Annotated in this window: 60 protein-coding genes and 3 pseudogenes (2 of these 63 only partly in view); 32 read left to right on the top strand and 31 right to left on the bottom strand. The window is 72.6% G+C overall.

The genetic code is table 11. The annotated features are described in order from the left end of the window. Positions 1-921 carry the 5' portion of an AraC family transcriptional regulator gene (locus BLV05_RS27765; RefSeq protein ID WP_052762953.1) on the bottom strand. It extends 72 nt beyond the left edge of the window, so only the first 921 of its 993 coding nucleotides appear in the window; its start codon is at positions 919-921; its stop codon lies off the left edge, out of view. 370 nt (positions 922-1,291) lie between these two features. On the opposite strand from BLV05_RS27765, the gene BLV05_RS27760 reads away from it, so the two are divergent. Genes BLV05_RS27760 through BLV05_RS27750 form a run of 3 tightly spaced genes read left to right on the top strand, consistent with a single transcriptional unit; the run spans position 1,292 to position 3,536 of the window. Continuing rightward, positions 1,292-2,326, top strand: a complete 1,035-nt coding sequence (locus BLV05_RS27760) for an LLM class flavin-dependent oxidoreductase (RefSeq protein ID WP_046771566.1) — start codon at positions 1,292-1,294, stop codon at positions 2,324-2,326. Next, positions 2,323-3,021 carry an NADPH-dependent F420 reductase gene (locus BLV05_RS27755; protein ID WP_197683354.1) on the top strand — a complete coding sequence of 233 codons (699 nt, stop codon included), beginning with the start codon at positions 2,323-2,325 and terminating at the stop codon, positions 3,019-3,021. The genes BLV05_RS27760 and BLV05_RS27755 overlap by 4 nt, the downstream gene beginning before the upstream one ends. Then, positions 3,018-3,536 (top strand): hypothetical protein, encoded by a 519-nt coding sequence (locus BLV05_RS27750; protein ID WP_046771567.1) that lies wholly within the window; start codon positions 3,018-3,020, stop codon positions 3,534-3,536. The genes BLV05_RS27755 and BLV05_RS27750 overlap by 4 nt, the downstream gene beginning before the upstream one ends. Before the next feature lie 25 nt (positions 3,537-3,561). Here the strand turns inward: BLV05_RS27750 and BLV05_RS27745 are convergent, their stop codons facing one another. Continuing rightward, a complete protein-coding gene (locus BLV05_RS27745; RefSeq protein WP_046771568.1) occupies positions 3,562-4,944 on the bottom strand; it encodes an MFS transporter in 1,383 nt (460 codons plus the stop codon). Between the two features lie 95 nt (positions 4,945-5,039). Here BLV05_RS27745 and BLV05_RS27740 point away from each other — a divergent pair, with 95 nt between their 5' ends. Beyond that, positions 5,040-5,618 (top strand): TetR/AcrR family transcriptional regulator, encoded by a 579-nt coding sequence (locus BLV05_RS27740; protein ID WP_046771569.1) that lies wholly within the window; start codon positions 5,040-5,042, stop codon positions 5,616-5,618. Positions 5,619-5,702: 84 nt separating this feature from the next. Here the strand turns inward: BLV05_RS27740 and BLV05_RS27735 are convergent, their stop codons facing one another. Both BLV05_RS27735 and BLV05_RS27730 read right to left on the bottom strand, forming a co-directional pair. Further along, entirely contained in the window at positions 5,703-6,593 is an 891-nt protein-coding gene (locus BLV05_RS27735) for an aminoglycoside phosphotransferase family protein (protein ID WP_046771570.1), read from the bottom strand. Positions 6,594-6,662: 69 nt separating this feature from the next. After that, the gene (locus tag BLV05_RS27730; protein WP_046771571.1) at positions 6,663-7,829 is read right to left on the bottom strand and encodes an epoxide hydrolase family protein; all 1,167 of its coding nucleotides are present in this window, start codon (positions 7,827-7,829) and stop codon (positions 6,663-6,665) included. A gap of 62 nt (positions 7,830-7,891) precedes the next feature. On the opposite strand from BLV05_RS27730, the gene BLV05_RS27725 reads away from it, so the two are divergent. Continuing rightward, a complete protein-coding gene (locus tag BLV05_RS27725; protein WP_046771572.1) occupies positions 7,892-8,839 on the top strand; it encodes a helix-turn-helix transcriptional regulator in 948 nt (315 codons plus the stop codon). On the opposite strand, the gene BLV05_RS27720 is transcribed toward BLV05_RS27725, so the two are convergent. Further along, positions 8,840-9,046: a hypothetical protein gene (locus BLV05_RS27720; protein WP_046771573.1), complete on the bottom strand. Its 207-nt coding sequence runs from the start codon at positions 9,044-9,046 to the stop codon at positions 8,840-8,842. A 240-nt stretch (positions 9,047-9,286) separates the two neighbouring features. Here BLV05_RS27720 and BLV05_RS27715 point away from each other — a divergent pair, with 240 nt between their 5' ends. Together BLV05_RS27715 and BLV05_RS27710 are read left to right on the top strand one after the other, a co-directional pair. Beyond that, entirely contained in the window at positions 9,287-9,502 is a 216-nt protein-coding gene (locus tag BLV05_RS27715; RefSeq protein WP_046771574.1) for a DUF2188 domain-containing protein, read from the top strand. Between the two features lie 115 nt (positions 9,503-9,617). Continuing rightward, positions 9,618-12,446, top strand: coding sequence for an FAD-binding and (Fe-S)-binding domain-containing protein (locus BLV05_RS27710; protein ID WP_046771575.1), 2,829 nt, complete (start codon positions 9,618-9,620; stop codon positions 12,444-12,446). Here BLV05_RS27710 and BLV05_RS27705 read toward each other — a convergent pair. Beyond that, entirely contained in the window at positions 12,404-13,111 is a 708-nt protein-coding gene (locus BLV05_RS27705) for a TetR/AcrR family transcriptional regulator (RefSeq protein ID WP_046771576.1), read from the bottom strand. The genes BLV05_RS27710 and BLV05_RS27705 overlap by 43 nt on opposite strands. Positions 13,112-13,218: 107 nt before the next feature. On the opposite strand from BLV05_RS27705, the gene BLV05_RS27700 reads away from it, so the two are divergent. Then, positions 13,219-13,596, top strand: coding sequence for a hypothetical protein (locus BLV05_RS27700; RefSeq protein ID WP_046771577.1), 378 nt, complete (start codon positions 13,219-13,221; stop codon positions 13,594-13,596). Here BLV05_RS27700 and BLV05_RS27695 read toward each other — a convergent pair. Beyond that, positions 13,574-14,365 (bottom strand): alpha/beta fold hydrolase, encoded by a 792-nt coding sequence (locus BLV05_RS27695; protein ID WP_046771578.1) that lies wholly within the window; start codon positions 14,363-14,365, stop codon positions 13,574-13,576. The genes BLV05_RS27700 and BLV05_RS27695 overlap by 23 nt on opposite strands. Before the next feature lie 20 nt (positions 14,366-14,385). Beyond that, positions 14,386-14,685, bottom strand: a complete 300-nt coding sequence (locus tag BLV05_RS27690; protein WP_172860709.1) for a DUF1905 domain-containing protein — start codon at positions 14,683-14,685, stop codon at positions 14,386-14,388. A gap of 103 nt (positions 14,686-14,788) precedes the next feature. Here BLV05_RS27690 and BLV05_RS27685 point away from each other — a divergent pair, with 103 nt between their 5' ends. From BLV05_RS27685 to BLV05_RS27655, 8 genes and pseudogenes are all read left to right on the top strand, one after another. Then, complete coding sequence (locus tag BLV05_RS27685) at positions 14,789-15,421, top strand: TetR/AcrR family transcriptional regulator (RefSeq protein ID WP_046771579.1); 633 nt, start codon at positions 14,789-14,791, stop codon at positions 15,419-15,421. Positions 15,422-15,600: 179 nt separating this feature from the next. Continuing rightward, entirely contained in the window at positions 15,601-16,818 is a 1,218-nt protein-coding gene (locus BLV05_RS27680) for an IS4 family transposase (RefSeq protein ID WP_172860707.1), read from the top strand. 27 nt (positions 16,819-16,845) lie between these two features. After that, a protein-coding gene (locus tag BLV05_RS27675) for an IS3 family transposase (protein ID WP_407717070.1) occupies positions 16,846-18,041 on the top strand; the annotation gives its coding sequence in 2 pieces (ribosomal slippage) (positions 16,846-17,107 and positions 17,107-18,041; 1,197 coding nt in all). A gap of 341 nt (positions 18,042-18,382) precedes the next feature. Beyond that, on the top strand, positions 18,383-19,363 hold the full coding sequence (locus tag BLV05_RS27670; RefSeq protein ID WP_157524330.1) for a type IV toxin-antitoxin system AbiEi family antitoxin domain-containing protein: 981 nt from the start codon (positions 18,383-18,385) through the stop codon (positions 19,361-19,363). 63 nt (positions 19,364-19,426) lie between these two features. Next, a pseudogene (locus tag BLV05_RS27665) lies at positions 19,427-20,496 on the top strand (IS4 family transposase); the annotation flags it as partial. Between the two features lie 105 nt (positions 20,497-20,601). Beyond that, positions 20,602-20,871 (top strand): hypothetical protein, encoded by a 270-nt coding sequence (locus BLV05_RS36165; protein WP_157524329.1) that lies wholly within the window; start codon positions 20,602-20,604, stop codon positions 20,869-20,871. A 73-nt stretch (positions 20,872-20,944) separates the two neighbouring features. Beyond that, a complete protein-coding gene (locus BLV05_RS27660; protein WP_082155842.1) occupies positions 20,945-21,925 on the top strand; it encodes an ABC transporter substrate-binding protein in 981 nt (326 codons plus the stop codon). Further along, the gene (locus BLV05_RS27655) at positions 21,912-22,355 is read left to right on the top strand and encodes a siderophore-interacting protein (protein WP_052763185.1); all 444 of its coding nucleotides are present in this window, start codon (positions 21,912-21,914) and stop codon (positions 22,353-22,355) included. Before BLV05_RS27660 ends, BLV05_RS27655 begins: the two co-directional genes overlap by 14 nt. 18 nt (positions 22,356-22,373) lie before the next feature. On the opposite strand, the gene BLV05_RS27650 is transcribed toward BLV05_RS27655, so the two are convergent. The 6 genes and pseudogenes from BLV05_RS27650 to BLV05_RS27630 all read right to left on the bottom strand — a co-directional run. After that, positions 22,374-23,036: a methionine ABC transporter permease gene (locus BLV05_RS27650; protein ID WP_046772848.1), complete on the bottom strand. Its 663-nt coding sequence runs from the start codon at positions 23,034-23,036 to the stop codon at positions 22,374-22,376. Continuing rightward, a complete protein-coding gene (locus BLV05_RS27645; protein WP_046772847.1) occupies positions 23,033-24,073 on the bottom strand; it encodes a methionine ABC transporter ATP-binding protein in 1,041 nt (346 codons plus the stop codon). The genes BLV05_RS27650 and BLV05_RS27645 overlap by 4 nt, the downstream gene beginning before the upstream one ends. Continuing rightward, complete coding sequence (locus tag BLV05_RS27640) at positions 24,073-24,957, bottom strand: MetQ/NlpA family ABC transporter substrate-binding protein (RefSeq protein ID WP_046772846.1); 885 nt, start codon at positions 24,955-24,957, stop codon at positions 24,073-24,075. Before BLV05_RS27640 ends, BLV05_RS27645 begins: the two co-directional genes overlap by 1 nt. Before the next feature lie 109 nt (positions 24,958-25,066). Further along, positions 25,067-25,318 (bottom strand): hypothetical protein, encoded by a 252-nt coding sequence (locus tag BLV05_RS36160; RefSeq protein WP_152691128.1) that lies wholly within the window; start codon positions 25,316-25,318, stop codon positions 25,067-25,069. Between the two features lie 41 nt (positions 25,319-25,359). Beyond that, positions 25,360-26,568, bottom strand: coding sequence for a hypothetical protein (locus BLV05_RS27635; protein ID WP_046772845.1), 1,209 nt, complete (start codon positions 26,566-26,568; stop codon positions 25,360-25,362). 85 nt (positions 26,569-26,653) lie between these two features. Then, positions 26,654-27,553 (bottom strand): annotated as a pseudogene (locus BLV05_RS27630) (class I SAM-dependent methyltransferase); the annotation flags it as partial. A gap of 128 nt (positions 27,554-27,681) precedes the next feature. Here BLV05_RS27630 and BLV05_RS27625 point away from each other — a divergent pair. Beyond that, positions 27,682-28,110 carry a TIGR03667 family PPOX class F420-dependent oxidoreductase gene (locus BLV05_RS27625; protein ID WP_046772853.1) on the top strand — a complete coding sequence of 143 codons (429 nt, stop codon included), beginning with the start codon at positions 27,682-27,684 and terminating at the stop codon, positions 28,108-28,110. A 23-nt stretch (positions 28,111-28,133) separates the two neighbouring features. Then, positions 28,134-29,021 (top strand): SMP-30/gluconolactonase/LRE family protein, encoded by an 888-nt coding sequence (locus BLV05_RS27620; protein ID WP_197683351.1) that lies wholly within the window; start codon positions 28,134-28,136, stop codon positions 29,019-29,021. Between the two features lie 7 nt (positions 29,022-29,028). On the opposite strand, the gene BLV05_RS27615 is transcribed toward BLV05_RS27620, so the two are convergent. Together BLV05_RS27615 and BLV05_RS27610 are read right to left on the bottom strand one after the other, a co-directional pair. After that, on the bottom strand, positions 29,029-29,214 hold the full coding sequence (locus BLV05_RS27615) for a hypothetical protein (RefSeq protein WP_046772843.1): 186 nt from the start codon (positions 29,212-29,214) through the stop codon (positions 29,029-29,031). A gap of 94 nt (positions 29,215-29,308) precedes the next feature. Then, complete coding sequence (locus BLV05_RS27610) at positions 29,309-29,929, bottom strand: TetR/AcrR family transcriptional regulator (protein ID WP_046772842.1); 621 nt, start codon at positions 29,927-29,929, stop codon at positions 29,309-29,311. Positions 29,930-29,997: 68 nt separating this feature from the next. Between BLV05_RS27610 and BLV05_RS27605 the strand changes: the two genes are divergently transcribed. Then, positions 29,998-30,759, top strand: a complete 762-nt coding sequence (locus BLV05_RS27605; protein ID WP_046772852.1) for an alpha/beta fold hydrolase — start codon at positions 29,998-30,000, stop codon at positions 30,757-30,759. Between the two features lie 138 nt (positions 30,760-30,897). Beyond that, a complete protein-coding gene (locus BLV05_RS27600) occupies positions 30,898-32,013 on the top strand; it encodes a fatty acid desaturase family protein (RefSeq protein ID WP_082155841.1) in 1,116 nt (371 codons plus the stop codon). On the opposite strand, the gene BLV05_RS27595 is transcribed toward BLV05_RS27600, so the two are convergent. Together BLV05_RS27595 and BLV05_RS27590 are read right to left on the bottom strand one after the other, a co-directional pair. Next, a complete protein-coding gene (locus BLV05_RS27595; protein WP_046772841.1) occupies positions 31,946-32,275 on the bottom strand; it encodes a LapA family protein in 330 nt (109 codons plus the stop codon). The two genes, BLV05_RS27600 and BLV05_RS27595, sit on opposite strands and share 68 nt — an antisense overlap. A gap of 79 nt (positions 32,276-32,354) precedes the next feature. After that, complete coding sequence (locus BLV05_RS27590; protein ID WP_046772840.1) at positions 32,355-33,101, bottom strand: alpha/beta hydrolase; 747 nt, start codon at positions 33,099-33,101, stop codon at positions 32,355-32,357. A gap of 55 nt (positions 33,102-33,156) precedes the next feature. Here BLV05_RS27590 and BLV05_RS27585 point away from each other — a divergent pair, with 55 nt between their 5' ends. The 3 genes from BLV05_RS27585 (at position 33,157) to BLV05_RS27575 (ending at position 35,406) form a co-directional block, all read left to right on the top strand. Beyond that, positions 33,157-33,774, top strand: coding sequence for a TetR/AcrR family transcriptional regulator (locus BLV05_RS27585; RefSeq protein ID WP_046772839.1), 618 nt, complete (start codon positions 33,157-33,159; stop codon positions 33,772-33,774). 82 nt (positions 33,775-33,856) lie between these two features. Continuing rightward, the gene (locus BLV05_RS27580) at positions 33,857-34,264 is read left to right on the top strand and encodes a YciI family protein (protein WP_046772838.1); all 408 of its coding nucleotides are present in this window, start codon (positions 33,857-33,859) and stop codon (positions 34,262-34,264) included. Next, the gene (locus tag BLV05_RS27575; protein ID WP_046772837.1) at positions 34,261-35,406 is read left to right on the top strand and encodes an RNA polymerase sigma factor; all 1,146 of its coding nucleotides are present in this window, start codon (positions 34,261-34,263) and stop codon (positions 35,404-35,406) included. Before BLV05_RS27580 ends, BLV05_RS27575 begins: the two co-directional genes overlap by 4 nt. Before the next feature lie 11 nt (positions 35,407-35,417). On the opposite strand, the gene BLV05_RS27570 is transcribed toward BLV05_RS27575, so the two are convergent. Beyond that, positions 35,418-36,377, bottom strand: a complete 960-nt coding sequence (locus tag BLV05_RS27570) for a hypothetical protein (RefSeq protein WP_046772836.1) — start codon at positions 36,375-36,377, stop codon at positions 35,418-35,420. 41 nt (positions 36,378-36,418) lie between these two features. Here BLV05_RS27570 and BLV05_RS27565 point away from each other — a divergent pair, with 41 nt between their 5' ends. Together BLV05_RS27565 and BLV05_RS27560 are read left to right on the top strand one after the other, a co-directional pair. Further along, positions 36,419-37,129, top strand: coding sequence for an endonuclease/exonuclease/phosphatase family protein (locus BLV05_RS27565; RefSeq protein WP_046772835.1), 711 nt, complete (start codon positions 36,419-36,421; stop codon positions 37,127-37,129). A 149-nt stretch (positions 37,130-37,278) separates the two neighbouring features. Beyond that, a complete protein-coding gene (locus BLV05_RS27560) occupies positions 37,279-38,592 on the top strand; it encodes a hypothetical protein (protein ID WP_046772834.1) in 1,314 nt (437 codons plus the stop codon). On the opposite strand, the gene BLV05_RS27555 is transcribed toward BLV05_RS27560, so the two are convergent. The 7 genes and pseudogenes from BLV05_RS27555 to BLV05_RS38800 all read right to left on the bottom strand — a co-directional run. Further along, complete coding sequence (locus BLV05_RS27555; RefSeq protein ID WP_052763182.1) at positions 38,579-39,193, bottom strand: hypothetical protein; 615 nt, start codon at positions 39,191-39,193, stop codon at positions 38,579-38,581. The genes BLV05_RS27560 and BLV05_RS27555 overlap by 14 nt on opposite strands. Then, positions 39,190-39,837, bottom strand: coding sequence for a hypothetical protein (locus BLV05_RS27550; protein ID WP_052763181.1), 648 nt, complete (start codon positions 39,835-39,837; stop codon positions 39,190-39,192). Before BLV05_RS27550 ends, BLV05_RS27555 begins: the two co-directional genes overlap by 4 nt. Further along, complete coding sequence (locus BLV05_RS27545) at positions 39,837-40,481, bottom strand: hypothetical protein (RefSeq protein ID WP_157524327.1); 645 nt, start codon at positions 40,479-40,481, stop codon at positions 39,837-39,839. Before BLV05_RS27545 ends, BLV05_RS27550 begins: the two co-directional genes overlap by 1 nt. Positions 40,482-40,514: 33 nt before the next feature. Next, positions 40,515-41,282, bottom strand: coding sequence for an ATP-binding cassette domain-containing protein (locus tag BLV05_RS27540; protein ID WP_046772831.1), 768 nt, complete (start codon positions 41,280-41,282; stop codon positions 40,515-40,517). After that, positions 41,279-42,310 (bottom strand): ABC transporter permease, encoded by a 1,032-nt coding sequence (locus tag BLV05_RS27535; protein ID WP_046772830.1) that lies wholly within the window; start codon positions 42,308-42,310, stop codon positions 41,279-41,281. Before BLV05_RS27535 ends, BLV05_RS27540 begins: the two co-directional genes overlap by 4 nt. After that, on the bottom strand, positions 42,298-43,389 hold the full coding sequence (locus tag BLV05_RS38805; RefSeq protein ID WP_046772829.1) for a substrate-binding domain-containing protein: 1,092 nt from the start codon (positions 43,387-43,389) through the stop codon (positions 42,298-42,300). The genes BLV05_RS27535 and BLV05_RS38805 overlap by 13 nt, the downstream gene beginning before the upstream one ends. 546 nt (positions 43,390-43,935) lie before the next feature. Then, positions 43,936-45,312 (bottom strand): annotated as a pseudogene (locus BLV05_RS38800) (glycoside hydrolase family 32 protein); the annotation flags it as partial. A gap of 271 nt (positions 45,313-45,583) precedes the next feature. Between BLV05_RS38800 and BLV05_RS27525 the strand changes: the two are divergent. Next, on the top strand, positions 45,584-46,636 hold the full coding sequence (locus BLV05_RS27525; RefSeq protein ID WP_046772828.1) for a LacI family DNA-binding transcriptional regulator: 1,053 nt from the start codon (positions 45,584-45,586) through the stop codon (positions 46,634-46,636). After that, positions 46,633-47,583: a carbohydrate kinase family protein gene (locus tag BLV05_RS27520; RefSeq protein ID WP_046772827.1), complete on the top strand. Its 951-nt coding sequence runs from the start codon at positions 46,633-46,635 to the stop codon at positions 47,581-47,583. The genes BLV05_RS27525 and BLV05_RS27520 overlap by 4 nt, the downstream gene beginning before the upstream one ends. 283 nt (positions 47,584-47,866) lie before the next feature. On the opposite strand, the gene BLV05_RS27515 is transcribed toward BLV05_RS27520, so the two are convergent. From BLV05_RS27515 to BLV05_RS27505, 3 genes are all read right to left on the bottom strand, one after another. Continuing rightward, positions 47,867-49,120 (bottom strand): RNA polymerase sigma factor, encoded by a 1,254-nt coding sequence (locus BLV05_RS27515; protein WP_046772826.1) that lies wholly within the window; start codon positions 49,118-49,120, stop codon positions 47,867-47,869. Between the two features lie 37 nt (positions 49,121-49,157). Beyond that, on the bottom strand, positions 49,158-49,547 hold the full coding sequence (locus BLV05_RS27510) for a YciI family protein (protein WP_046772825.1): 390 nt from the start codon (positions 49,545-49,547) through the stop codon (positions 49,158-49,160). A 77-nt stretch (positions 49,548-49,624) separates the two neighbouring features. Continuing rightward, positions 49,625-50,122: a peptidase associated/transthyretin-like domain-containing protein gene (locus tag BLV05_RS27505; RefSeq protein ID WP_046772824.1), complete on the bottom strand. Its 498-nt coding sequence runs from the start codon at positions 50,120-50,122 to the stop codon at positions 49,625-49,627. A 75-nt stretch (positions 50,123-50,197) separates the two neighbouring features. Between BLV05_RS27505 and BLV05_RS27500 the strand changes: the two genes are divergently transcribed. The 4 genes from BLV05_RS27500 to BLV05_RS27485 all read left to right on the top strand — a co-directional run bounded on the left by BLV05_RS27500 (position 50,198) and on the right by BLV05_RS27485 (position 51,872). Then, the gene (locus BLV05_RS27500; RefSeq protein WP_046772823.1) at positions 50,198-50,521 is read left to right on the top strand and encodes a DMT family transporter; all 324 of its coding nucleotides are present in this window, start codon (positions 50,198-50,200) and stop codon (positions 50,519-50,521) included. Beyond that, positions 50,511-51,086, top strand: coding sequence for a TetR/AcrR family transcriptional regulator (locus BLV05_RS27495; protein WP_046772822.1), 576 nt, complete (start codon positions 50,511-50,513; stop codon positions 51,084-51,086). Before BLV05_RS27500 ends, BLV05_RS27495 begins: the two co-directional genes overlap by 11 nt. A 116-nt stretch (positions 51,087-51,202) precedes the next feature. After that, positions 51,203-51,430: an AbrB/MazE/SpoVT family DNA-binding domain-containing protein gene (locus BLV05_RS27490; RefSeq protein WP_046772821.1), complete on the top strand. Its 228-nt coding sequence runs from the start codon at positions 51,203-51,205 to the stop codon at positions 51,428-51,430. Beyond that, positions 51,423-51,872, top strand: a complete 450-nt coding sequence (locus BLV05_RS27485; protein ID WP_046772820.1) for a type II toxin-antitoxin system VapC family toxin — start codon at positions 51,423-51,425, stop codon at positions 51,870-51,872. Before BLV05_RS27490 ends, BLV05_RS27485 begins: the two co-directional genes overlap by 8 nt. Positions 51,873-52,299: 427 nt before the next feature. Here BLV05_RS27485 and BLV05_RS27480 read toward each other — a convergent pair whose 3' ends face one another. Further along, positions 52,300-52,644, bottom strand: a complete 345-nt coding sequence (locus BLV05_RS27480; RefSeq protein WP_046772819.1) for a type II toxin-antitoxin system PemK/MazF family toxin — start codon at positions 52,642-52,644, stop codon at positions 52,300-52,302. Next, a complete protein-coding gene (locus BLV05_RS27475) occupies positions 52,638-52,883 on the bottom strand; it encodes a ribbon-helix-helix domain-containing protein (RefSeq protein WP_046772818.1) in 246 nt (81 codons plus the stop codon). Before BLV05_RS27475 ends, BLV05_RS27480 begins: the two co-directional genes overlap by 7 nt. Positions 52,884-53,076: 193 nt before the next feature. On the opposite strand from BLV05_RS27475, the gene BLV05_RS27470 reads away from it, so the two are divergent. After that, positions 53,077-53,332, top strand: partial view of a M14 family metallopeptidase gene (locus BLV05_RS27470; RefSeq protein WP_152691126.1) — the 5' portion only. Its footprint extends 2,627 nt past the window's final position; 256 of the gene's 2,883 nt are visible here — the first part of the coding sequence; its start codon is at positions 53,077-53,079; its stop codon lies off the right edge, out of view.

Raw genomic sequence — 53,332 nt, 5'->3', positions numbered from 1 at the left:
CCCGAACCCCCACGACGCGGCGATCGTGGCGACGGTCGCGCCGGCCGCGGGGTCGCCCGCCTGCAGTGCGTGGTGCGCGTGCTCGAGCCGCACCGCGCGCAGGTAGGCCAGCGGCGTCGTGCCCAGGTGGCGGCCGAACGCGTACTGCAGCGCCCGGGCGCCGACGCCGGCCGCCGCCGCGATGTCCGTCAGCGTGATCGGTTCGGCGGCGTGCTCCTCGATGTAGGCCGCCGCCCGGCGCAGCACCCGCGGCGCGACGTACCCGGGGCTGGGGGAGTGCGCGACGGTCATCGTCGTGTTCGGGAAGGTCGCCAGCGCCGCCGCGGCCGCCGTCCGCACCATCTCCTCGGCGATCAGCGGGTGCGCCGCCGCGGAGTCGTCCGCCGTGAGCTCGCGCCCGATCGTCGCGCACACGTTGCGGAAGTACTGGCCCAGCCGCGGCGTCACCGGCGACATCGACTCGAACCGCAGGTCGGCGGGGTCGATGCCGAACCGCTCCGCGGCGAGGTCCGCGGCGCTGGAGACCGGCAGCCGGAGGATGCCCGCGTCCAGGTCGGTCCACTGGGCGCTCACCGGCGCGCCGGGCGGGAACAGAAGGATGTCGCCGGCGCTTGCCCGGCACTCCTCGCCGCCGGCCGCGACCTCGAACACGCCGTGCACGACGGACATCGCGAACAGGTAGCCGAACGGCTCCGTCGAGGTCCGGAAGTTGACGGTGACGTGGACGCGGTCGGCGCCGAGCGGGCCGGCCCGGACCCCGGCGCGCGCCGACATCACCCTGAACTCCGTACCCGCGTGGTCGCGGCCGAGGCGCGGTTCGTGGCCGATGTAGACCTGCCGGATCACCTCGGCCGACTCGCTCATGGTGCGTGCGACGACCACGGAGCGTTCGACGGGCACGGCCGCGGAGGCGTTCACCATGGGCCACTCCTGGACTAGCCGGCCCTGATCGGCCCAGCGTACGCACGATCTGCCCGGAATGCGCAAGGGGCCAGTCCGGGGTAGTTCCGGTGGCGGGAGGGCCGGGGCTAGGTTGCGGTAGCGGCCGGTGCGACGAGTCGGGGGAATCCGCACCGGCCGCCATGTGACCCGAGGGTGTGACGAGAGGGGAGCGCCTCGGGTCTCCGTCCCCCGGTCGCGCCCGGTGCGAACCGGGGCAGAGCCGTGGCCGGGGGCTCACGGGCCCCGCCGCCGGGCCGTCGTCATCCCGCCCACACATAGCCCGGCGGCGGTCCGCGAGCCGCGTCGCTGCCACGGAAATAGTTGACATGTCAGCAATGTTGAGGCCGGCATGAGCGACCTCAGTTTCGGGCTGGACACCTTCGGCGACGTTCCGGAGGGCGACGACGGCGTTCCCGTCAGCTACGCGGCCGCGATCCGCCAGGTCGTCGACGAGGCCGTCCTCGCCGACGACCTCGGCGTCGACGCGATCGCGCTGGGCGAGCACCACCGCCCGGAGTACGCGATCTCGTCGCCGGAGACCGTGCTGGCCGCCATCGCGGCGCGCACGTCGAACATCCGGCTGGGCTCCGGCGTGACGGTGCTGAGCTCGGACGACCCGGTCCGGGTGTTCCAGCGGTTCGCGACCGTCGACGCCCTGTCGAACGGCCGGGCCGAGGTGATCCTGGGCCGCGGCTCGTTCACCGAGTCGTTCCCGCTGTTCGGCTACGACCTCGCCGACTACGACGTGCTGTTCGAGGAGAAGCTGCAGCTGTTCACGCAACTGCTGGACGAGCGGCCGGTGACCTGGAGCGGCACCAAGCGGGCCGCGCTGGAGAACGCCGACGTGTTCCCGAAGACGGAGTCGGGCCGGCTGGCCACCTGGGTCGGCGTGGGCGGCACCCCGCAGTCCGTCGTCCGCGCCGCCTACTACGGGCTGCCGCTCATGCTCGCGATCATCGGCGGCTCGCCGGACCGGTTCGCGCCCTACCTCGACCTCTACCGGCGCGCGTCCGGCCAGTTCGGCACCGTCGCGCACCCCGTCGGCATGCACTCGCCGGGCTTCGTCGCCGACACCGACGACGAGGCGAAGGAGCTGTTCTACCCGCGGTACAAGGTGATCCGCGACCGCATCGGCGAGCAGCGTGGCTGGCCGCCGATCCAGCCGGCGGAGTTCGAGCGCGAGATCGCGCACGGCTCGATGTACGTCGGCTCGCCGGAGACCGTGGCGCGCAAGATCGCCCACGCCGTCCAGGCCCTGGGCGTCGGCCGGTTCGACCTCATCTACTCCTCCGGCGCGCAGCCGGTGAGCGCGCGCCTGCGGGCCGTCGAGCTGTACGGCTCGAAGGTCGTCCCGATGGTTCGCGACCTGGTGGCCGGCTCGTGACCGGCGACGTGCGCACCATCGGGATCCTCGGCGCCGGCAAGGTCGGCACGGTGTTGGCCCGGCTCGCCGTCGCGGCCGGGTACCGGGTGCTCGTCGCCGGCTCCGGCGCGGCCGAGCGGATCGCACTGATCGTCGAGGTCGTCACGCCCGGTGCTCGCGCCGTCACCGCTCGTGCCGCCGCCGAGGACGCCGACGCCGTCGTGCTGGCCCTGCCGCTGGGGAAGTACCGGACGATCCCGGCGGATGCGCTGCGTGGGAAGCTGGTGCTCGACGCGATGAACTACTGGTGGGAGGTCGACGGCGGCCGTGCCGACCTCACCGACCCGCGCACGTCGTCGAGCGAGCTGGTGCAGGCGTTCCTACCCGGGTCGCGGGTGGTGAAGGCGTTCAACCACATGGGCTACCACGACCTCGAGGACGGCGCCCTGCCCACCGGGACGCCCGGCCGCAAGGCGATCGCCGTCGCGGGGGACGACACCGGTGACGTCGCCTCGGCGGGGTCGATCGTCGACGCGCTCGGCTTCGACCCGGTGGTCGCCGGGCCGCTGGCGGAGGGCGTACGGATGGAGCCGTTCACCGAGGTGTTCGGCGCCAACGTGGGCGCGGCCGAGCTGCGGGCCATGCTGGACCGGTTCCCGACCACGCCTCGCGGACTCGAGGTGGCCGCCGCCCGCGCCGGTACGCTGGCGCGATGAGCCAGGGGCCGGGCCGCCGCGACGAGGAGCTGCCGGCCGGCCAGCGCGCCGACATCCTCAAGGAGCGCATCTACATCACCTTCACGGCGCTCGCCGTCGTGCTGGCGCTGCGCGCCCACGCCGTGTCGGCCGGCGAGGCGGCCCTCTCGCTGGTCGTCGTCGTGGTCGGCACCGTCCTCGCCGTCTTCGTCGCCGACGTCGTGTCGCACATCGCCGTCCACGAGTCGCTGCCGTTGCGCGACGAGATGCGGCACATGGCCCGGGTCAGCTTCGGCGCACTCGGTTCCCTGGTACTGCCGACCGTGTTCATCGGCCTCGCCGTCGCCGACGTGTGGGAGATCGAGGCGGCGCTGCGGGCGGCCAGCATCGCCCTGGTCGCCGCCCTCGCCGCCATCGGCTACCTCGCCGTCCGCCGGGTCCGGCTCCCCACGTGGCAGCGGGTGATCGTCCTGTTCGCAGAGGTCGCGCTCGGTCTCCTGGTCATCGGCCTGGAGCTGCTCGCCCACAACCTCTGAGGGCGAGCAGCTCGGCCCTTGGCCCTCAGCTCTGTGGCCGCGGGGTGATGACGGCCGCGACCACGGCGGAGACCGCTGCCGCGACGGCGGCCACGACGAAGGCGTTGGTGAAGCCGTCGAGGGTGGTGCCGACGATGCTGGCGGCGGCGACGCTGGAGACGACGGCCGCACCGCTGGCGGCGCCGAACTCGTGGAAGGTGCTGACGATGCCCGACGCGATGCCGGCCTCGTGCCATGCGACCTGGCCGAGCGCCGTCGCGGAGGCGACGACGAAGATGGCGCCGGTGCCGGCCGCGCCGACGGACACCCCGGCGACGACGGCGGCGGGGGTGAGCCAGATCGCGGGCACCGCCATGCCGGCCGCCGCCACCAGCAGGCCGAGCACCGCGAGCCGCCGGGCGCCGAGGCGGGCGATGGACCGGCCGGTGAGGTTGGCGCCGACCATCGTGGCCACCGCGACCGGCAGGAACAGCAGCCCGGTCCGCAGCGGGCCGTACGAGTGCGCGTGCTGGAAGTAGAACGTCCCGAGGAAGAACACCGCGATCATCAGCGCCGTCGCCAGCAGGATCAGGAACGTCCCAGTCGCCACCGGCCGCCGGGCCAGCAGCCGCACGTCCATCAGCGGGGCGCCGGCCCGCCGCTGCCACGTCACGAACAGCACGTACCCGACGGCGGCCACCAGCACCAGCAGCCCGGTCGTCGCCGTGAGCCAGCCGCCCTCGCCGGCCTGGATGAGCGCGTAGATCAGCGTGCCGGACGACGCCGTCACGAGCAGCGCGCCGAGCACGTCCAGCCGCGCACGCGGCCCGGCCGGACCGGTCTGACGGGGGAGCAGACGGGCGAGCGCGACCGCGATGACCAGGCCGATCGGCACGTTCACGAAAAACACCCAGGGCCAGCCGGGGCCGGCCGTCAAGAGCCCGCCGAGCAGCACGCCGAGCGCCGCGCCGCCACCGCCGAGGGCCGACCACACGCCGAGCGCGCGGTTGCGCTCGTTCCCGTCGAACATGGTGACGACCAGCGACAGGGCCGACGGCGACAGCAGTGCGGCGCCGACGCCCTGGGCGACGCGCCCGGCGAGGAGCAGCTCGGACGACTCGGCCAGCCCGGTGAGCAGCGACGCGGCCGTGAACACCAGCAGGCCGGCGAGCACGACCCGCTTGGCCCCGACGAGGTCGGCCAGCCGCCCGCCCAGCAGCATCAGGCCGCCGAACGCGAGCGCGTACGCGCTGACGGTCCAGGTCAGCGTCTCGCGGCTGGCGCCGAGGTCGATCTCGATCTGTGGCAGCGCGATCGCCACCACGGTGACGTCCAGGATCAGCATCAGCTGGGCGATCCCGAGGAACCCCAGGATCCGCCAGCGCCAGGGGTGCGGCGTGACCGCCGCGGTCGTGTCGTCGTACGTCATGATCCGGCCTCCTGCCGTAACTCGTATGTGGAAGTACGAACTAGGGAACGGAGGCGGTTAACTCGTATATTCCCGTACGAGCTAAACTTCTTCGCATGACGACCCGCACGCGCCGACGCGCCGACGCCGAGCGCAGCATCGCCCGCATCGTCGCCGCTGCTCGCGAGCTGCTCGGGCGCGATCCGGCGGCGACGATCGACGAGATCGCCGCGGCCGCCGGCGTCGGCCGCATGACGCTCTACGGCCACTTCCCGAACCGCGCCGAGCTGGTCGAGGCGGCGCTGGTCGACGCGCTGGCCGACGGCGAGCGGACGCTGTCGGCCGTCGACCTCACCGGCGATCCGCGCGAGGCGCTGGACCGGCTGCTGGCGTCCAGCTGGTCGCTGGTCGCTGAGTCGTCGTCACTGCTCGCGGCCGCGCAGGAGGTGCTGCCGCCCGGCCGGGTGCGGCAACTGCACGGCGCGCCGGCGGCCCGGCTGGAAGAGCTGGTCCGGCGCGGCCAGCGCGACGGGGTGTTCCGCACCGACCTGCCCATCGGCTGGCTGGTCGGCGCCGTCCACTACTTGCTCAAGGGCGCCGCGGAGGAGGAGCGGGCCGGCCGGCTCGACGCGGCCGCCGTGCCGGACATCGTGGCGGCGTCGGTGCGGTCGCTGCTGGTGTCGCCGCCGGACTGAGCGGCTTCCCGGTCCTTTTGCAATGAGCACCTATACGCACCGGTGCGTATAGGTGCTCATTGCAAAGCGGCCGACGACAGGACCTCAGGCCTCGGCCAGCACGCCGTCGACGACGCGGCGGGACTCGGCCCGGACCCTCGGCACTTCGCTGTCGTACGTGATCAGCGCCTTCCACAGCCCCCAGCCGCGGGCCCGCGCCCACATTGGGTCATCAGCCACAGAACTCATCGCGGCGCGGAACGCCTCCCGCCCCGCACCGGAAAGGAACGTCCAGGTCAGGACGAGGTCGCAGGCGGGGTCGCCGACCCCGCAGGTGCCGAAGTCGATGACGGCGCTCAGCCGGCCGTCGCGCACCAGCAGGTTGCCGGACGCGAAGTCGCCGTGGAACCAGGCGGGGTCGCCGGTCCAGGTCGCCGCCAGCGCCGCGTCCCACACCTTCCGGGCGGCGGCGACGTCGATGCGGCCGGCCAGCTCGGCCAGCGCCGCCAGCGTCTCGTCGCCGTACACCGCGACGGGCGCGCCGCGCCGGAAGTTGTGCGTGCCCGGCGGCGGCCCGCCGGCGACGTCGGCCGTCCACAGCGCAGTCAGGAACCCCGCGGCGTGGCGCGCGAACGCGACCTCCCCGCCGAGCCCGGCCCCGGCGGCCAGCGCCGTCGAACCCGGCAGCCAGCGGTTCACCGACCACGTCCACGGGTACCCGCGCCCCGGCTGACCGACGGCGACCGGCGCCGGGATCGGGACCGGCAGCAGCGGCGCCAGCAGCGGCAGCCAGTGCTGCTCCTTGGCGACCTGCTCGCGGTAGTGCTCGGCGCTGGGCAGCCGGACGGACAGCTCGTCGCCCAGGCGGAACGTGCGGTTGTCGACGCCCTGCAGCTCGACCGGCCGCACCGGCAGCCGCGCCCACCGCGGGAACTGGTCGGCGACCAGCCCGGCGACGAGCGCGGCGTTGATCTCGGGCGGCTGCGGAGGCGTCATCGCCGACCACCGTAGAGAACCCGCCCGACGCGGCCAACCGAATTTCCGGCCGCCGCCCCGCAAACCCTCTCAGCGCAGGTCGCGGAAGAACTCGCGGACGTCGGCGAGCAGCAGTTCGGGCTCCTCGAGCGCCGCGAAGTGGCCGCCGCGGTCGACGTCGGTCCAGCGGGTGATGCGATTCTCCGTCTCGGCGTACCGGCGGATGGCGACGTCGTGCGCGAAGACCAGCGCCGCCGTCGGCACCCCGGAGATCTCCTTGACCGCGCCCCAGGCCGGCGCCTGCGCGTACCCGGCGTAGGCGGACGAACCCGCGGTGCCGGTCAGCCAGTAGAGCATGACGTTGGTGAGCAGCCGGTCACGATCGACGACGGTGTCCGGGTCGGCCTCGCGGGGGTGGGTCCACTCGCGGAACTTGTCCATGATCCAGGCGAGCTGCCCGACGGGCGAGTCGGTGAGGCCGTAGGCGAGGGTCTGCGGCCGGGTCGACTGGATGGCGATGTAGCCGAACTCCTCCTGCATGAACGCCTCGATGCGGGCGACGCGGTCGCGCTCGAGGTCGGTCAGCGAGGCGCGCTCGTCGTCGGGCATCGGATACGGCGCGATCGGGCCGGGTCCGCCGTTGGTGTGCACGCCGACGACGCGGTCAGGCGCCACCCGGGCGACGGCGGGCGAGACCGTGCCGCCCATGTCGCCGCCCTGCGTGCCGTAGCGCTCGTAGCCGAGCCGGTGCATCAGCTCGGCCCACGCGGCGCCGATCCGCTCCATCGTCCAGCCGGGCTCGTTCAGCGGGCCGGACAGCCCGTATCCGGGCAGTGACGGGATGACGACGTGGAAGGCGTCGGCCGCGTCGCCGCCATGAGCGACGGGGTCGGTCAGCGGGCCGATGAGGTCGAGGAACTCGACGATCGAGCCCGGCCAGCCGTGCGTCAGCAGCAGCGGCAGCGCGTCCGAGTACGCGTCGCCCGCGCGGACGTGCAGGAAGTGGATGTTCTGACCGTCGATCTCGGTCGTGAACTGCGGGTGCGAGTTCAGCTCGCGCTCCGCGGCGCGCCAGTCGTACGCATGCCGCCAGTAGTGCGCCAGGTCGCGCAGCCAGCCGGTCGGTACCCCCGTGTCCCAGCCGTCGCCGGGCAGCGGGGTGGGCCAGCGAGTGGCGTCGAGGCGCGCGTGCAGGTCGGCGAGGTCGGCGTCGCTGACGTCGAGGCGGAACGGGCGGATCTCCGTGGTGTTCGTCATAACTCCACGTTAGAGGCCGGTTAGGACAGCTTCGGTCCTAGCTTCGTGACAGGATTCCGGGCATGAGAGAGACGTCCGCGCGGCTGCTCAGGCTGCTGTCGCTGCTGCAGTCCGCACCCGACCGCAGCGGCGCCGAGCTGGCCGAGCGGCTCGGCGTCGACGCGCGCACCGTCCGCCGCGACGTCGAGAAGCTCCGGTCGCTGGGCTACCCGGTCGAGGCGACGGCGGGCCTGGCCGGCTACCGGCTCGGCTCCGGCGCCCGGCTGCCGCCGCTGCTGCTCGACGACGACGAGGCGGTCGCCGTCGCGGTCGGGTTGCGGACGGCCGCCGGCGGCACCGTCGCCGGCATCGAGGAGAGCTCGTTGGCGGCGCTGACCAAGCTGGAGCGGATGCTGCCGTCGCGGCTGCGGCACCGGGTGAGCACGCTGCGCGCCGTCACGGTCCCCATTCCGGCCGGGTCCGCGCCGGTGGACGCCGACGTGCTGACGGCGGTGGCGGCGGCCTGCCGGGCGCACGAGCAGCTGCGCTTCGACTACGTGGCCGCCGACGGCTCGGAGGGCGTGCGGCGGACCGAGCCGCACCGGCTCGTCCACACCGGGCGCCGCTGGTACCTCGTCGCGTGGGACCTCGACCGCGCCGACTGGCGCACGTTCCGGGTCGACCGGCTGCGCCCGCGCATCCCGACCGGACCGCGCTTCACGCCGCGCGAGCCGCCGTCGCCGGAGCTCACCGGCCAGGGCATCGCCGCCGGCGGCTACCGGTACTCCGCCCGCATCACGCTGCACGCCCCGCTCGCCGTCGCCGCCGACCGCTTCGCGCCGTCCACCGGCTCGCTCGAGGCGATCGACGGGGACAGCTGCACGTTGGTCGCGGGGTCGAACTCGCTGGACGAGATCGCGGTATGGGTCGCACTGGCGGGCATCGAGTTCGAGGTGCACGAGCCGCCGGAGCTGATCGAGCGGGTGCGCGAGCTGGCCGGCCGCCTGGCGCGTGCGGCCGGGCCGGCGTGATCAGCCGCGGGAGCCGTCCGCCTCGGCCTCGAGTTCGGCGATCAGCTCATCGAGCCAGGCGCCGAGGGCCTGCTGCTGGTCGCCGTCGGTGCCGCCGGTGCGGCGGGCGTGCTCGGCGAAGTGCGCCGCCAGGCCGACGGCGTCGAGGTCGCGGTCGTCGCCGTCCCACTCGGGGTCGGACGGCTGCGGCCGCGCCGGCGTGGTCATGCGCTCCCCTCCGCCCGCACTGGGCGGTCGACTCCAACTCAGGGATGCCATGGTATCGGCCAATCCAGACTGTGGGGATGTCCTGGACGTTCACCCCGATACCCACGAAGGTCGCCTTCGACACCTGCCGCTGGTGACACCATGTTTGCCGAACGGATCGGCAAAGGTCGACGAAAGGCCAGCGCGCGGCCCCGCGGCGGGACGAGGATGGTTCCGAGCGCGCAAAAGCAGGGGGTCGGCATGGCTGCAGGGGACATCCACACGGTGCCACGGGGCGACCGCTGGGCCAACGTCTTCGAGGACGGTGACCGGCTGATCGTCAGCGCGGGCACGAAGGAGACGGCGGCGCGCATGGGCCGCGAGCTGGCCCGGCTGCGCGGCGTGCGGCACGTCATCCACGATCGCGACGACCGGGCCGACGCCGTGGCGCGCGGCCGCGACCTCGTCCGCGGCTGACCACGGGCGGACCAGGGACGACGAGACCGCGCACACCGGCCGGAACGGCGGCCGGGCCGAGCCTGCGGTGACGCCGGGCGAACGTGTGGTCTGACCGTACCGATAGGTTCGCCTCGTGACCCCCGTCATCGACCTCGACGCGTTGCGGGCGGCCGTCGGATCCGGGCGGGTCAGCGACCGCATCGCGGATCGCGCGCGGATGGCACACGACGCCTCGCACTACCTGCTCACGCCGGCCGCGGTGGTGACGCCGTCGTCCGTCCCCGAGGTGGCCGCGCTGCTCGCGACCGCACACCGCGACGGCGTGCCGCTGACGTTCCGGTCCGGCGGCACCAGCCTGTCCGGGCAGGCCGGCACCGACGCGGTCCTGGTCGACACCCGCCGGCACTTCGGCGGCGTGACGGTGCTCGACGACGGCGCGCGGGTGCGGGCCGAGCCGGGCGCCGTCGTGCGCCGGGTGAACGCCGCGCTGGCGCCGTACCACCGGCGGCTCGGGCCCGACCCGGCCAGCGAGGCCGCCTGCACCGTCGGCGGTGTGGTCGCCAACAACTCGTCCGGCATGACCAGCTCGACGACGGCGACGGCGTACCGCACGCTGGCCGGGCTGGAGCTGGTGCTGCCCAGCGGCAGCTACCTCGACACCGCCGCGCCCGGCGCCGACGCGCGGCTGGCGGCGCTCGAGCCGGCCCTGCACGCCGGGCTGGCCCGCATCCGCGACCGGCTGCGCGCCGACGCCGTGCTGCGCGGGCGCATCGAGCACCAGTTCTCGATGAAGAACACCATGGGCTACGGGCTCAACGCGTTCCTCGACCACGAGGCGCCGGCCGACATCCTGGCCCGCCTGGTGGTCGGGTCGGAGGGGACGCTGGCGTTCGTGGCGGCGGCGACGTTCGACACGCTGTCGGTGCTGCCGTACGTCGCCACCACGCTGCTGGTGTTCGCCACGCTCGACGCCGCCGTCGAGGCGCTGCCCGCGCTGGTCGGCGCCGGTGCGGGCGCCGTCGAGTTGATGGACGCGACGTCGCTGCGGGTGGCTCAGGCCGACCCGGGCGCGCCGGAGGTGCTCCGGTCGCTGCGGGTCGAGCAGCACACGGCGCTGCTGGTCGAGGTCGCGGCGGCGTCGGCGCCCGAGCTGGTCGCGGTGGGCGGTGACGTCGGCGCCGTCATCGCCCGGCTGCCGCTGAGCCTGCCCGGCGGGCTGTCCACCGACCCGGGGCAGCGGGCCGCCGCGTGGCACGTCCGCAAGGGTTTGTACGCGACGGTCGCCGGCGCCCGGCCGCAGGGGACGACCGCGCTGCTGGAGGACGTCGTCGTGCCGGCCGGCGCCCTGGGCGGTGCGGTGCGCGACCTGCAGCGGCTGTTCGACCGGTACGCGTACGGCGACGCCGTCATCTTCGGGCACGCGCGCGACGCGAACCTGCACTTCATGATCACGCCGCGGCTGGACGACCCGCGCGAGCTGGAGACGTACGCCGCGTTCACCGAGGACCTCGTCGACCTCGTGCTCGGCGCCGACGGCTCGCTCAAGGCCGAGCACGGCACCGGCCGCATCATGGCGCCCTACGTGCGCCGCCAGTACGGCGACGAGCTGTACGCCGTCATGCGCGAGGTGAAGGCGCTGTGCGACCCCCGCGGTGTGCTCGCGCCCGGCATTGTCCTGGACGAGGATCCGCGGGCGCACCTGCGCCACCTCAAGACCGTGCCGCCGGTCGACCCCGCCCTCGACACCTGCGTCGACTGCGGCTACTGCGAGCCGGTCTGCCCGTCGCGCGGGGTCACGACGACGCCACGGCAGCGGATCGCGCTGCTGCGCGAGATCGCCGTCGCGACGCCCGAGGTGCGGGCCGAACTGGAGCAGGCCTACCGCTACGACGCCGTGCAGACGTGCGCCGCCGACTCGCTGTGCGTCACCGCCTGTCCCGTCAAGATCGACACCGGGCGGGCGATGAAGGCCCGCCGGGCCGACTCGCTGGGCCGCGTGGCGCAGCGGGCCGGGACGGCCGCCGCCCGGCACTGGGGCGCAGGCGTTGGTGCGGCCCGGGCCGGCCTGCGGGTCGCGTCGGCGCTGCCCGGACCGGTCGTGTCAGGCGCGTCGTCGCTGGCCAGGGCCGTGTTCGGCACCGAGTGGATCCCGGCGGCGGACGGCTCGCTGCCCGGGCCCGGCCGGCCGCGGCCGTCGTCCTCGTGGCCCGTTCCGGGCGCGGCCGAGGCGGTGTTCTTCCCGGCCTGCATCGGTGCGCTGTTCGCACCCGAGGGCGACGGCGACGGTGTCACGGCGGCGTTCCTCGCGCTGGCCGCGCGGGCCGGCGTCCGGGTGGCGATCGCCGAGCGGACACCGTCGCTGTGCTGCGGCACGCCGTGGGTGTCGAAGGGGCTGAAGGCCGGCGCGGCGGTCATGGCGCAGCAGGTGTTCGACGCGCTCTGGCCGCTCACCGACGACGGGCGGCTGCCGGTCGTCGCCGACGCGTCGTCCTGTTCGCACGGGCTGGCCGAGCTGGCGGCGCAGCTGCCCGCGCCCGACGCCGAGCGGTGGTCGCGGGTGACGGTGCTCGACGCGGTCGCGTTCGTGCGGTCGTCGGTGCTGCCGCGGCTCGCGCCGGTCGCCGACGCGCGGCTGCTGGACCGCGTCGTTCTGCACCCGACCTGCGCCAGCGTCCACCTCGGCGACGTCGAGGACCTGGCCGCGCTCGGCTCGGCCGTCGCGCGCGAGGCGGTCGTGCCCAGTGACTGGGGCTGCTGCGGCTTCGCCGGCGACCGCGGGCTGCTGCACCCCGAGCTGACCCGCGCAGCGACGGAGGCCGAGGCGGCCACCGTCGCCGCGCTGGGGGAGGCCGACCAGTACGCGTCGTGCAACCGGACCTGTGAGCTGGGCATGACCCGCGCGACGGGCAAGCCCTACCGTCACGTGCTGGAGCTGCTCGAAGAGGCGACCCGCCCGTCCTGACGGCGCCGCCGCTCGAGGCCGTCCAGCACGAGGTCCAGTGCGAACTCGAACTCGAACTGGTCGTCGCACCCCGGGCCGACGACGCTGCCCTGGTCGTGGCTGATGCCCATGACCAGCTCGGCGATGTGGGGGAAGCGCTCGGCCAGCTCCGGCGGCGGCGGTGGGGCCGGGGGCGCGTCGGGATCGGCGGCGTCCTCGAACAGCTCCTGCGAGAAGCCCAGCAGCCGGCTGCCCATGACGTGCATCGCGTGGTGCGTCAGATCGATCGAGAGCCCCCCGGCGCGGAAGATCCCGATCATCGAGTCCATGTACGCCATGACCGCGGGCGTCGGGTCGGGGCGCGCCCTGGTCCGCTCCTCGATGACCCGCGACGCCCACGGGTGGCGCAGCAGCATCCGGCGGGCCGCCAGCACGCGTTCGCGGACCGTCGTCCTCCAGTCGGCCCCGGCGACCGGCGGATCGATCTCGCCGACGACCGCGTCGACCATGCCGTCGAGCAACTCGTCCTTGTTCTGGACGTGCTTGTACAACGCCATGGGCACGACGCCGAGCGCGTGGGCGATCTTGCGCATGCTGACCGCGTCGACGCCGCCCTCGTCGGCCAGGGCGACGGCGGTGCCGAGGATCCGCTCCTTGCTCAAGGGCGTGCGGGTCTGCGTGGTCATGGCCCCATCCTCCCTTGACAGGTGTACGCCGTCCACCTAGCGTAGTGGCTGCTGGTGTACGCCGTACACCGCGTTCTCCCTCTCAGGTCGAGGATGGTGTGCGAGCCATGGTGACTGCCGACTTCCGCGATGACGTCTCCGCCGCGTACGAGACCCGTAAGGAGCTGGGGCCCGAGTACGAGCGCGCGGTGCTGGAGTCGTTCGTCGACCGCGCCGCCGCGGCCATCGACCAGCGGGTCGACGCCCGGCTGGCGCAGCACGGGGTGGGTGCGGCGGCGGCGCCGCGCAAGCAGCGGCCGGCGCAGCAGGCCGACAACTCCTACGTCGCGGTGCCGGTCTTCTCGCTGATCTTCGGCGTCGGCGGGTCGATCTGGCTGACCGCCATCGCCCGGGCCGAAGCCGACGCCGTCTTCGCCATGTGGCTGGGGATCGTCCTGCTCAACCTCGTCTTCGCCCGGCTGGTCAGGAACCTGCACCGCGGGTGAAGCGGGCCAGCTCGGCCGCCATGGGAGCCGGCTCCCAGCTGTGGAAGGCGCCCGGCAGCTCCTTCTCGACGCTGCCCGGGATCGCGGCCAGCACGGCCTTGGCGGCAACGTGCATCTCGTCGAACGTCTCGGTGCCGTACATGTACTGCACCGGGACGCGGACGCCGGCGAACAGCTCGGCCTGCGGCCCGGAGTCGGCCCACACCAGAGACTCGCCGTCGGCGCGGTAGCTGACCACCTGGGCGACGTACTCCGGGTACATCGGGTCGTTGCGCGACTCCTCCAGCCACACCGGCGGCATGTCCTTCATGTAGTGCGCCAGTGCGCCCTCGAGGTCGCCGGCGTCCATGCGCCGCTCGACCTCGCCGATCCACTCCGCGACGGTGCCGACCGGCGCGATCGGCGCCTCCCACAGCGCCAGCGCCGTCACCGGCAGCCCGTTCGCGGCGGCGGCCAGCGAGATCGAGCAGCCGGAGGAGTGCCCGCACAGCGCGGCGCCGCCGCCGAGCACGTCCATCAGCGCTCGAATGGCGGCGAGCTCGCGGTCGAGGCCGATCGGGGTGGTCGTGGTCTCGCTGTCGCCGCGGCCGATGCGGTCGTAGACGATCGTCGCGAGGCCCTGCTTCGCCGCCAGCTCGGCGGTCTCGGTGGTGATGGGGTCGATGGCGCGGAACGGGCCGGCGCCGGCGACGAAGATCAGCCCGGGGCCGTCGCCGTAGCGGTCGAAGGCGACCCGGTCGCCCAGGGCGGTGGTGACGTACTCGGTCATGCTGGTCTCCCTCTGGTGTGTCAGTGGCGGTGCTGGAGGTGGATGGCGACGTCGTCGCCGGCGCCCTTGCCGATGGCCTTCCGGACGGCCGCCTTGACCGGCAGGATGTGCGTCCCGTCGCCGAGCGGCAGCAGCGTGGCCGCGAACGGGTGGCCGTCCATCGTCCCGGCGACCTTCACCGGCTGACGGGTGCCGAACACCTCCGCGGAGTCGGTCATCACGACGACCGTCCAGCTGCCGGGCGCGTTGACGCCGCCTTGGGTGAGCGCGCCGGTGAACGTGACGTCGATCGGGCCGGCCTCGGTTGCGGTAGGGGGCACGGCTCTCACCTCCTATTTCGTCCAGACTGGACCGTCCAGTATGGTCAGACTAGACTGTCCAGTATGATGCCGTCAACAGGTGGTTGCTGAGGAGGGAGAGCCGATGGCGGAGGCCGGCGCACGACCGTGGGCGAGGTCCGACGAGAAGCACCGGGCGATCGTCCGCGCGGCCCGCGAGGTGTTCCTGAGCAACGGGTACCTCGGGACCAACATGGACCTCATCGCGTCCCGTTCCGGGGTGTCGAAGCAGACGGTCTACACGCACTTCGGCAGCAAGGAAGCGCTGTTCGTCGAGATCGTCGGCTCGATGACCGGCACCGCCGGCGACCGCGTCCACCACGACCGCCCCGAGCTCGGCGACGACGCTGACCTCGAGGCGTACCTGCGCGCGTTCGCCGAGCGGCAGCTGCGCATCGTCACTGAGCCCGAGCTGCTGCAGCTGCGCCGGCTGGTCATCGGCGAGGTCGGCCGGTTCCCGGAGCTGGCGAAGGTGCTCTACGAGCGCGGCCCGCAGCGGGCGATCGCCGAGCTGACGGCGATGTTCGAGCCGCTGCGCGCTCGGGAGCTGCTGGCCGGCGATCCCGCCGCGATGGCCGAGTGGTTCAACTGGCTGGTCATGGCGGCGCCGCTCAACCGCGCCATGATGCTCGGCGACTCGGCCGTCCCCGCCGACGACGACCTGCGCCGCCACGTCGCCGAAGCCGTCCGCATCTTCCTCACCGCCTTCGCCCCATGATCATCAACCTTTTGAGCTGCTCTGACGCAATGCCGTTAAGTTAGGGCGGTTTGTGCTGGTCAGCGGCGTGTCGGTGGGGTTCGTGGGCAGGGCCCTCCGTTAGAACGGTGATTGTCGAAGATCATCGTCTGCCGGAGGGCCCTGTGAGTTCTGAGTCTGCCACGTGGCGATCGGGCGAGGTGAGTCTGGGCGCACTGGAAAGTGATCTTTGTCCGGAGCTGCTGGACGAGGTGATCGAGCAGGCCGGTGTGCGCGAGCAGCGGCGGCGGCTGTTGCCGGCCCGGACGGTGATGGTCTTCGTGCTCGGGTTATGCGTGTTCTGCGGCGCCGACTCGCATTCCCCGCCGGGATACCGCATGGTGATGTGCTGGCTGACCAGCACGTTCGGGTACCTGCGGGGGCTGGTCGTGCCGAGCGCGTCGGCGCTGTGCCAGGCCCGCAAACGCCTGGGCGTCACGCCGCTGCGGCTGCTGTTCGACCGGGTCCGAGGCCCACGCGCGGCGCCCGACGCGGCGGGAGCGTGGCTGTTCGGGCGGCGGCTGGTCGCCTTCGACGGCACCGCCCTGGACCTGGCCGACACCGCGGCCAACGTGGCCGCGTTCGGCCACATCGGCACGCCCTCGGGGTTCGCACAGGTGCGGCTGGTCGCGCTGATCGAATGCGCCACCCACGCGATCATCGACGCGGTGTTCGACGCGTGCCGGCACAGCGAGCAGGAACTGACCCAGCGGCTGATCGGTGCGATGCGTCCGGGGATGCTGGTGCTCGCCGACCGCAACTTCGGTCACCGGTTGTTCGCCCAGATCGCCACCAGCACCGGCGCGGACCTGATCTGGCGGATCAAGGGCAACGCCGACTTCCCCGCCATGAAGATCCTCGACGACGGCTCCTACCTGTCAGTGATCACCGCGCAACGCTACAAGAAGCGCTGGCGCACCGCCGCCCGGCGGGGCTGGCCGGAGCCTCCGATGCCCGGGCACCCGGTGCGTATCGTCGACTACCGAGTCACCACCCACGTCGGCGATACCGTCACCATCAGCGATATCAGGCTCGTCACCACCCTGCTCGACCCGGCCGAGGCGCCCGCCCGAGCCGTCGCCGAGGCCTACCACCAGCGGTGGGAATCGGAGAACAGCTACCAGGAACTCAAGACCCGACTGCGTGGCGCCGGGTTCATCCTGCGCTCGAAGTCACCCGACCTCGTCGATCAGGAGATCTACGCCCTGCTCGTCACCTACCAAGCCCTCTGCACCCTGAGAACCGACGCCGCGGACACCGTCGGCGTGGACCCGCGCCGGATCTCCTTCACCATCACCATCCGCGTCACCCGAGACACCATCACCGCCGGCCGACTCGACCTGGCGTGCCTCCCACTTTCCGGACTGCGGACCTCATAAGGTCCGATCCGGAAAGGAGAAGTGTTCGTGGCGAGGAAGAAGGCAACATTCACGCCTGAGTTCCGCGAAGAGGCTGCTCGACTGGTGGTCGAGAATGACCGTCGTATTGCCGATGTGGCGCGTGAGATCGGCGTGGGTGAGACCACTCTCGGCAATTGGGTGAAGAAGTACCGAGAGGACCACGTCGGCGACGAGCCGCCGCTGGGGTTGTCCGAACGTGCGGAGTTGGCCGAACTGCGACGGCGGACGCGAGACCAGGAGATGGAGCTCGCGTTCCTGAAAAAAGCTGCCGCGTACTTCGCGAAGGAGCAGCGGTGAGCGAGAAGTACGAGTTCATCGCCGCCGAGTACGCGCACAATAGCGCCGACAATGTCAACGACGCTCCGTCTCTCAAGCAGATGTTCACCTGGCTGGGTGTGTCCAGGTCCGGCTACTACGACTGGCGGGACCGGCCACCGTCGGCGACCACGCGGCGGCGTGAGGAGTTGAAGCTCAAGATCGAGGCGTTGTTCGACCACAACGACCGCACCTACGGGTACCGGCGCATCCACGCCGAGCTGCTCCGCGGCGGCGAGCAGACCGGGCCCGAGCTGGTCCGTGACCTGATGCGTGAGCTGGGCCTGGTGCCGTGCCAGCCGCGCCCGTACAAGATCACCACTATCCAGGGCGACGACCGGCCGGCCACCCCAGACCTGGTGCGCCGCGACTTCACCGCCGACGCGCCGGGAACGAAGCTGGTCGGCGACATCACCTACATCCACACCTGGGAGGGATGGCTGTACCTGGCGACCGTGATCGACTGCTTCAACAAAGAAGTCATCGGGTACGCACTCGCCGACCACATGCGCACCGAACTCGTCACCGACGCGCTCGACATGGCCGCCAGGAATCACGATCTCGCCGACCGCTGCATCCTTCACTCAGATCGCGGGACGCAGTACACATCGACTGACTTCTCAGCGAAGATCAAGCAGCTCGGGATGCGCGCTTCGCTCGGCAGGACCGGCATTTGCTACGACAACGCTCTGGCCGAATCGTTCAATTCCATGTTGAAGGTCGAGCGCGTCTACCGCACCGTGTACCCGACACGGAAGAAAGCCCGCGAGGATGTTGCGAACTACATCGAACTCTTCTACAATCGCAGACGAATCCATTCAGGGCTCGGCTACCGGACCCCGCACGAAGTCCGCAACGAACACCTGAATGGCCAGCTCGCAGCATAAGAGACCGCAAACGAAGCGGTCCGGAAAGCTCGGGGCAGCCCAACCAGAACACGCGCGTCCTGGCCATCGCCGCCATCAGCAGCGACCTCAACCCGCCACGACGAGCCCGCGTCACGCAGCGCGTCAAGAAACCACCCCGGAACACCTTCAAAGCCAAACGACGAGACCAGACCCGCCCACCCAGCCACGCCACCCACAAGATCAAAGTTCGCCGGGCCAGCAAAACCGCCCTAACTTAACGGCATTGTGCTCTGACGACTCAAAAGGTTGATGATCATGGTTGTCCACAGATTGCGAACTGGGGGTGGTGGGACGGCGCCGGGTCGCGCAGGCTGCCTGGTGTGGACCTCGATGACCTGATCGCCGCTCAGCGCGGCATGGTGAGCCGCGCTCAGGCGCTGGCCGCCGGGTTGACGGCGGCCAGGCTGAGGTGGCTGGTCGAGTCCCGGCGCTGGCGGCGGGTGCATGCCCACACGTTCGCGACGACGACCGGCCCGCTCACGTTCGAGGCGCGGGTATGGGCGGCCATCCTGCGCGTGGGGCACGACGCCGTCGCCAGCCACCGCACCGCCGCAGTTCTGGATGGGCTGTGCGACGACGCCGGGCCGGTGATCCACGTGACGGCACCTGCCGAGCGGCACGTGCGCGGCAAGATTGACGGAGTGCGGGTTCACTACGCGCACCGGTTGCCGCTGACCCGCCACCCGGCCGCGTCACCGCCCCGGACCCGGCTCGAGGAGACGGTGCTCGACCTGGTCGACGTCGCGTCGCATCCGCGTGAGGCCGAGGGCTGGGTGACGGCGGCCTGCCAGCGCCGCCTCACCACTCCGGAACGACTGGCCGACGCGCTCGGGCGGCGGAAGAAGATCCGCTGGCGGCCGATGACCGAGGCGATGCTGGTCGACGTGGCAGAGGGGGCGCAGTCGCCGCTCGAGCTGCGTCACCTGCGCCAGGTGGAACGCGCCCACGGCCTGCCCACCAGCTGCCGTCAGCGACGCGTCGCCGGCCACCGCGTCATCTGGATCGACGTCGACTACCCGGAGTTCGCAGTGCGGGTGGAGCTGGACGGCCGGGTCGGCCACGTCGGCGAGGGCCGGTTCCGCGACCGCCGCCGCGACAACCGGGCCACCGTCGACGGCCACGCCACCCTCCGCTACGGCCACGCCGACATCTTCGGCAACCCCTGCACCGTCGCCGCCGAACACGCCCGCGTCCTACGAACCCGCGGCTGGACCGGACGCCCCCGGTCCTGCGGTCCGTCCTGCCCAGTGCCCATGATCATCAAAGAAACAGGGCGCCAGGACGCAATGCCGTTAAGTTAGGGCGGTTTGTGCTGGTCAGCGGCGTGTCGGTGGGGTTCGTGGGCAGGGCCCTCCGTTAGAACGGTGATTGTCGAAGATCATCGTCTGCCGGAGGGCCCTGTGAGTTCTGAGTCTGCCACGTGGCGATCGGGCGAGGTGAGTCTGGGCGCACTGGAAAGTGATCTTTGTCCGGAGCTGCTGGACGAGGTGATCGAGCAGGCCGGTGTGCGCGAGCAGCGGCGGCGGCTGTTGCCGGCCCGGACGGTGATGGTCTTCGTGCTCGGGTTATGCGTGTTCTGCGGCGCCGACTCGCATTCCCCGCCGGGATACCGCATGGTGATGTGCTGGCTGACCAGCACGTTCGGGTACCTGCGGGGGCTGGTCGTGCCGAGCGCGTCGGCGCTGTGCCAGGCCCGCAAACGCCTGGGCGTCACGCCGCTGCGGCTGCTGTTCGACCGGGTCCGAGGCCCACGCGCGGCGCCCGACGCGGCGGGAGCGTGGCTGTTCGGGCGGCGGCTGGTCGCCTTCGACGGCACCGCCCTGGACCTGGCCGACACCGCGGCCAACGTGGCCGCGTTCGGCCACATCGGCACGCCCTCGGGGTTCGCACAGGTGCGGCTGGTCGCGCTGATCGAATGCGCCACCCACGCGATCATCGACGCGGTGTTCGACGCGTGCCGGCACAGCGAGCAGGAACTGACCCAGCGGCTGATCGGTGCGATGCGTCCGGGGATGCTGGTGCTCGCCGACCGCAACTTCGGTCACCGGTTGTTCGCCCAGATCGCCACCAGCACCGGCGCGGACCTGATCTGGCGGATCAAGGGCAACGCCGACTTCCCCGCCATGAAGATCCTCGACGACGGCTCCTACCTGTCAGTGATCACCGCGCAACGCTACAAGAAGCGCTGGCGCACCGCCGCCCGGCGGGGCTGGCCGGAGCCTCCGATGCCCGGCACCCGGTGCGTATCGTCGACTACCGAGTCACCACCCACGTCGGCGATACCGTCACCATCAGCGATATCAGGCTCGTCACCACCCTGCTCGACCCGGCCGAGGCGCCCGCCCGAGCCGTCGCCGAGGCCTACCACCAGCGGTGGGAATCGGAGAACAGCTACCAGGAACTCAAGACCCGACTGCGTGGCGCCGGGTTCATCCTGCGCTCGAAGTCACCCGACCTCGTCGATCAGGAGATCTACGCCCTGCTCGTCACCTACCAAGCCCTCTGCACCCTGAGAACCGACGCCGCGGACACCGTCGGCGTGGACCCGCGCCGGATCTCCTTCACCATCACCATCCGCGTCACCCGAGACACCATCACCGCCGGCCGACTCGACCAGAACACGCGCGTCCTGGCCATCGCCGCCATCAGCAGCGACCTCAACCCGCCACGACGAGCCCGCGTCACGCAGCGCGTCAAGAAACCACCCCGGAACACCTTCAAAGCCAAACGACGAGACCAGACCCGCCCACCCAGCCACGCCACCCACAAGATCAAAGTTCGCCGGGCCAGCAAAACCGCCCTAACTTAACGGCATTGCGTGATAGCAGCACGAAAGGTTGATGATCATGGGGACTTAGCCGACCCTAAGTTAGGGTTGCCTCATGATACTTTCTGTCCGGTTGGTTCCCGTGGTGGTCGGGCTGGCTGTGGTCCTCGCGGCCTGCGGGGGAGACGACGACGCCGGGCCGGCCGCCGCCTCCGCCGACGCCGAGGCCGACGCGGAGACCGTCACCGTCGACCACATGTTCGGCAGTACGGAGGTCACCGGTGTGCCGGAGCGCATCGTCACCATCGACCTGCAGTGGACCGACGTCATGCTGGCGATGGGCGTCGAGCCGGTCGGGTACTCCGTCGACGCGTTCATGCCGGAGTCGGGGGTGCCGTGGCAGGACCTGCCGGCCGACGCGGAGCCGCTGTCGCTGGACGACGGCCCGCCGATCGAGCAGATCGCGGAGCTGCAGCCCGACCTCATCCTCGGCAGCTACTCGATCACCGACCAGGCCGTGTACGACCAGCTGTCCGGCATCGCGCCGACCATCGCCGGCGAGGACGCGCTGCAGGTGACGCCGTGGCAGGACCTGGTGCGGACGGCGGGGGAGCTGCTCGGCGAGCCGGGCCGGGCCGACGAGATCGTCGCGGACGTCGACGGCGAGGTGGCGGCGGTCGCCGACGCGCTGCCGGGGCTGACCGGAAAGACGTTCTCGCTGGCCCAGTACGTCGTCGGCGACTCGATCTACGTGGTGGCCGACGAACAGGACGGGTCGAGCGTGTTCTTCCAGCAGCTCGGCATGACGATGTACCCGGCGGTCAGGGACGAGGGCGAGGCGACCGGCGACACCCGCATCGTCGTCAGCCCGGAACGGTCGGACCTGCTGCAGGCCGACGTGCTGGCGTTCCTCGTCAACGGCGGCGACGAGAGCGACCTCGCCGACATCCCCGGCTTCGACCAGCTGCCCGGCACCGTCGCCGTGCTCGACTACCCGACGATCGTCGGGCTCAACACACCGTCGCCGCTGTCCATCCCGTACTCGCTGGAGCAGCTGCGCCCCTACCTCGAGGAGGCCGCCGGTGCGGCGGGGTGACGCGGCCGCGCCACGCGTGCCGGGCGTGCGGCTCACCTACAGCGAGCTGCGCGGCTCGATCCGGCGGCACCGGCCCGAGGAGCGACAGGTGGACGTCGATTTCGTCCTGCACGGCGACGGCGACCACGACGGGCTGTACGGGCCGCCGGTGACGTGGCGGCATCGCGGCGACGGCGTCCCGGCCGGGCAGTCGACGGCGCTCGCCGACGCCGTGCGTGAGCTGGACTTCCCGGACGGCGAGCCGTTCGCCTGGGTGGCCGGCGAGGCGTCCGCCGTCCGGACCGTCCGGCGGCACCTGGTCGGTGAGCGCGGGGTGGACCGGATGGCGGTCGCGTTCGCCGGCTACTGGCGGCTGCGGCTCACCCAGGACGACGGGCCGACGGTGGACGAGCTGGCCGATCACGCCGAGGTCGACGCCGACTCGGGCTGACGGCGGACGGCCTGCGGCTCATCGGTGCAGCGCCTTGCGCGCGAGCCAGTTCCCGAGCAGCTGCGCCAGCTGCACCATGCCGATGATCACCAGGACGGTGACCAGCGTGACCTCCCAGTTGAACCGCTGGTAGCCGTACACGATGGCGAAGTTGCCCAGCCCGCCGCCGCCCACGTAGCCGGCCAGCGCGGACATGTCCACGATGCCGATGACGAGGAACGTGAAGCCGAGGATCAGCGGCGCGAGCGCCTCCGGTACCAGCACCGTCACCAGGATCCGCAGCCGCGACGCGCCCATCGCCCGGGCCGCCTCGATGACGCCCGGATCGGTCGCGACGAGGTTCTGCTCGACGATGCGGGCGGTGACGAACGTCGCCATGATCGACATGGCGAAGATGACCGCCTGGTTGCCGATCGTGGTGCCGACGACGGCCAGCGTCACGGGCCCGACCGCGGTGATGAAGATGATGAACGGGATCGGCCGCACGATGTTCACCGCGACGTTCAGCACGGTGAAGACGACGACGTTCTGCAGCAGGTTGCCGCGCCGGGTCGCGTACAGCAGCACGCCGAGCACCAGCCCCAGCACGCCGCCCACCCCCACCGTCACGCCGACGATGTAGAGCGTCTCGCGCACCGACTCCCACAGCAGCGGCGACAGCTCGGACCAGTCGCGGTTCACGCCGCCACCCCCGCGTTCCCGAGGTCGTCGACGTCGGTGCGGCCGCGCAGGTCCGCGACCAGCGCGTCGATGGCCGCGTCGGGCCCGGTCAGCTCCAGCGTCAGCGAGCCGAACGGGCGCTCGTCGATCTCGGTGATGCCGCCGAACACGATCGTCCCGTCGACGCCGTGCGCCCGCAGCGCGGCGGTGACGTCGACGCTGCCGCCGTCGCCCTCGCGGATGCCGACGGTGATGATCCGGCCCGGGTGCCGGTGCCGCAGCCGCGCCAGCGCCTCCGGCGTCGGCCGGTCCTTGAGCGTCGTCGCGACGAACCGGCGGGTGGCCCGTTCGCGCGGCGCAGCGAACACGTCGTAGACCGGGCCGTGCTCGACCACCTTCCCAGCCTCCATGACGGCGACCCGGTGCGCGAGCGAGCGGATGACGTCCATCTCGTGCGTGATGACGACGACGGTGACGCCCAGCTCGCGGTTGACCCGGCGCAGCAGCGCGAGCACGTCCTGCGTGGTGTCCGGGTCGAGCGCGCTGGTGGCCTCGTCGGCGAGCAGGATCCGCGGTTCCGTCGCGAGCGCCCTGGCGATGCCGACCCGCTGCTTCTGCCCGCCGGACAGCTGGCGCGGGTAGGCCTTCGCCTTGTCCGCGATGCCGACGTAGTCGAGCAGCTCGGCGACCCGCGCCGCTCGCCGCTCGCGCGGCCAGCCGGCCACCCTGAGCGGGTACCCGACGTTGCCGGCGACGGTGCGCGAGTTCAGCAGGTTGAACTGCTGGAACACCATGCCGATGCCGGCCCGGACGCGTCGCAGCTCGGCCTCACGCAGCGCGGTGACGTCCTGCCCGTCGACCAGCAGGCGGCCGGACGTCACCGTCTCCAGCGCGTTGACCAGCCGGACCAGCGTGCTCTTGCCGGCGCCGGAGTACCCGATGACGCCGAAGATCTCGCCGGCCTCGACGTCCAGCGTCACGCCGTCGACGGCGCGAACGGCGCGGTCGCCGGACCCGAAGACCTTGCTGACGTCCTGGAAGCTGATCAGGGGTGCCATCAGTGCGCGGCGAGGTCCGTCTGGATGCCGTCGAGGATCTCCGACAGCTCATCGGACGGGTTGTCGGTGAACACCGCCGTGCCGCCGGACGCCTGCGACGACGCCTCCTCGACCTCCGGCGAGTGGTACAGCTCGACCAGCCGCTGGAACGTCTCGTTGTCGACCTCGTCGGACCGCGCGACCCACACGTTGATGTACGGGCGGGCGCCCGGGCTGTCGGCCTGGTCCTGGTACAGGGCGTCCGTCGGCTCCAGGCCGGCGTCGGCGACGAAGTCGTTGTTGATCACCGACGCGTCGACGCTGTTGAGCGCGGTCGCCGTCTGCTCCGCGGCGACCGGCGTGACGCTGACCCGCGACTCCTCCTCGACGACGTCCGACGGCAGCGACGTCGAGCTGCCGCCGCCCTCGAGCGTGATCAGGCCGGCGTCCTGCAGGACGAGCAGCGCGCGGGCCTGGTTGGTCTCGTCGTTCGGGATCGCGACCTCGCCGCCCTCGGGGATGTCCTCGAGCGACTGGTGCTGCTGCGAGTACAGGCCGAGCGGGTAGATCGCGGTCGCGCCGATCGGCGTCAGGTCGTCGTCGTTCGCGACGTTGTAGGCGGCCAGGTACTGCAGGTGCTGGAACTGGTTGAGGTCGAGCTGGCCCTGCGAGAGCGCCGGGTTGGGCTGCGTGTAGTCGGTGAAGTTCACCAGCTCGACGTCGATGCCTTCCTCGTCGGCGAGCTCGGTGAAGGCCGTCCAGTAGTCCTCGCTCGAGCCGACGACGCCGATGCGGATCGGGTCGCCGGAATCGCCGGACGCGGTCTCGGTGTCGCCTCCGCCGCACGCGGCCAGGACGGCGGCGGCTCCGGCGGCGGTGAGGGTCAGGGTGATGCGGCGGTTCATGGCGTGCGTGTCTCCTTGGTGAGGGTGAAGGGCGCGCGGGGTGGGCGCAGTGGAACCGTCGGCCGGCTCCGGTGGGAGGCGTGCCGCGAAGTCGACGCTCAGATGTGCGTCAGCGGCAGCGGCGCATTCGCATGCGACACAGGCCCATGCCGCGGCCGCAGGCGGCCGAGGTCATGAAGCGGGCGATGTCGGACGAAGCGCGAGACATGCGTCCATCTTCCGCATTGGACCAGTGGTCTCCAAACGGAATCCCGTGTGATCTCACATCGTGAACAGAATTCAACCAGAATGTGAGACCACGAGCCGAGTTGATCATGGAGAAGGTCGGGTTCCAGGGCAGCAGGAAGCCGACCTTCTCCATGATCAACGGTGGGGCGGGGTGTGGCCGTCGGCTGGGCGGCGTCAGTAGTTGGTGACGTCCAGGCCGAGCCGGTTGATCTGAGTGTGGCCCCAGGCGACCGAGGTGCGGAAGTAGAGGTAGCCGCGCCCGCCGTCGGTGAAGAGGTCGAAGTTGGCGCCCGGGCCGGTGCCGCCGTCCCAGTCGAAGACGGACGGGTAGCCGCTGATCTGGTCGGCGCTCAGCAGCTGCGGCTCGTTCCACGTCAGCAGGTCGCGCGAGGTCGCGTACTTGACGCCCTGGGAGTCGGTGACGAAGGCGATGTAGTGGCGCGACTCGGGGTGGTAGACGACGGTGCGGACGGCGGAGCGGAACACCGACGGGTTGACGACGGTGCACGGCTGGTTCGAGAACCGGTACGGGTCGCGCAGGTGCTGGGTGAACCCGGTGCCCGTCCAGGCGCGCCAGCTGTTGACGCGGGTGGGGTCGGTGGAGCGGAACAGGCACACGCCCTTGGGCTGACCGCCGCCGCCGGTGCTGGTGTAGGCGAACAGGTAGTACGTGCCGTCGGGCCGGCCCTGCGCGTCGCGGCCGGCGATCATGTTCGACGGTGAGCCGTAGCCGATCCAGCCGGCCTTCGGGGTCTGGTCGTGGCCGGGGTAGGCGATGTTCGGGAAGATCGCGACGTGCTGCGGGGTGGCCCGCGCGCGGTGGAACGCCAGCTCCGTCGACGACGTCGAGACCCGCGCCTTCCACACCGACACCGCCGAGTACCAGCAGTACGGCAGCCCGTCGACGACGCCGGAGCGGTGGCAGCCGGGCTCGGCGGTGCGGGTGCCGAAGTAGTCCTGGTGGCCGTACGCGTAGACGTACGGCGCCCGGTAGTACAGCGCCTGCGCGAACATCTTCTGGTCGAACGCGGCCGGGTCGTTGTCGCCGACGTAGCCGTCCATCACCATGTCGCAGTCCAGCTGCGCGGTCGTCGGGTGGGAGGCGAAGTCGTCGGGGGAGCCGGTCCACTGGTAGGTCGGCCCGTTCGGCCCGGCCACGATCAGGTGGACGACGCCGTCGGAGTCGGTGAACGCGCGCGGCGGGCTGTCGATGTGCACCGGGCCGGACGGGCACGGCGCGAGCGCGCTGTCGTGGAAGGTCTGCTGCTCGCCGACGATCCCCAGGACGGGGGGCGCAGGCGCGGGCGTCGGCTCAGGCGCCGGCGCGGAGGTGGTCGTGGCGGCGGCGACGGCGACGGACGCGGCCAGCTGGAACAGCAACATCGACGTCCCTCCCTGCATCGTGGAAGAGAGACCCACAATACAGACATCAAGCCCATCGCGGGCCGGACGGACGACGAGACGCGGCTCAGGCGATGAGCAGGCGGAGGCCGAGATCGGCCGCGTCGAGGCCGGCGAGGTCGCTGTTGCGCTCGGCCCTCCGGCCGGAGTCGAGCTCGTCGCCGAGACTGCGCACCGCCCGCCGCTCGGCCTCCGGCCCGACCCTCGTCCACACCGACATCGCCCGGCGCACGTGCTCCTCAAGGTACGCCTCCGGCCTGCGCCAGTAGGCCTCGAACAGGCCGTCGGCGCAGTCCCACGGGATGGGCACCGGCTCGGCGCGGGCGCCGATCGCGCCGGCCATCCCGGCAAGCGAGGGGAAGTCCGCGAGGACGTCGGCGAACTCGGGCAGGTAGTCGCGGGTCAGCCAGACCGGTCCGGCCAGCCGGGCTCGTCGGTGTCGAACGTGAGCACCACGACGCGGCGGGCCACACGTCGCAGCTCGCGCAGTCCCGCCAGCGGGTCGGCCCAGTGGTGAACGGTGGAAACGGCCATCGCGACGTCGAAAGGACCGGTCCTCGAACGGCAGGCTCTCGGCAGCGGCGGCCACGCACGGCGCCGCGCCGGCCGGCCGCTGTCGTCGCATGACCGCCGACGGCTCCACGACGGTCACGTCACAATCGGCAGGCTCGTAGGATCCCGTGCCGGCCCCGACGTTCAGCACGGTCCGCGCGTCCCCGAGCGCGGACCAGATCCGCGCGGCGATCCGCGGCTCGGTTCGCCGTGTCGCGGTGTAGGCGCCGCCGATCGCGTCGTACAGCCGTGCGCCGAGCAGCTCCAGTTGCTCCTCCGGTGTCACCTTCAGTCCCTTCGCCCGTGCCTCGAGCTCCCTGTCGATGGCCGCCACCATGGCGCCGGCGCGATCACGCCGCTCCAGCAGCAGGCCGCGCAGCCGGCGCAGGTGCGCGACCGCGTCGGTGGACGGGTCGCCTCGGCCACGTGTCCCACGGTCCAGTGATCCTCGACGGCAACGACTATGCGGCCTGACGCGACGTGAGGGTCAAGCTCTGCCCGGCAGGGCGGAATACCTTGCGCCGAGGTGCTGCTGTGATCGTCATGCTCCCGGGCCTGGACGACACCGCCGCCGCGACCGCCCAGCGGCGGCTCGGCGCCGAGGAGGAGATCTGGATCACGACGGTGCGCGCCGACGGGCAGCCGCAGACGTCGCCGGTCGGGTTCTTGTGGGACGGCGCCCGGTTCACCCTGCTCAGCCGCCCGGACGCGGCGAAGGTCCGCAACCTCGGCGCCAACCCGCGGGTGTCGCTGCACCTCGAGCTCGACCGCACCGACGACACCGGCGGCGGCGTGCTGACGGTCGAGGGCAACGCCGTCGTCGAGCCGGGACCGCTGGCCGGCCCGGAGGCCGACCGCTACGTCGCCAAGTACCGCGCGACGATGGAGCTCGTCGGCGTCACGCGCGAGGAGTTCCTGGACGGCTACTCCACCGTCCTGCGGGTGACGCCCACCCGCGCGCGCGTCTACTGAGCGACGGCTGGCATCCTGGGCGCGTGACGAGCCCCTTGGCCGACGGCGCCGCGCTCGAGCGGCTGTACACCGGGACCGAGTGGGCCGAGGGCCCGGTCTGGCTGCCCCGCACCCGCCGGGTGCGCTGGAGCGACATCCCGAACGACCGCATCCTCGAGTGGGACGCCGCGACCGGCGCGACGACGGTCTACGGCACCGGCGTCGAGTACACCAACGGCCGCACCCTCGACCTCGACGGCCACGTCGTCCAGTGCTCGCACGGCTGGCGCCGGGTCGAGCGCGACGTCGGCGGCGTCGTCACGCCGATCGTCGACGCCGTCGAGGGGCGGCGGTTCAACTCGCCCAACGACGTGGTCGTGGCGGGTGACGGCGCGATCTGGTTCACCGACCCGCCGTACGGCATCCAGCCGAGCGGCCGCGAGGGACACCCGGGGGAGCAGGAGTACGGCGGCTGCCACGTGTTCCGCTTCGACGAGGCGAGCGGCGAGCTGACCGCCGTCGTCACCGACATGGAACACCCCAACGGGCTGGCGTTCTCGCCGGACGAGTCGGTGCTGTACGTCGCCGACACCGGCGACCGGCCGGGCGACCCGGCGGAGCGGTCGATCCGCGCCTACGACGTCACCGGCGGCCGGTGCGGGAACGGCCGGGTGTTCGCGACGGTGCGCCCGGGCGCGGCCGACGGCATCCGCGTCGACGAGGAGGGCCGGGTGTGGGCGTCCAGCGACGGCTCGGTGCAGGTGTTCACGCCCGGCGGTGAGCGGGTCGCGGTGGTGCCGGTACCGGAGAAGGTCTCGAACGTCTGCTTCGGCGGCGACGACGGCACCGAGCTGTTCGTGACCGCGAGCACCAGCCTGTACCGGATCCGCACCACGACTCGATCGGCGACGCATCACCGCGACGCCGCCTGAGCGGCCCTCAGCTGGTCGCGGGGGTCTCGAACTCGATCAGGCCGGAGTCGCCGCCGTCCGTCTGACTGCTGAGCAGCGCGACCGACGTCGCGATCATCAGCACGGCCACGATCAGCACGACGGTGAGCTTGGCCGGGGTGACCGAATCGATGAGCCAGCGGCGCAGCGGGGCCAGGGCGTGGCGGTCGGACATCGTCGTCCTCTCGTCAACGGGGAGCGTCGCTTCGACCGTATGTGACAACCGCCCTGACTGGCTATCTCATCCGTCACATCGGGGAGAAATCAGGTCACTTCGGGCCGAATGCGGCGAGGAACGTCGCGACGGCGGCGTCGGCGTGGGCGTCGAGGTCGCGCGGCGCGGGCGTCCCGGCCGGGGCGAACAGCGACTCGTTGAACGGCCCCGCCAGCAGCAGCCAGAGGAACTGCTCGGCCGCGACGTCGAGGTCGCCGGCCAGCAGCCCGCGGCCGGCCAGCGCGCCGAAGAGCTGGCGCAGGGTCCGCAGCCCGCGCATGCGGCTGCGCTCGTCCCAAGTGCGGGCGAGGTCGGGGAACCGCTCGGCCTCGGTGGCGATGAGGCGGCGCATCCGCAGCAGGTCCGGCGCGGTGACGGTGCCGACGAACTCCCGCGCGAACGCGCGCAGGTCGCCGGGGAGGTCGGTCGTCGTCGCGAGCGCGTCGAGGTGGTCCTCGGAGCGGCGCTCGGCGGCGTCGATGTCGCGCTGGATGACGGCGCTGAACAGCGCCTCCTTGCTGGGGAAGTACTTGTAGAGCGTCACCTTGGAGATGGCGGCGATCGCGGCGATCTCGTCGACGCCGGCGGCGCCGAAGCCGCGGCGCAGGAACACCGTCCGGGCGGCGTCGAGGATGAGTGGCTCCTTCGGTGCGCCGCGACCCCTTGCCCGCTCCATGAACTGAACTGTACAGTACTCAAACACGGACAGTACTGAATAGTTCAGTATCTGAGGATGTGGTCGAGATGCAGGCACGATCCGCCGACGGCACGCCCATCGCCGTCACCCGCACGGGAGACGGCCCGGCGCTGGTCGTCGTCGACCCCGCCGGCGCGTTCCACGGGCTGCGGCCGGTGGCCGGCGCGATCCCGGCGCTGGCTCGGCGGTTCGCCGTCCACACCTATGACCGGCGCGGCCGCGGCGACAGCGGCGACACCGCGCCGTTCGCGCCGGACCGCGAGACCGACGACCTCGCCGCGGTGATCGCGCTGGCCGGCGGAGAGGCGGACGTCTACGGGTTCAGCTCCGGCGCCGCCGTGGCGCTGCGTGGGGCCGCCGCCGGGCTGCCGATCCGCCGGGTCGCGCTGCTCGAGCCGCCGTTCGTCGTCGGGCAGCCGGCCGACGAGGAGTTCGACGCGCGGCTGCGCGAGCTGATCGGCCGCGGCGAGCACGCGGCCGCCGTCGAGTTCTTCAACCGCGCCATCGGTGTCCCGGACGAGTGGATCGAGCAGCTGCGCGCGCACCCGGCCTGGCCCGGCATCGTCGCGCTGGCGCCGACCCTGCTCTACGACGCCGAGCTGACCGCGACGATGACGGCCGAGCTGCTGGCCGCGGTCGAGACGCCGGTGCTGGTGCTCGGCAGCGGAGGCAGCGACGACTACCTGCGCGGCGCCGCCCGCGACGTCGCGTCGCGGCTGCCCGCGGGGGAGCACCGCGAGCTCCCGGGCGACTGGCACGGCGTCGACGACGCCGTCCTCGCCGCACAGCTGACCGGCTGGTTCGCCTGAACCGGGGTTTCCGGGGACGCATCGGTCCCGGGCGAACTGGGTAGACTCAGGAGAATCGGCGCACGGTACGGCGCCCTTCGGGCTCCGGCGGCGCCGGTCCGAGCCCTCGGCCGTCGTGGCCGAAGACGGGCGGCGATCATGCCCTCGCCCGAAGCAAATTCGCCGGCACTGGCCGGACACGTTCGGCCGGCAACGGCGCCGGCCCGCGTCCCGGCGCGGGTCCGCCACGTCAGCACGTACACCGAACTGGCCCGGCAGGTCCGCGACGCCGGGCTGCTGCGGCGGCGGTACGGCTACTACTGGTCCAGGATCGTCGTGGCCGTGACGGCGTTCGCGGGGATCTGGGTGGGGTTCGCGTTCCTCGGCGACTCCTGGTTCCAGCTGCTCCTCGCCGCCGCGCTCGCGGTCGTCCTGGTCCAGTTCGGCTTCCTCGGCCACGACAGCGCCCACCGCCAGATCTTCGCCTCGCACCGGTGGAACGACTGGACCTCGAGGGTCTTCTCCGGGCTGTTCACGGGGCTCAGCTACGGCTGGTGGCAGTCCAAGCACAGCCGTCACCACGCCAACCCGAACAAGGAGGGCGCCGACCCCGACGTCGGAGCCGGCGTCCTGGCGTTCACCCCCGCCGTCGCGCAGGCGCGGCACGGCCTGGCCGCCCGCCTGACGCCCCGTCAGGGCTACTTCTTCTTCCCGTTGTTGCTGCTGGAAGGGCTCGCGCTGCATGTCGCGAGCATCCAGACGATCACGCGGCGGCAGCCGCTGCGACACCGCTGGTGGGAGGCGTCGTTCGTCGGCCTCCGCCTCGGCGGGTACGTCACCGTGCTGCTGCTGGTCCTGCCGCCGGGCAAGGCCGCGGCCTTCTTCGGCGTCCAGATGGCGCTGTTCGGGCTGCTCCTCGGCGCGTCCTTCGCGCCGAACCACATCGGCATGCCCATCGTCGCGCCGGACGAGAAGCTCGACTTCCTGCGGCGTCAGGTGCTGATGTCGCGCAACATCCGCGGCGGCCTGATGGTCGACTTCGCGATGGGCGGGCTCAACTACCAGATCGAGCACCACCTGTTCCCGAGCATGCCCAGGCCCAGCCTGCGCCGGGCCCAGCCGCTCGTGCGGGACTACTGCGCCCGGAACCTGGTCGGCTACACCGAGACCAGCCTCTTCGGCGCCTACCGGGTGATCGTCGGCTACCTCAACCGGGTGGGGCTGCGCGGTCGCGATCCCTATCGCTGCCCGCTGACCACTGAGTTCCGCGTCTGAGCGACGCGCCGATCAGCGCCGCCGCGACGGCCGAGCCGAGGCCGGCGCCGAGCAGGGCCAGCGCCAGCGGAGCGCGCCCCTCGACCCAGAGGAAGGCGACGTCCACGTCGGCGGTGTTCTGCAGCGTGAACACGACCAGGACCGCGAGGGTGAGCGTCGCGACCAAGCCGCCGATCCAGGCGGCGCGGCCGCGGCCCGCGCGTGGCGGCAGCTCCACGAGCGACTCCTCGGGGCCATCGCCATTGCGGCGGAAGACGGCCATGACATTCCTTCCACGGAAGGTGGGCCGGCGTGGCAGGCACCTCGAGGATGGGATGTCGCGATTCCCGGATGTCTCGACACTACGCCCCGCCGGCCGCGGCCGTTCTGAGGAACGCGTCGACCTCGGCCTGCCAGTCGCGCGCGGACGGCACGACGGCGGTCATGTCGTGCGAGCCGTGCACATGGCCGGGCCACTCGTGCAGCGTGACGGTGACGCCGGCGGCGGCCAGCCGCTCGGCGTAGGCGCGGCCGTCCCCGCGGAGGACGTCGAACTCGGCCGTCATGATCAGCGCGGGCGGGAGGCCGGCGAGGTTCGCGCCGGACGAGTCGCCGCCGATCGTCAGCCGGGCCGGGTCGACGCCGAGCGCGGCCGCCTGTGCCGCCGTCCAGGCCAGCGTGGCGTGGACGTCCTCGACCGGCACCGGGTAGCGGTGCTCCGGCGCCTGGCGGTGGGCGACCGAGACGACGACGGCGCCGGTGCTCGCGGCCCGGCCGGCGCAGAGCGCGTCACGGTGGTCGAGCGTGCCGAGCCACCAGCCGCCCCCGTGCACGTAGACGTGGCCGGGACGCGGCGCGGTGTCGTCGTCGGTGTCCTCGCCGGGGTGGTAGCTGCGGACGGTGAGCCGGTCGCCGTCCGCCAGTGAGACGGTGTGGTCGCGGCTGGTGACCCGCGGCGGGGCGGGCAGCGTGACGGTGGTGGCGCGCTGGTCCATGCCGCGGTGGATGGCGGCGCGGCGGTCGGCGACGCTCTGCGCGGGGTCGGCCGGGCACTGGCGGGCATGGGCGATCCGGGCCACCATCGGCTCCAGTTCGGGGAGGACGGGCATCGGCGGGCTCCTCTCTTGGCTACAGTGACTGTAACGAGTTCCCGGGGGTGGAGGCGTGGCCGGTGTGCGCGACGAGCGCAAGCAGCGGACCCGCGAGCGCGTCGCGGCGACGGCCCTGCGGCTGTTCGCCGAGCGCGGCTTCGAGGCGGTCTCCGTCGCCGAGGTCGCGCGGGTCGCAGGGGTCACCGAGAAGACGGTGTTCAACCACTTCGCCACCAAGGAGGACCTCGTCTACAGCGGCGACCAGCGGTTCGAGGCCCAGCTCGTCGGCGCGATCGGCGCGCGGCCGCCGGGGACGCCGGTCGCCGCGGCGGTCGCCGGGTTCCTGCTGGACCTGTACGCCGGATTCGGCGGCGACCCAGCCCGGCAGGAGCGGCAGGCCGTCCTGGCCCGGCTGGTCACCGCGAGCCCGGCGCTGCGGGCCCGGGAGCGGCGGATCCTCGCCCGGTACGCCGCGACGCTGCGCGAGCACGTCGCGCGCGAGCTGGGCGTCGACGGTGACGAGGACGACCTGCGGCCGCAGGTGATCGCCGAAGCGCTGATCGCCGCGCACGGCGTCGTCATCGGGGCGTTCCGGCGGGCGACGCTGTCGGGCGCGCCGCCGGAGGCGTACGCGCCGCGGGTGCTCGCGTCCGCACGGGAGGCGTTCGGTCTGCTGGCCGGACTGCCCTGACGCCGATGTCGAGAAACCGCGCCCGGCTCCGTCCCAGGGATGGACGCGGCCACAATGGGTCGCACCGTACCGAGGAGACACGATGGCCAAGTACCTGTTGCTCAAGCACTACCGCGGCGCCCCGGCTGCGGTGAACGACGTGCCGATGGACCAGTGGACGCCGGAGGAGATCTCGGCACACGTGCAGTACATGGTCGACTTCGCGGCGAGGATCCAGGCGACCGGTGAGTTCGTCGGCGAGCAGGCCATCGCGCCCGAGGGCACCTTCGTCCGGTTCGACGGCGCGGGGCGGCCGCCGGTCACCGACGGCCCGTTCGCCGAGACCAAGGACCTCATCGCCGGCTGGATGGTCATCGACGTCGACAGCTACGAGCGCGCCGTCGAGCTGGCCGGCGAGTTGTCCGCCGCCCCCGGCGCGGGCGGGAAGCCGATCCACGAGTGGCTCGAGCTGCGTCCACTCCTGGGCCCGCTGCCCACGGTGACCGAGTGAACGAGGCCCTGCTGCGGGAGTTGGTGCCCGCGGTGATCGGCGTCCTCGTCCGGCGCGGAGCGGACTTCGCGTCGGCCGAGGACGCCGTGCAGGAGGCGCTGATCAAGGCGCTGGAGACCTGGCCGGACGATCCGCCGCGCGACCCGAAGGCGTGGCTGGTCGCGGCCGCGTGGCGCCGGTTCCTCGACGCGACCCGGGCCGACGCCGCCCGCCGCCGGCGCGAGGACGTCGTCGAGGACGAGCCCGCGCCCGGGCCCGCGTCCGGCGTGGACGACACGCTGCAGCTCTACTTCCTGTGCAGTCACCCGTCACTGACGCCGTCGTCCGCCGTCGCGCTGACGCTTCGCGCGGTGGGCGGGCTGACGACGCGGCAGATCGCCCAGGCGTATCTGGTGCCCGAGGCGACGATGGCGCAGCGGATCAGCCGGGCCAAGCGAACGGTGTCGGACGTGCGGTTCGACCAGCCCGGCGACGTCGCGACCGTGCTGCGGGTCCTCTACCTGGTGTTCAACGAGGGCTACTCCGGCGACGTCGACCTCGCCGCCGAGGCGATCAGGCTCACCCGGCAGCTCGCGGCCGCGATCGATCACCCGGAGGTGGCCGGGCTGCTCGCGCTCATGCTGCTGCACCACGCCCGGCGGGCGGCCCGGACCGCGCCCGACGGCAGCCTGGTGCCGCTGGCCGAGCAGGACCGGTCCCGGTGGGATACCGCGGCGATCGCCGAGGGCGTGGCGATCCTGCAGGCGGCGTTGGCCCGGGACCGGCTGGGCGAGTTCCAGGCGCAGGCCGCCATCGCGGCGCTGCACGCCGACGCGGCGGCGGCCGACGAGACCGACTGGGTGCAGATCGTCGAGTGGTATGACGAGCTGGTGCGGCTGACCGGCAGCCCCGTCGTCCGGCTCAACCGCGCGGTGGTCGTCGGCGAGGCGGACGGGCCGCGCGCCGGCCTGGCGGCGCTCGCGGAGCTGGACGAGTCGCTGCCCCGGTACGCGGCGGTGGCGGCGTACCTGCACGAGCGCGACGGCGAGCCGGCGCTGGCGGCCCGGCTGTACGCCGAGGCGGCCGCGAAGGCGCCGACCCTCGCGGAGGTCGAGCATCTGACCCGTCAGGCGGCCCGGCTCAACGCGTTGCTGCGTGGCTGACGTCCTGCGCGTCAGGGCCGGTGCGGGGCGGCGGCCGTGGCCAGCTCGGCCAGCAGGTCGCCGGTGAGCGGCCGGCCGGCGATCGCCGTCAGCGCCGCGCCCCACCCGGCGACGAAGTACTCCCACCCGTCGACGGCGGTGGCGCCGTACGCCCGCGCGTCGGCGAGGAACGTCAGGTCGCCGCGGTAGTTGAAGTCCCAGGCCGTGGCCGTCGCGGGCAGGACGGCGCCGGGTGGCAGCGGCGAGCCGGGGCGGTCCTTGCCGAGGCCGGTCGCGTTGACGACGAGGGCGTGTTCTGGGATCGGCGGCGCCGGTTCATGGGCGTCGAGCAGCCGGAGGCGGTCGTTCAGGACGCCGCACCTTTCGGCCGTGGCGCGCAGGGCGGCGAGCGCGGCGGCGTCGGTGTCGAGGACGGTGATGGTGGCCGGTCGTGCGCCGCGCGGTGCCGGGTGGCCGGCGGCGAGCGTCGCCTCGACGTCGAGCGTCAGCGCCAGCAGCAGCGCCGTCCCCGCGCCGCCGGCCCCGTACACGACGACGTCGGCGGGCGGCGTCTGCCCGCGCAGGACGGCGGTGAGCGCGAGCGGGTCGCGTGCGTGCGCGTCGACACCGCCGGGCGTGCGGGCCAGCGTGTTCACCTCGTGGGTGAGGTCGACGAGGACGTCGGTGCGGCAGGCCCGGGCCGTGCCGGTGCGGTAGAGGCGCAGCTTGTGGCTGGTCACGACCGCCCCGGCGACCCGCGGGTTGGCGGCGACGGCCGCGACGAGGTCGTCGTAGGCGTCGTCCGGTGCGGTCAGCGGCAGGTCGACGCCGCGCAGCGTCCAGTCCGGCCGGCCGAGCACGGCGGCCCAGCCGGGGAAGACGTCGTGGGAGCGCGAGCCTCCGGTCGTCACGCCGAGGAATGCGACCAGCTCGCCCGGACCGTCCCAACTGCCCAGTTCGGCGAGGCCGATCATGCGGCGGTCGTGCGTCACAGCCCCAACCTATGGTGCGGCGCTGGTTAGGCTGACGAGCCATGCCGGACACCCGCATCCTGCACTGGAACATCCACTCCTGGCGCGACGACGCCGGAGCCCCGAACGTCGACGCCGTTGGAGCCCTGATCGCCGAGACCGAGCCTGACGTCGTCTCGCTGGTCGAGGTCGACGAGGCCTGGGGCGGCGCGTCGGTGCTGGCGTCGTTGGCCGAGCGGTTCGGCTTCGCCTGGGTCTTCCCGCCCACCGTCCACCACGGCGATTCCGCCGGGCCGCAGGGCGGTTACGGCAACGCGCTGCTGGTGAGGGCGCCGATCCGGGCGGTGCAGCAGCAGTGGCAGTTGCGCTGGCCGCCGCGCCTGTACGACGGGTCGGAGTCGTCGGAGGCGCGGACGGTGGTCCTGGTGAAGCTGGCGGTCGGTGCGGCCGGCCTCTGGGTGGGCAGCACCCACCTGCCCCGCCGCTCGGCCCCGGCCCGCGCCGCCGCGTTGGACCGCCTGCTCACGCTCGTGCGCGGCCTCGACACGCCCTTTCTCGTCTGCGGCGACTTCAACACCCCGGCGTCGTCCTGGGTGCCCGACGACGGCTCGGTGCGGCTGGCCCCGTCGTCGCCTCAGCCCTCCTACCCGACGTCGTCGCCGTCCGAGCCGATCGACTACGTCGTGGCGTCGCCGTCGCTGACCGTGCGCGCCGAGATCCTTGACCACTCCGGCTCCGACCACCTGCCGCTCCTCGCCACGCTCGCGCCCTGACCACCGCCTTGGCTCGGCTGACCCCCGCCTTGGTAAGGCTGGTCATCGCGCGGATGCCCGGAATGCCCGATTCTGAGCGGTGACCAGCCGTGCCAAGCTGCGGGCAGCGGCGGGACTACGTCCCGTTCTGCCCACTATCCTGACCTGCGATGACCGTGACAGAGGCACCGAGCCGGCCCGGGCTGGGCGCGACGCTGCGGTCTGCCGGCGTCGACTTGTTCGCGGTGCTGGGCAGGGCGGCGACGCTGCTGGGGCGGCACTGGCCGGTGCTGCTGGCGATCCTGTTCGCAGGCGAGGCCGGCCGGTACGCGGCGTTGTGGGCGGCGGTCGAGCTGAGCGACCTCAACGGGACGCTCGGGGTGCTCGTGCTGGTCCTGGGCCCGCTGGCGGCGGTGAGCGCCCTCATCGCGGCCCTCTACGCGCTGCGGAACTCGCTGCCGTCGCTGCAGCGGTCGGCCGACGACGCGGCGGGCGCGAGCGACGAGCCGGGGCAGCGGCAGCACGCGAGCGTCGTCTCCGTCGTCGGCAGTGTGATGATCCCGTTCCTCGCGATCTACGCGTCGTACGGGTACCTGTCAGAGGACGCGTTCCGGTTCGTGAACACGGCCGTCGCAGACGAGCTGTTCAACAACCCCGACCTGCTGCTGGGCACCGGCGAGGTGGACGTCAACCGGACGGCGCTGGCGACCGGCTGGCTGGCGATGGCGCTGGTGGCGATCGCGATCGTGCTGCGGTACGGGCTCGGCGTGCTGGCCGGGCGCCGGCCGATGCGGTGGATCCCGTGGGTCGCCGCGTACGTCGAGGTGCTGTGGCTGGTCACGCTGGCCCGCATGCTCGCCAACCACCAGGACGCCGCCGTCACGTGGCTGCGGGAGCGGGCGGTCACGCAGGCCGTCGCCGACGGGTGGGCGTCGCTGGTGGACTTCTTCGGCCCGGTCGGCAACGCCGTCGACGTGGGGAGCAGGTGGCTGTTCGAGCTGCTCGGCGACGCCGACGCGCTGCTGGTGATCCCGGTCGCGTGGCTGACGGTGGGTGCGGTCGTCTACGGGCAGCAACTGCACGAACCCGAGCGGCGCCGCCAGGCCTCGCACCGGCGGCCGCGCGGCGGGTTGGTCCGCCGCATGCACACGCCCGCCCGCGAAGTCGGCAACGAGCTCACCGGCGGCCTCGGCGACCGGTTCGGCGCGCTGGTCGGCGGCCTGCGCCGGCTCGCCGTCGCGGGGTTCGCGCCGATGCTGCTGTTCGCGCTGGCGTTCGTCATCGCGCAGCGGCTGGAGTACGCGGTCGAGCTGCTGTGGCGGGAGCTGCTCGGACCGCTACCGCTGGGCGCCTACCTGGCCTTCGTCCCGCACACCAGCATGATCTCGCACGTCATCGGCACCGTCGCCGTCGTGTGCCTGCTGGGCGCGGCGATCGACCGCGTCCTCGGCCGGGCGACGCGCACGGCCGTCAGCCTGCGCTGATCACCAGGCCGTCCGGCGGCCCCCAGCTGAGCACCACCTCGGCCACCTCGACGCCGTCGGGGAGAAGGACGACGGGGCTGACGGACCACTCGTCGGGGCGGCGCGGGCCGGTGTCGGGGTCGATCCCCTCGAACAGGTCGAGCTCCGGGCCGCGCGCGTCCGGCGGCACGCACGGCGACGTCGCCTGGCTGATCGACGGCGACGAGGACTGGTATGCGTACTCGGTGCCGTCGGCGTCGCGGACCACCAGCGTGCAGCCGGCCAGCGGGACGTCCGGCTCAGCAGACAGAGAGAGGTCGACGGCGACCGCCTGGACGCCGTCGGGCGGCTCCAGCGCGTCGTCCTCGCCGAGCGGCGCCTCGGCCGCGCGCACGCCGTCGAGCCGGACCCGGACGGTGAACGGCACGTCGCCGGTGCGGTCGTACTGGCTGGCCGAGAACGTCACCCACTCGCCGCCGCCGGCCTCGACGAGGTCGCGCGGCTTCTCCAGCCACCAGTAGTCCTCGACGCGGTACGAGCTGGCCGCCAGCGCCGCGGCCACCGCCACCGGCAGCGCGACCAGCCCCCAGCGGTTGCGCCGCCACCAGCTCGGCGGCCTCACGACGCCGCCCCAGGTCCGTCGGCCGGCTCGTCGACCTCGATCGGCTCCTCCGACGCGGCCCAGGCGCCGGCGTCGTCCGCCGTCAGCCCGAGGTCGACGACGGCGAGGTCGTCGCGGCGGTGGTTCTCCGGGTTCGACTGCAGCGTGACGACCAGCTCCGCGCCGGCGACGGCGTCGGCGGGCACCTCGATCGCGGCCGCCAGCCGCCGCGGGATGCCGGGCTGGGCCGCGCCGCCGGAGCTGTACGGGTTGCGCTCGACGCTGGTGCGGAACAGCCGGCCCTCGGTGTCGCGGATCGCGACGTACGACGGGACCTGCGGCTCGCCGGCCGCGGTGTACGTCCATTCGACGACGACGTAGACGCCGGTGGTCAGGTGGGGCGTGCCGGACGGGTCCTCGATGCGGGTGGAGCCGGCGACGGAGGTCACCTCGACGTCGCCCCAGCGGGTCTCGATGCGGTCGCCGACGTCGCCGGGCCGCTCGAACGGCGCGCCCGTCTCCTCGTCGACCGGCATCAGGCCCTCGACGGCGCGCCCGGTCGCCAGCGCCGCGACCAGCAGGACGGCGAACGCCGCCTGGCGCGGCAGCCGGCCCAGCCGGCCGAGCCGGCTCGACGGGGGACGGGCGACGCGGCGGCCGCCCATCAGGACTCGTCCTCTGACGGGGGCGGCGCCGTCACCTCGAGGTCGCCGGCGGCGACGGGCAGCGGGTCCAGCCACTCCTGGGTGTGGTCGATGGAGCTCTCCCGCAGCGTCCGCCCGACCAGCACCAGCCGCGCCTCGGCAGGGACGTCGGCCCGCGCGTCCTGCTCCCACACCAGCGCGACCTCGTACTCCAGCCCCGGCTGGACGGCGTCGAGGCGGGTGCCGTCGGCCATGACGTGGACGGCGTCGGCGGGTACCGGCTCGGAGCCGTCGCCATCGGCGGTCACCCCGGGCACACCGTCCAGCGCGACGCTGCCGGAGAGCAGCGCGCCGTACTCCGTCGCCGTCCCGGTCGCCTCCACCGTCGCGACCAGCGCCAGCACGCGGGTGTCGTCGTCGCCCTCGGAGATGCCGGGCAGCTCGTCGACCACCCGCAGCCGGTCGACGGTGAGCTCGAACGGGCCGAGGTCGACGGTCTCACCGGCGGCGAGCGGCGCGATGTCGGTCTCCGGCTTCTCCAGCGGGTCGAAGCCGCCGGCGGCCAGCACGGCCAGCACCACCGCGCCCGCCGCGCTCCCCGCGAGCGTCAGCTGCGGGGCACCCAGGCCCGCGCGCCGCGGCCGACCCCCCGACTCCGCCATCACGGCACCAGAGTGTAAGGCCCCGGCGCCGCTTCCTCAGGCGGCCGCGGCGCCGGTCATGATCGCCACCCCTTCGGCCATGGTGTGCGACTGCGGCGTGATGACCCCGGCGGACCGGCCCAGCCGCTGGACGTGGATGCGGTCGGCGACCTGCCAGACGTGCGGCATGTTGTGGCTGACCAGGATGACGCCGAGGCCGTTCTCGCGCAGCCGCTCGATCAGCGCGAGCACCTGGTTCGACTCCTTGACGCCGAGCGCTGCGGTGGGCTCGTCCAGCACGACGGTGCGGCTGCCGAACGCCGCCGCGCGGGCGACGGCGACGGCCTGCCGCTGCCCGCCGGACAGCGACTCGACCGGCTGGGCGATGTTCTGGATCGTCGTGATGCCCAGGTCGCGGACGGCCTCGGCGGCGCGCCGCCGCATGCCCTGCTTGTCGAGCATGCGGAACACCGAGCCGAGCAGGCCCGGACGTCGCTCCTCGCGGCCGAGGTAGAGGTTGCTGGCGACGTCGAGGGCCGGCGCGACGGCCAGCGTCTGGTAGACGGTCTCGATGCCGGCGTCGCGGGCGTCCTGCGGGCGGCGGAACGTCACCTCGGCGCCGTCGGCGATGATCGTCCCCGCGTCCGGGATGAGCGCGCCGGTGAGGCACTTGATCAGCGTCGACTTGCCGGCGCCGTTGTCGCCGATGACGGCGAGCACCTCGCCCGCGTACGCGTCGACGTCGACGCCGTCGAGGCCGACGACCCGGCCGAACGTCTTCACCAGGCCGCGCGCGGCGAGCACCGGGGTCCGCGTCGTCGTCATGCCCGCACCCTCCTGATCCACTGGTCCACCGACACCGCGGCGATGACGAGGACGCCGACGGCGAGCAGGCGGTACTGGTCGTCGACGCCGGCCAGCGACAGCCCGACGGCGAAGGACTGGACGATCAGCGCGCCGAGCAGCGTCCCCAGGATGCCGCCGCGGCCGCCGAACAGGCTGGTCCCGCCGATGACGACCGCGGTGATCGACTCGAGGTTGGCGTCGGCGATCGCGTTTGGGCTGGCCGCGCCGGCCCGCCCGATCAGCACCCACGCGGCCAGCCCGTAGATCAGGCCGGCGACCGCGTACACGCTGAACAGCACCCGGTTCACCCGGATGCCGGCCAGCCGCGCCGCGTCGGAGTCGTCGCCGACGGCGTACACGTGCCGGCCCCACGCGGTCTGGCTCAGCGCCCACCCGACCACCAGGTACATCAGCGCGACCATGATCACGCCGTAGGTGAGCCGGAAGTCGCCGAGCGGGAACGTCGTCCCGGTCCAGGTGAGCACGTCGGGCAGATCGGCGCCGGGCACGCTCTGCCCGCCGGTGTAGATCAGCACGACGGCGGTGAACACGCTCAGCGTGCCGAGCGTGACGATGAACGGCGGCAGCCCGACCCGGGTGACCAGCACCCCGTTGACGCTCCCAGCAGCCAGCCCGGCCGCGATGCCGACGACCAGTGCCAGCGGCGCCGGCACGCCCTGCTCGGCGGCGAGCATCGCGGCCAGCATGGACGAGCCCACCGCGATCGCGCCGACCGACAGGTCGATGCCGGCGGTCAGGATGATCAGCGTCTGCCCGATCGCCAGCGCTGCCACGATCGCCGTCTGCTGGATCAGCAGCGACAGCGCCCCCGGCGCGGCGAACCGGTCGTTGAGCAGCGTGAACACGACGCACGTCACCAGCAGGATGATCGCCGGGCTGAGCGCCGGGTGGGTGTGCAGCAGGTGCTGGACGCGCTGGGCGGGGGAGTGGCGGCGGCGCTCCAGCTCCGCCGCCGCCCCGCCCGGTTCGGTGCTCAGCCCCAGCACAGGTTCGCGCCCTCGGTGGTGTCGATGCTCTCGACGCCGTCGGCCGGCGTGTCCGTCACCAGCGCCACCCCGGTGTTGAAGAAGTCGAGGCCGTCGCTGGGCGTCGGCGGCTCGCCGCCACGAGCGATGTCGGCGATCGCCTTGACCCCTTCCGAGGCCATCAGCAGCGGGTACTGCTGTGCGGTGGCGCCGATCCGCCCGTCCGCGACCGCCTGGACGCCGTCGCAGCCGCCGTCGACGGAGACGATCAGCACGTCCTCGGCCGCGCCGGCCGCCTCCAGGGCGGCGTACGCGCCGGCGGCGGACGGTTCGTTGATCGTGTAGACGACGTTGATGTCCGGGTTGCGGGTCAGGCAGTTCTCCATGGCCGTGCGGCCGCCGTCCTCGGCCCCGCCCGTCGGCTCGTTGCAGACGATCTCGTACGTGCCGCCGGAGTAGTCGCCGGTGGCCGCCTCGTCGCCGTTGCGCTTGTCGTCGGCGATGTCGATGCCCATGCCGGACAGGAAGCCCTGGTCGCGGTTGTAGTCGACCGAGACGATCTTGTCGTTGAACAGGTCGAGCAGCGCGATGGTCGCCGGCTGGCCGCCCAGCTGCGCCGCCGCCCACTGGCCGATCAGCTCGCCGGCCTCGAAGTTGTCGGTGGCGAAGGTGATGTCGACGATGTCGGCCGGGTCGGGCGGGGTGTCCAGCGCGATGACGAACAGGCCGGAGTCGCGGGCCTGCTCGATCGCCGGGTTCACGCCCGGGCCGTTGGGCACGATGAGGATGCCCTGCTCACCGGCGGCGATGGCGTTCTCGATGGCCTGGATCTGGCCCTCCTCGTCACCGTCCTCGGCGCCTGCCGCGATGGTGAGGTCGACGTTCTCGTCCTCGGCCACCTCCTTCGCGCCGTCCTGCATGGCGACGAAGAACGGGTTGATCGAGTCCTTGGTGATGAGTGTGACGGCGACGGAGTCGCCCTCGCCGGCCGTGGTGTCGCCGCCGTCGTCGTCGGAGCCACAGGCGCTCGCCGTGAGCAGTGCGGCGGTGAGGGCGACGGCTCCGGCGAACCGGCGCCGGCTCGGTCGGAATGCGGTCATGACGGTTCCTCCTGTGTAGCGGCGGCTCACGGTTCGCTCACCTGCACGTTGTCGATCACGGCGGTGCCGTTGAACACGTTCAGGCCGAACTGGCCGCTGGTGATGGTGTCGTCGACGGCGTCGATGACCGGCTCCGCGGCGTCGTCGAGGTATACCCGGATCCGCGGGCCCACGGCCACCACTTTGAGGTGATAGGTGCGTCCGTGCTCGACGTCGAGCGGATAGGTGGCGATGTCGCGGGCCGGGCCGCCAGAGCTTGATCACGTTCGCCGTCGCGTCGACGTTGGCGGTGTAGTGCCGGCTCGCGTCGCGGTTGGAGCGGAACGTGAGGGCGGCGGCGACGCCGGAGTTCAGCGTGACGTCGGCCTCGTAGGTGAAGTCGGTGCCGGTGGTGGTGTTGAGGTAGAACGCGTCGCCGCCGCTGGCGCCCTGCTTGCCGCCGGACGCGTCGGACCAGACGCCGGAGTCGGAGTACCACCGGCCGCCGAGGTTGGACTCGAGCGTGGACTCGCCGCCCCAGATCGAGTCGAGCTGGTGGACGGCCAGGCTCGCCAGCCGCACCCGGCCGTCGACGTAGAGCTCCATGGCGTCGTCGCCGGGCATGCTGTCGAAGTTGACGTTGAGGCTGCGGTAGAGCCGTCCGTCGTTGCCGAAGATCTCCAGCTGGCCGCGGTCGACCAGCAGCCGCAGCTTCACTTTGCCGTCCTCGAGCGGCAGTGGCACGCCGTCGAGGGTCTGCGTCGCGGAGTCGTAGATCACCTCGTGGTCGAACCAGCCGTCCTCGCCGGTGCCGAGGCGGAACCCGAACCGGGCCGGCGTCCGGCCGACGACCTCGAACTCGGCCTCGATCTCGACGGTGTCGGCCTCGACGCCGGCCAGCAGCTCGGCCGCGCGCGGGCCGTCGAGCATGCGCGCCTTCCAGGTCTGTGTGTCCGAGCGCAGCGTCTCGATCTCGTCGACCGGCGTGCTGAGCACGGCCGGCCGGCCGTCCACCGTCTCCAGCCGCATCTCGACCGGGAACGTGTGGTTGCCGGTCCAGACGGTGCCGCCGTTCTGGCCCTGCCAGGCCATCGAGACGACGCGGTCGTCGGGCAGGTTCGTGAAGGTCAGGCCGGCGTAGTAGCTGCTGCCGGCGAACGTGTCGACCTGGTTGAACTTCTGCGGCGCGGGGTCGTCGGCGGTGAAGCCGGTGCCGTCCCACTCGCCGACGACGTACTCGCCGGCGCCGTCGTTGAGCACCCACTTGACGTTCGCGGGGTCGCCGTCGAGCGGCATCGGGACGAAGTCGGGGCACTCGAACAGCCAGCCGGCGTTGTACCGCGAGGCGTGCGTCCAGGTCAGCAGGTCGTCGGACGTGTAGAAGTCGACGCCGTTGCCGCCCGGCGCGTCGGACCAGACCACCAGGCCCCAGGTGCCGGTCGCCTCGTCCCAGAAGACCTTCGGGTCGCGGCTGGTGCCCTGTGGGACGACGACCTTCCGGCCGCCGTCGTAGGTCTGGAACGTGTCGCCGCCGTCGGTGGAGTAGAAGATCTGGACGCCGTTGGTGCCGGAGTAGACGACGATCGGGTCGTCGTCGCCGTCCTTCAGGCCGCTGACGTTGCCGGTGTCGACGACGCCGCCGCCGGACCACAGGTCGCCGGGGTGGACGCCGGGCTCCAGCGCGATCGGCTGCTGCTTCCAGTGCACCAGGTCGGTGCTCGTCGCGTGGCCCCAGTGCATGGTGTCCCACTGCAGGCCGTGCGGGTTGTGCTGGTAGTAGAGGTGGTACTCGCCGTCGTAGTAGAGCGGCGCGTTGACGTCGTTGATCCAGCCGCCGCGCGAGCTGAAGTGGAACTGGCCGCGGTTGTCCTCCTGGTAGTTCGTGACGGGGTAGGGGAACTCCGGGTAGTCCTGCACCGTCCCGGCGGACCCGGTCTGGACCATCACACCCGCGATGCCGGCGGCTGCGGCGAGCGTCGCCACAGCGGACCGCACTCTCCTGCGCATACGTCCCAGCTCCCTTGCCAGTGATCGTCTTGGGTGCGCTCTGACAACCTTGTCAGGGGAGTCTGGAGGTTCGCGACCTACGTGTCAATACTTGCTTTCTGCGGTGCTACGGGGCGATGATGCCGCCGCAAGTGGTGCCCTGACAATGTTGTCAAAGCCGGCGTGGAGGACGGGTGATGGTCCGGTATTGTTCGATCGGAGGGGGCACATGACCGAACACGCCGATCCGGCGATCACGCCGTACCGGCCGCGGGCGACGCTGCGCGACGTCGCCGCCATGGCCGGCGTCAGCATGAAGACGGTGTCCCGGGTGGTCAACGGCGAGGCCGGCGTCACGGCACAGAAGGTCGACGCCGTGCGGGTGGCCATCGGCCGGCTCGACTACCGGCCGAACGTGTCGGCCAGCGCGCTGCGCCGGTCCAGCCGGCGCACCGCCGCCATCGGTACCGTGCTCGAGGATCTCGCCAACCCGTTCTCCAGCGCGCTGCTGCGCGCCGTCGAGGACGTCGCCAACGAGCAGCGCGTGCTCATCCTCGCCGGCAGCGTCGACGAGGACCAGCAGCGCGAGCGGGCGCTGGTGCACGCGTTCACCGAGCGCCGGGTCGACGGCCTCATCATCGCGCCGGTCGGCGAGGACCAGGGCTATCTGCGGGCGGAGATGGAGGCCGGCACGCCGCTGGTGTTCGTCGACCGCCAGCCGCAGGGGCTGCTCGCCGACTGCGTGCTGTCCGACAACGAGGCGGGCGCGCGGCAGGCCGTCCACCAGCTCGCCGACGTCGGGCACCGGCGCATCGCCTTCCTCGGCGACCTCGCGCTCATCCCGACCGCCCAGCAGCGCTTCGCCGGCTACCAGCGGGCGCTGCTGGAGCGCGGGCTGGCGCTGGACCCCGCGCACGTCGTCCACGACCTGCACACCGTCGACGACGCCGCGCGCGCGACGACCGCGCTGCTGCGTGCTGATGGCGCTCCGACTGCTCTGTTCGCCGGCCAGAACCTGGTCACCATCGGCGCCATCACCGCGTTGCAGGAGCTCGGGCTGGAGCGGACCGTCGCGCTCATCGGCTTCGACGACTTCCCGCTGGCCGACCTGCTGAAGCCGGGGGTCAGCGTCATCGCGCAGGACCCCGCCGCCATGGGCCGGGCCGCCGCGGAGCTGCTGTTCCAGCGGCTCGACGGCGAACGCGGCCGGCCGCGGCGCATCGTCCTGCCGACGACGACCGTGCCGCGCGGCTCGGGCGAGATCTCGCCGGAGGGCCGATGACGGGGGCGGGCGACGGCGCGGGGCCGCCCGGTCTCGCCGTCGTCGTGGGCGAGGCGCTCACCGACGTCATCGTCGAGCGCGACGGCACCGAGGCCCGGCACCCGGGCGGCAGCCCGGCGAACGTCGCGTACGGGCTCGGGCGGCTCGGCCGGCGGACCGCGCTGGTCACCGAGCTGGGCGCTGACGCCGACGGCGACGCGATCCGCGCGCACCTGGCCTCCGCCGGCGTCGAGGTCCGGACCCAGGGCGCCGCTGCCCGGACGTCGTCGGCGGTCGCCCGCCTCGGCGCGGACGGGTCGGCGGACTACCGGTTCGACCTGACCTGGGACCTCGGGCCGGTGGTGCTGACCGACGCTCCGGTGGTGCTGCACACCGGCTCGCTGGCGACGACGGTCGCGCCCGGCGCGGCGGCGGTCGAGCGGCTGGTCGACGACGTGCGGCCGGCGAGCACCGTCAGCTACGACCCGAACATCCGGCCGGCGCTGATGGGCCCGGCCGGCTCGTTGCGCGAACGGGTGGAGCACCTGGTGGCCGGCAGCGACGTCGTCAAGGCCAGCGACCAGGACACCGCGTTCCTCGCGCCCGGCCGCGACCCGCTCGACGTCGCGCGCGACTGGTTGCGGCTCGGCCCAGCGCTGGTCGTCGTCACACTGGGCGGCGACGGCGCGGTCGCGGTCACGGCCGGGGGAGAGGTGCACGTGCCGGCCGCGCCGGTCACCGTCGCCGACACCGTCGGTGCCGGCGACTCGTTCACGGCCGGCCTGCTCGACGGGCTGTGGCACGAGGACCTGCTCGGCGGCGCCGCCCGGGCTCGCCTGCGCGCTGTCCCCGCCGACGTGGTCGAGCGCGTCGTGCGGCGGGCGACGCTGGCCGCCGCCGTCACCGTCTCGCGGGCCGGCGCCAACCCGCCCACCCGCGCCGAGCTGGACGCCGTCAGCCCCTCCTGATCATGCCCCGCCCCATGATCATCGGCGATCCACCACGTCGGGGAGCCTGTTGCTTTTTGAAAGATGAGAACGATGTTCATCCACGGGGCAACTTGGCCGCTGCAAAGGCGCTGGTCAGCGAGGTGGGCTTTCGCCATTTGATCAAGGGCCCTCCACTTGGGCCTATTTTCAGCCCGTTTTCGCGTTGTTCCCCCCACCTCGCCTGGACGGAGCCTCATTCAGCAACAGGCTCCGGGGTGTGGTCGATCGCCGATGATCATGGGCGGGAGGGGCTGGGTGGGGTTCAGGGGGCGAGCCGCCGGGCGCGGTCGAGCAGCAGGCGCCGCTCGCGGTCGTTGCGGGTCAGGCCGGCCGCGCGCTCGAACTCCGCGCGCGCCTCGTCCGGACGGCCGATGCGTTCCAGCAGGTCGCCGCGGACGCTGGGCAGCAGGTGGTAGCCGCGCATGGCCGGGGCGTCGGCGATCTGGTCCAGCAGCGCCAGCCCCGCCTGCGGCCCGTAGGCCATGCCCAGCGCGACGGCGCGGTTGAGCTCGACGACCGGCGTGCCGTTCACCCGGCCGAGCCGCTCGTACAGCGCGGCGATGGCCGGCCAGTCGGTGTCCTCGGCGCGGGCCGCGCGGGCGTGACAGGCGGCGATCGCGGCCTGCAGCGTGTACGGCCCGGGCTGTGGCGTCAGCGCCTCGGCCCGCGCCAGGTCGGCCAGGCCGCGGCGGATGCGGGCGTGGTCCCAGCGGCCGCGGTCCTGGTCGAGCAGCAGCACCGGCTCGCCGTCCGGACCCACCCGGGCGCGCAGCCGCGACGACTGCAGCTCCATCAGCGCGGACAGCCCGTGCACCTCGGGGTCGTCCGGCACCAGCGACGCCAGGATGCGGCCCAGCCGGACCGCTTCGGCGCAGAGGTCGGGCCGGGTCCAGTCGCTGCCCTCGGTGGCCGAGTACCCCTCGTTGAACAGCAGGTACACGACGCCCAGGACGGTGGCCAGCCGGGCCGCGCGGTCGGCGCCGGCCGGTTCGTCCAGCGCCGCCCGCGCCTCGGTGAGCGTCCGCTTGGCCCGGACGACCCGCTGGGTGATCGTCGCCTCCGACGTCAGGTAGGCGCGGGCGATCTCGCGGCTGCTCAGCCCGCCGACCAGCTTGAGCGTCAGCGTCGTCTGCGCCTCCGGCGTCAGCGACGGGTGGCAGCAGACGAACATCAGCCGCAGCACGTCGTCCTCGACGTGGTCGACCGCCGCGGCGAGGTCGGGCTCGACGACGTCCGCGCCGCGGTCGCGGGCGATGGCCGCGTAGAGGACGTCGCGGCGCTCGTGCCGGCGGAACTGGTCGACGGCGCGCCGCTTGGCGATCGTCATCAGCCAGGCGGCCGGCCGGTCCGGGATGCCCGACCGGGGCCACGAGTCGAGCGCGGCGACGAGCGCGTCCTGCGCGAGGTCCTCGGCCAGGCCGACGTCGCGCACGATGCGCACCAGCCCGGCCACCAGCCGCGTCGACTCCAGCCGCCAGACGGCCTCGACCGCGGCGCGCGTGGTCTCCTCGCTCACCCGACGATGAGACCACACTCGCCCCGCGAGGCGCGGGCTACGGCCGCGGGAGGCCCGGGTGCGGGTGGTCGTCGTCCTCGAGCTGGCGCAGCTCGCAGGTGCCCTGCCAGGCCGGCCAGTGCCGCTGATGCACCCGCAGCAGCCGCCGGGCCAGCTCGACCGCCTCCTCGCGGGACCGCACGTCCAGGATGGCGAACCCGCCGATCAGCTCCTTGGCCTCGGTGAACGGCCCGTCGACGGCGCTGATGCGGCCGTCGACCAGCGACACGAGGGCGCCCGCGGAGCTGGGCAGCAGCCCGCCCATCTCGACCAGCACGCCCGACACGCTCATCTCATGCGCGAGCTCGGCAACCGCGTCGAACAGCTCCGGCGGCGGCTGACCCGCGGGGTTGGGCTCCTCGGACCGGACGAACGACACGAACCGCATGGCTGGCTCCCTTCCGACGGCATTCTCTCGCCTTGACGTCGAACGGGCAGCGCCGTTCCCGACAGGGAGACACACCCCTAGGCGCCCGGGATCAGCTCGAGGTCGAGGCTGTGCGGATGGGTCGGCGCGCCCGGCCCGGTCCAGAACTCCATGGCGCCGCCGTCGGGGGAGTCGACGATCACGACGTACTGGACCTGCCCGGACGCGTCGACCGGCAGCTCCGCGCGCTTGTCGGCCGGGATGCGCAGCTCGTACCGGCCGTCCGGGCCGGTCCTGGTCTCGGCGACCGGAGTGAGCGGGTACTCGAACGGGTCGATGGTGGCCAGCTGGGCGTCGGTCGGCTCGGTGGTCAGCTGCACGACCGCGTCGGCCACCGGGGTGCCGTCCGGGCTGGTGATGACGCCGTGCGCGAGCACCGGCTCGGACCGGTCCGCGGAGCCGGACGGCGTTCCCGACGGCGCTGCCGCGGGCGACGTGGGCGGCAGCCGGTCGTGCGCCTCGTGCCCCCCGCCGGAGCAGGCGGCGATCAGCATGGCCGCGGCGACGGCGACGGCGGCGGGCGTCCGGTGCGCCATGCCCGTCAGTGTAGTGCGCTACGCTTCTATCTGGACAAAAGTCCAGATAGTTGGTTCGCAGTGAGGACGTGGAGCATGACCTGGGTGTTTCTGGCGTTGGCCATCGCGGCGGAGGTGACCGCGACGCTCGCGCTGCGGGCCTCCGAGGGGTTCACCAAGCTGGTGCCGAGCATCGTGCTGGTGGTGGGTTATCTCGGCGCGTTCGCGATGCTGTCGCTCGCTCTCGAGCGGGGCATGCGCATCGGCGTCGCCTACGGCGTGTGGGCGGCCGCCGGGGTCGCGCTGGTGGCGCTGATCGGCGCGGCGTTCCTGAGTGAGCCGCTGACGACCGTGCAGGTGGGTGGCATCGCGCTGATCATCGGCGGCGTGCTGGCCCTAGAGTTGGGCGGTGCCCACTGAGACCGCGCGTGCGACGGCGGACGGCCGCCGTACGCGCGGACAGCAGACCCGGCGGCGGCTGCTCGAGGCGACCGTCCGCGTGGTCGGCCGCGACGGCCCGGCCGGCGTGACCCACCGCTCCGTCGCGGCCGAGGCCGGCCTGGCGAAGTCGCTGGCTACCTACCACTTCGCCACCATCGACGAGCTGCTGGTGGCCGCGCTGGCCGAGGGCACCGAGCAGTACGCGCGCGAGCTGGCCGACTCGCTGCCCGCCGCCGCCACCCCGGCCGAGCTGGCCGGCTACCTGGCCGCGTGCTTCAACGAGGGCCGCGCGGAGTGGCTGGGCTCGTACGAGCTGCTGCTGCACGCCGCGCGCCGACCGGCTCTACGCGAGGCGGCGCTGACCTGGTCGCGGTGGACGGCCGAGCTGGCCCGCCGCTACACCGACGACCCGGTCGCCGTCGACGCGTTCGTCAGCATCCTCGACGGCGCCGGCCTGCTGGCGCTGCTCTCCGACGACCCCATCGACGCCGGCCGCCTGGCCCGCCTGTTCGACCGCGCCCTCCGCCCCCCACCCCGAAGTTGATCTTGGAGTTGTTCGGCAATTGCCGTCCGGAATGTCCGATAGATGGCCGAACAACTCCAAGATCAACGCGCTCGTGATACGTTGTACACGTAATACGTGTCACAAGGGAGGCGACAGTGCGGCTCAACAGCAAGGGTCAGGTCACCGTCCCCGCTGAGCTGCGCCGGCAGTTCGGCTTGCGCGAAGGGGACGAGGTCGATGTCGTCGACGCTGGCGGGACGCTGCAGATCGTCCGCCGGCATGGCGCTCCCACCAGGGGAGAGCGGGCTGCCCGGCGTCTGCGCGGCACGGCGACCACCGACATGAGCACCGACGAGATCATGGCGCTCCTGCGTGATGAATGAGGCGTCCCTGCGCCTGGTCGAGTCCGCAACACCGCAGCCGGTGACGCTCGTCGACTCCTGCGTCCTCCTCGACGTCGCCACCGCCGATCCGCAGTGGGCGGAGTGGTCCGAGGGTGCGCTCGGGCGAGCTCTCGACGGCGGCCGGGTCGTCGTCAACCCGATCGTCTACGCCGAGGTGTCGATCGGCTACGACACCGTCGAGGAGCTCGACCGGGTCCTGTCGCCCGGTGACTACGAGCGTGAACAGCTGCCGTACGAGGCGGGATTCCTCGCCGGCAAGGCGTTCCTGGCGTACCGCCGCCGTGGCGGCCAGAAGCGTTCGCCGCTCCCGGACTTCTACGTCGGCGCGCACGCCGCTGTGCGTTCGTACCACCTGCTCACCCGCGATACGGCGCGCTTCCGCACCTACTTCCCCCGGCTACGGTTGATCGCGCCGGACTAGATGGGTGAGTCCGAAGCGCCGGGCGCGTCCTGGGTCTGAGGTGCGTTTCCGGGCCCGATTCGGATGTTTCGCGCGCCCGACACCCAGGACGCGCCTCAGAGCCAGGAGGCGCGTTGGCCGGGGTCCTGGTCTGGCGTGACGTCGTGGTCCTGTGTCACGCGAAACGCCTGACTCTGGCCGGAGAACGTGACGGGATACCAGGACGTGACGCCAGACCAGCAGGCGTGGGCGCCGACGTCAATAGGCGCGGCCGTCTTCGATAGCGAGGCTCGCGTTCCGGGGCGCGGAGCACGGTTCTGGCAATGGAAGTCAGCTGCGGCCATCGACGACCGGCGAAGGTGACACCGCGAGACGTGCCCGCCTTTCCCCGGCCCACGGAACCGGTCGACGAGCCCGCAGATCAATCGGACTCACTCGTCTAGGAGGCTCACACGCCGAGGATGCGGCGCAGGCCGTCGTCGATGGCGGGCATGAGGTGGGGCGGGACGCGGCCGGCACGCTCGCGCAGGTCCCGCTTGTCGACCGTGACCAGGGCGGTGACGTTGACGACGGAGTCGCGGGGCAGCCCGGTGGCGGCGGCCGGGAGGAAGACGTTGCCGGGCAGCTCGGCGCGGGCGGTGTTCGAGGTGACGACGGCGGCGAGCGTGGTGGCCAGGCGGCTGGCGTTGTAGGGGTCGGCCTGGACGATCAGCACCGGGCGCCGCTTGGCCGGGCGGCTGCCGCGCGGTGCGCCGAGGTCGACCCAGTAGAGGTCGCCCCGGGCGATCACCAGTCGGACTCGGCGGCGGTGAGCGTGCGCCGGCCGGCCGCCACCGCGGCGCCGGCGGAGTCGTCGTCGCCGCCGCGGTCGAGGGCCGCGTCGATCTGGGCGGTGAGCGACGCGTCGTCGAGCTGGCGCAGGTACTGCTCGGCGGCGCGCGCGAAGAACTCCGAGCGGCTCATGCCCAGCTCGGCGGCTCGGCGGGTGGCGCGCTCGAAGGTGGCGTCGGGCAGCGAGATCGCGGTCTTCACGCCCCGAGTATAACTCGGTACTACCCGGACCGACCGGCCTGCGGCCGCACCCTGGACAAGTCGACCGGCGGGTATTACAGTCCGATCGTTCCGTTTGGGCCGAAGTGTCACATTACATTCCCCCCTTTTCTGACTCAGAGGCGAACGGCAGGGTGAGCGCTCCGGGCCGGGCCTCGAGACCCGGAGGTGGATCGTGGCTCGCCCCTCTCTCTCCCGCCGCGGCGTGGGCTTGGCCTGTGTCGTGGCCGTTCCGGCGGCGCTCCTCGTGGTGCCGCTCGCGATGCAGGTCACGGCGACGGCACCCGAGCCGGAGCTGAACGCCGAGTCGTTGCAGTTCGACGGCTACGAGCTGCCGGAGCTCGTCCCCATCACGGTCGCCGACCGGACGGCGCTCGACCAGCTGGTGGCCACCGGCGTCGATCTGGCCGAGAAGGTCGACGACACCGGCG

The organism is Jiangella alkaliphila, assembly GCF_900105925.1.
GTDB classification, from domain to species: Bacteria; Actinomycetota; Actinomycetes; order Jiangellales; family Jiangellaceae; genus Jiangella; species Jiangella alkaliphila.
This window is presented reverse-complemented; position numbering and strand designations above follow the sequence as displayed.

Bases quoted from the DNA above. Each gene is read 5' to 3' on its own strand.
- BLV05_RS27760 (WP_046771566.1), top strand. From the start codon at position 1,292: ATGAGCGACCTCAGTTTCGGGCTGGACACCTTCGGCGACGTTCCGGAG.
- BLV05_RS27750 (WP_046771567.1), top strand. From the start codon at position 3,018: ATGAGCCAGGGGCCGGGCCGCCGCGACGAGGAGCTGCCGGCCGGCCAG.
- BLV05_RS27745 (WP_046771568.1), bottom strand. From the start codon at position 4,944: ATGACGTACGACGACACGACCGCGGCGGTCACGCCGCACCCCTGGCGC.
- BLV05_RS27740 (WP_046771569.1), top strand. From the start codon at position 5,040: ATGACGACCCGCACGCGCCGACGCGCCGACGCCGAGCGCAGCATCGCC.
- BLV05_RS27735 (WP_046771570.1), bottom strand. From the start codon at position 6,593: ATGACGCCTCCGCAGCCGCCCGAGATCAACGCCGCGCTCGTCGCCGGG.
- BLV05_RS27730 (WP_046771571.1), bottom strand. From the start codon at position 7,829: ATGACGAACACCACGGAGATCCGCCCGTTCCGCCTCGACGTCAGCGAC.
- BLV05_RS27725 (WP_046771572.1), top strand. From the start codon at position 7,892: ATGAGAGAGACGTCCGCGCGGCTGCTCAGGCTGCTGTCGCTGCTGCAG.
- BLV05_RS27720 (WP_046771573.1), bottom strand. From the start codon at position 9,046: ATGACCACGCCGGCGCGGCCGCAGCCGTCCGACCCCGAGTGGGACGGC.
- BLV05_RS27715 (WP_046771574.1), top strand. From the start codon at position 9,287: ATGGCTGCAGGGGACATCCACACGGTGCCACGGGGCGACCGCTGGGCC.
- BLV05_RS27705 (WP_046771576.1), bottom strand. From the start codon at position 13,111: ATGACCACGCAGACCCGCACGCCCTTGAGCAAGGAGCGGATCCTCGGC.
- BLV05_RS27700 (WP_046771577.1), top strand. From the start codon at position 13,219: ATGGTGACTGCCGACTTCCGCGATGACGTCTCCGCCGCGTACGAGACC.
- BLV05_RS27695 (WP_046771578.1), bottom strand. From the start codon at position 14,365: ATGACCGAGTACGTCACCACCGCCCTGGGCGACCGGGTCGCCTTCGAC.
- BLV05_RS27685 (WP_046771579.1), top strand. From the start codon at position 14,789: ATGGCGGAGGCCGGCGCACGACCGTGGGCGAGGTCCGACGAGAAGCAC.
- BLV05_RS27660 (WP_082155842.1), top strand. From the start codon at position 20,945: ATGATACTTTCTGTCCGGTTGGTTCCCGTGGTGGTCGGGCTGGCTGTG.
- BLV05_RS27645 (WP_046772847.1), bottom strand. From the start codon at position 24,073: ATGGCACCCCTGATCAGCTTCCAGGACGTCAGCAAGGTCTTCGGGTCC.
- BLV05_RS27640 (WP_046772846.1), bottom strand. From the start codon at position 24,957: ATGAACCGCCGCATCACCCTGACCCTCACCGCCGCCGGAGCCGCCGCC.
- BLV05_RS36160 (WP_152691128.1), bottom strand. From the start codon at position 25,318: ATGGAGAAGGTCGGCTTCCTGCTGCCCTGGAACCCGACCTTCTCCATG.
- BLV05_RS27635 (WP_046772845.1), bottom strand. From the start codon at position 26,568: ATGTTGCTGTTCCAGCTGGCCGCGTCCGTCGCCGTCGCCGCCGCCACG.
- BLV05_RS27625 (WP_046772853.1), top strand. From the start codon at position 27,682: ATGCTCCCGGGCCTGGACGACACCGCCGCCGCGACCGCCCAGCGGCGG.
- BLV05_RS27615 (WP_046772843.1), bottom strand. From the start codon at position 29,214: ATGTCCGACCGCCACGCCCTGGCCCCGCTGCGCCGCTGGCTCATCGAT.
- BLV05_RS27610 (WP_046772842.1), bottom strand. From the start codon at position 29,929: ATGGAGCGGGCAAGGGGTCGCGGCGCACCGAAGGAGCCACTCATCCTC.
- BLV05_RS27605 (WP_046772852.1), top strand. From the start codon at position 29,998: ATGCAGGCACGATCCGCCGACGGCACGCCCATCGCCGTCACCCGCACG.
- BLV05_RS27600 (WP_082155841.1), top strand. From the start codon at position 30,898: ATGCCCTCGCCCGAAGCAAATTCGCCGGCACTGGCCGGACACGTTCGG.
- BLV05_RS27595 (WP_046772841.1), bottom strand. From the start codon at position 32,275: ATGGCCGTCTTCCGCCGCAATGGCGATGGCCCCGAGGAGTCGCTCGTG.
- BLV05_RS27590 (WP_046772840.1), bottom strand. From the start codon at position 33,101: ATGCCCGTCCTCCCCGAACTGGAGCCGATGGTGGCCCGGATCGCCCAT.
- BLV05_RS27580 (WP_046772838.1), top strand. From the start codon at position 33,857: ATGGCCAAGTACCTGTTGCTCAAGCACTACCGCGGCGCCCCGGCTGCG.
- BLV05_RS27565 (WP_046772835.1), top strand. From the start codon at position 36,419: ATGCCGGACACCCGCATCCTGCACTGGAACATCCACTCCTGGCGCGAC.
- BLV05_RS27560 (WP_046772834.1), top strand. From the start codon at position 37,279: ATGACCGTGACAGAGGCACCGAGCCGGCCCGGGCTGGGCGCGACGCTG.
- BLV05_RS27550 (WP_052763181.1), bottom strand. From the start codon at position 39,837: ATGGGCGGCCGCCGCGTCGCCCGTCCCCCGTCGAGCCGGCTCGGCCGG.
- BLV05_RS27540 (WP_046772831.1), bottom strand. From the start codon at position 41,282: ATGACGACGACGCGGACCCCGGTGCTCGCCGCGCGCGGCCTGGTGAAG.
- BLV05_RS38805 (WP_046772829.1), bottom strand. From the start codon at position 43,389: ATGACCGCATTCCGACCGAGCCGGCGCCGGTTCGCCGGAGCCGTCGCC.
- BLV05_RS27525 (WP_046772828.1), top strand. From the start codon at position 45,584: ATGACCGAACACGCCGATCCGGCGATCACGCCGTACCGGCCGCGGGCG.
- BLV05_RS27520 (WP_046772827.1), top strand. From the start codon at position 46,633: ATGACGGGGGCGGGCGACGGCGCGGGGCCGCCCGGTCTCGCCGTCGTC.
- BLV05_RS27510 (WP_046772825.1), bottom strand. From the start codon at position 49,547: ATGCGGTTCGTGTCGTTCGTCCGGTCCGAGGAGCCCAACCCCGCGGGT.
- BLV05_RS27505 (WP_046772824.1), bottom strand. From the start codon at position 50,122: ATGGCGCACCGGACGCCCGCCGCCGTCGCCGTCGCCGCGGCCATGCTG.
- BLV05_RS27500 (WP_046772823.1), top strand. From the start codon at position 50,198: ATGACCTGGGTGTTTCTGGCGTTGGCCATCGCGGCGGAGGTGACCGCG.
- BLV05_RS27485 (WP_046772820.1), top strand. From the start codon at position 51,423: ATGAATGAGGCGTCCCTGCGCCTGGTCGAGTCCGCAACACCGCAGCCG.